General features: G+C 72.9%; 31 protein-coding genes, 2 tRNA genes and 1 pseudogene. 4 read left to right on the forward strand and 30 right to left on the reverse strand.

Going from position 1 to position 41,135, the window contains the following annotated elements; genetic code table 11:
* Positions 1–89: 89 nt before the first annotated feature.
* Entirely contained in the window at positions 90–1,961 is a 1,872-nt protein-coding gene (gene lepA, locus ACFXG1_RS14820) for a translation elongation factor 4 (RefSeq protein WP_384709403.1), read from the reverse strand.
* Between the two features lie 234 nt (positions 1,962–2,195).
* Here lepA and rpsT point away from each other — a divergent pair, with 234 nt between their 5' ends.
* Positions 2,196–2,462 (forward strand): 30S ribosomal protein S20, encoded by a 267-nt coding sequence (gene rpsT / locus ACFXG1_RS14825; protein ID WP_384709406.1) that lies wholly within the window; start codon positions 2,196–2,198, stop codon positions 2,460–2,462.
* Positions 2,463–2,762: 300 nt separating this feature from the next.
* On the opposite strand, the gene holA is transcribed toward rpsT, so the two are convergent.
* Positions 2,763–3,761, reverse strand: coding sequence for a DNA polymerase III subunit delta (gene holA / locus ACFXG1_RS14830; protein ID WP_384742681.1), 999 nt, complete (start codon positions 3,759–3,761; stop codon positions 2,763–2,765).
* Between the two features lie 71 nt (positions 3,762–3,832).
* On the opposite strand from holA, the gene ACFXG1_RS14835 reads away from it, so the two are divergent.
* Positions 3,833–4,081: a hypothetical protein gene (locus ACFXG1_RS14835; RefSeq protein ID WP_384709412.1), complete on the forward strand. Its 249-nt coding sequence runs from the start codon at positions 3,833–3,835 to the stop codon at positions 4,079–4,081.
* Positions 4,082–4,166: 85 nt separating this feature from the next.
* Here ACFXG1_RS14835 and ACFXG1_RS14840 read toward each other — a convergent pair whose 3' ends face one another.
* From ACFXG1_RS14840 to ACFXG1_RS14885, 10 genes and pseudogenes are all read right to left on the reverse strand, one after another.
* Positions 4,167–5,012 carry an arylamine N-acetyltransferase gene (locus ACFXG1_RS14840; protein WP_384709440.1) on the reverse strand — a complete coding sequence of 282 codons (846 nt, stop codon included), beginning with the start codon at positions 5,010–5,012 and terminating at the stop codon, positions 4,167–4,169.
* A 284-nt stretch (positions 5,013–5,296) separates the two neighbouring features.
* A pseudogene (locus ACFXG1_RS14845) lies at positions 5,297–7,627 on the reverse strand (ComEC/Rec2 family competence protein); the annotation flags it as partial.
* Positions 7,628–8,106: 479 nt separating this feature from the next.
* Complete coding sequence (locus ACFXG1_RS14850) at positions 8,107–9,081, reverse strand: ComEA family DNA-binding protein (protein ID WP_384709415.1); 975 nt, start codon at positions 9,079–9,081, stop codon at positions 8,107–8,109.
* Positions 9,082–9,458: 377 nt separating this feature from the next.
* A complete protein-coding gene (locus ACFXG1_RS14855; protein WP_384709417.1) occupies positions 9,459–10,304 on the reverse strand; it encodes a DegV family protein in 846 nt (281 codons plus the stop codon).
* A gap of 77 nt (positions 10,305–10,381) precedes the next feature.
* Positions 10,382–11,152: a hypothetical protein gene (locus ACFXG1_RS14860; protein ID WP_384709420.1), complete on the reverse strand. Its 771-nt coding sequence runs from the start codon at positions 11,150–11,152 to the stop codon at positions 10,382–10,384.
* Between the two features lie 282 nt (positions 11,153–11,434).
* Positions 11,435–14,311, reverse strand: coding sequence for a leucine--tRNA ligase (gene leuS, locus ACFXG1_RS14865; protein ID WP_384709423.1), 2,877 nt, complete (start codon positions 14,309–14,311; stop codon positions 11,435–11,437).
* A gap of 382 nt (positions 14,312–14,693) precedes the next feature.
* A tRNA-Ala gene (locus tag ACFXG1_RS14870) sits at positions 14,694–14,766 on the reverse strand.
* A 204-nt stretch (positions 14,767–14,970) separates the two neighbouring features.
* Positions 14,971–15,204, reverse strand: coding sequence for a hypothetical protein (locus ACFXG1_RS14875; protein WP_153482153.1), 234 nt, complete (start codon positions 15,202–15,204; stop codon positions 14,971–14,973).
* Positions 15,204–15,371: a hypothetical protein gene (locus ACFXG1_RS14880; protein ID WP_384709427.1), complete on the reverse strand. Its 168-nt coding sequence runs from the start codon at positions 15,369–15,371 to the stop codon at positions 15,204–15,206. The genes ACFXG1_RS14875 and ACFXG1_RS14880 overlap by 1 nt, the downstream gene beginning before the upstream one ends.
* A 72-nt stretch (positions 15,372–15,443) precedes the next feature.
* The gene (locus tag ACFXG1_RS14885; RefSeq protein WP_384709430.1) at positions 15,444–17,030 is read right to left on the reverse strand and encodes an MFS transporter; all 1,587 of its coding nucleotides are present in this window, start codon (positions 17,028–17,030) and stop codon (positions 15,444–15,446) included.
* A gap of 102 nt (positions 17,031–17,132) precedes the next feature.
* On the opposite strand from ACFXG1_RS14885, the gene ACFXG1_RS14890 reads away from it, so the two are divergent.
* A complete protein-coding gene (locus ACFXG1_RS14890) occupies positions 17,133–18,113 on the forward strand; it encodes a helix-turn-helix transcriptional regulator (RefSeq protein WP_384709433.1) in 981 nt (326 codons plus the stop codon).
* On the opposite strand, the gene ACFXG1_RS14895 is transcribed toward ACFXG1_RS14890, so the two are convergent.
* From ACFXG1_RS14895 to ACFXG1_RS14920, 6 genes are all read right to left on the reverse strand, one after another.
* Positions 18,105–18,177, reverse strand: a tRNA-Ala gene (locus ACFXG1_RS14895). The genes ACFXG1_RS14890 and ACFXG1_RS14895 overlap by 9 nt on opposite strands.
* Positions 18,178–18,280: 103 nt before the next feature.
* Positions 18,281–18,937 carry a histidine phosphatase family protein gene (locus ACFXG1_RS14900; protein WP_384709443.1) on the reverse strand — a complete coding sequence of 219 codons (657 nt, stop codon included), beginning with the start codon at positions 18,935–18,937 and terminating at the stop codon, positions 18,281–18,283.
* Entirely contained in the window at positions 18,934–19,371 is a 438-nt protein-coding gene (rsfS, locus tag ACFXG1_RS14905; RefSeq protein WP_384709436.1) for a ribosome silencing factor, read from the reverse strand. Before rsfS ends, ACFXG1_RS14900 begins: the two co-directional genes overlap by 4 nt.
* A gap of 143 nt (positions 19,372–19,514) precedes the next feature.
* On the reverse strand, positions 19,515–21,383 hold the full coding sequence (locus ACFXG1_RS14910) for an LCP family protein (RefSeq protein ID WP_384742689.1): 1,869 nt from the start codon (positions 21,381–21,383) through the stop codon (positions 19,515–19,517).
* Between the two features lie 19 nt (positions 21,384–21,402).
* On the reverse strand, positions 21,403–22,047 hold the full coding sequence (gene nadD / locus ACFXG1_RS14915) for a nicotinate-nucleotide adenylyltransferase (RefSeq protein ID WP_384742692.1): 645 nt from the start codon (positions 22,045–22,047) through the stop codon (positions 21,403–21,405).
* 46 nt (positions 22,048–22,093) lie between these two features.
* Positions 22,094–22,246 carry a hypothetical protein gene (locus ACFXG1_RS14920; protein WP_384713883.1) on the reverse strand — a complete coding sequence of 51 codons (153 nt, stop codon included), beginning with the start codon at positions 22,244–22,246 and terminating at the stop codon, positions 22,094–22,096.
* A gap of 305 nt (positions 22,247–22,551) precedes the next feature.
* On the opposite strand from ACFXG1_RS14920, the gene ACFXG1_RS14925 reads away from it, so the two are divergent.
* Positions 22,552–23,652: a M48 family metallopeptidase gene (locus ACFXG1_RS14925; RefSeq protein ID WP_384713886.1), complete on the forward strand. Its 1,101-nt coding sequence runs from the start codon at positions 22,552–22,554 to the stop codon at positions 23,650–23,652.
* Between the two features lie 88 nt (positions 23,653–23,740).
* On the opposite strand, the gene ACFXG1_RS14930 is transcribed toward ACFXG1_RS14925, so the two are convergent.
* From ACFXG1_RS14930 to ACFXG1_RS14985, 12 genes are all read right to left on the reverse strand, one after another.
* Positions 23,741–24,973, reverse strand: a complete 1,233-nt coding sequence (locus ACFXG1_RS14930) for a hypothetical protein (RefSeq protein ID WP_384742696.1) — start codon at positions 24,971–24,973, stop codon at positions 23,741–23,743.
* Between the two features lie 222 nt (positions 24,974–25,195).
* On the reverse strand, positions 25,196–25,729 hold the full coding sequence (locus ACFXG1_RS14935; protein ID WP_384713892.1) for a hypothetical protein: 534 nt from the start codon (positions 25,727–25,729) through the stop codon (positions 25,196–25,198).
* A gap of 66 nt (positions 25,730–25,795) precedes the next feature.
* The gene (locus tag ACFXG1_RS14940) at positions 25,796–27,082 is read right to left on the reverse strand and encodes a glutamate-5-semialdehyde dehydrogenase (RefSeq protein ID WP_384713895.1); all 1,287 of its coding nucleotides are present in this window, start codon (positions 27,080–27,082) and stop codon (positions 25,796–25,798) included.
* A 181-nt stretch (positions 27,083–27,263) separates the two neighbouring features.
* Complete coding sequence (locus ACFXG1_RS14945) at positions 27,264–27,776, reverse strand: hypothetical protein (protein ID WP_384713898.1); 513 nt, start codon at positions 27,774–27,776, stop codon at positions 27,264–27,266.
* Between the two features lie 135 nt (positions 27,777–27,911).
* A complete protein-coding gene (proB, locus tag ACFXG1_RS14950; protein ID WP_384713901.1) occupies positions 27,912–29,039 on the reverse strand; it encodes a glutamate 5-kinase in 1,128 nt (375 codons plus the stop codon).
* A gap of 182 nt (positions 29,040–29,221) precedes the next feature.
* Entirely contained in the window at positions 29,222–31,408 is a 2,187-nt protein-coding gene (locus ACFXG1_RS14955; protein ID WP_384742701.1) for a hypothetical protein, read from the reverse strand.
* Between the two features lie 144 nt (positions 31,409–31,552).
* Entirely contained in the window at positions 31,553–33,052 is a 1,500-nt protein-coding gene (locus ACFXG1_RS14960) for an SDR family NAD(P)-dependent oxidoreductase (RefSeq protein WP_384720419.1), read from the reverse strand.
* Positions 33,053–33,333: 281 nt separating this feature from the next.
* On the reverse strand, positions 33,334–35,553 hold the full coding sequence (locus tag ACFXG1_RS14965) for a glycosyltransferase (protein ID WP_384742704.1): 2,220 nt from the start codon (positions 35,551–35,553) through the stop codon (positions 33,334–33,336).
* Between the two features lie 392 nt (positions 35,554–35,945).
* On the reverse strand, positions 35,946–37,385 hold the full coding sequence (obgE, locus tag ACFXG1_RS14970) for a GTPase ObgE (protein WP_384742707.1): 1,440 nt from the start codon (positions 37,383–37,385) through the stop codon (positions 35,946–35,948).
* 231 nt (positions 37,386–37,616) lie between these two features.
* Entirely contained in the window at positions 37,617–37,871 is a 255-nt protein-coding gene (gene rpmA / locus ACFXG1_RS14975; protein ID WP_006349338.1) for a 50S ribosomal protein L27, read from the reverse strand.
* Between the two features lie 14 nt (positions 37,872–37,885).
* The gene (gene rplU, locus ACFXG1_RS14980; RefSeq protein WP_056558958.1) at positions 37,886–38,206 is read right to left on the reverse strand and encodes a 50S ribosomal protein L21; all 321 of its coding nucleotides are present in this window, start codon (positions 38,204–38,206) and stop codon (positions 37,886–37,888) included.
* A gap of 358 nt (positions 38,207–38,564) precedes the next feature.
* A partial coding sequence (locus ACFXG1_RS14985; protein WP_384742712.1) for a ribonuclease E/G occupies positions 38,565–41,135 on the reverse strand: 2,571 nt, incomplete at its 5' end.

A 41,135-nucleotide genomic window follows, 5' to 3' on the forward strand; every position in this document is an offset into this window, starting at 1 on the left:
CGCCCACCGCTTGGGGGCGGCGGGGCACGGCCCCGGCCGGCGCCGGGCGGGTCGGCCCGCCGGGGCGCCCCGCGCGGGACCTCCCGCGCCTACTTCTTGCTCTTGCCGCCACCGTTGTCGTCGCTGGAGAGGACGGCGATGAAGGCCTCCTGCGGCACCTCGACGCTGCCGACCATCTTCATCCGCTTCTTGCCTTCCTTCTGCTTCTCCAGCAGCTTCCGCTTACGGGAGATGTCACCGCCGTAGCACTTGGCGAGAACGTCCTTGCGGATGGCGCGGATGGTCTCGCGGGCGATCACCCGGGAGCCGATGGCGGCCTGGACCGGCACCTCGAAGGCCTGCCGCGGGATGAGCTCCTTCAGCTTGGCGACCAGCCGGACTCCGTAGGCGTACGCCTGGTCGCGGTGGGTGACCGCGGAGAAGGCGTCCACCTTGTCGCCGTGGAGGAGGATGTCCACCTTGACCAGCTGGGCCGACTGCTCGCCGGTGGGCTCGTAGTCCAGGGACGCGTAACCGCGGGTCTTGGACTTCAGCTGGTCGAAGAAGTCGAAGACGATCTCCGCGAGGGGCAGGGTGTAGCGGATCTCCACCCGGTCCTCGGAGAGGTAGTCCATGCCGAGCAGCGTGCCGCGACGGGCCTGGCACAGCTCCATGATCGAGCCGATGAACTCGCTCGGCGCCAGGATCGTGGCGCGTACGACCGGCTCGTAGACCTCGTCGATCTTGCCTTCGGGGAACTCGCTCGGGTTGGTCACCGTGTGCTCGGTGCCGTCCTCCATGATCACCCGGTAGACCACGTTCGGCGCGGTCGCGATCAGATCGAGGCCGAACTCGCGTTCGAGGCGCTCGCGGATCACATCGAGGTGCAGCAGGCCGAGGAAGCCCACCCGGAAGCCGAAGCCGAGGGCCGCGGAGGTCTCCGGCTCGTACACCAGGGCGGCGTCGTTGAGCTGGAGTTTGTCGAGGGATTCGCGCAGCTCGGGGTAGTCGGAGCCGTCCAGCGGATAGAGGCCCGAGAACACCATCGGCTTGGGTTCCTTGTACCCGCCGAGGGCCTCCGTCGCGCCCTTGGACTGCTGGGTGATGGTGTCGCCGACCTTGGACTGGCGGACGTCCTTCACACCGGTGATCAGATAGCCCACCTCGCCGACGCCCAGGCCGTCGGCCGCGAGCATCTCGGGCGAGTTGGTGCCGATCTCCAGCAGTTCGTGGGTGGCGCCGGTGGACATCATCCGGATCCGCTCGCGCTTGCCGAGCTGGCCGTCGATGACCCGGACGTAGGTCACGACACCGCGGTAGGAGTCGTAGACCGAGTCGAAGATCATCGCGCGGGCCGGGGCGTCCGCGACACCGACCGGGGCGGGGACCTCGCGCACCACGCGGTCCAGCAGCGCCTCGACGCCGAGACCGGTCTTGGCGGAGACCTTCAGGACGTCGTCGGGGTCGCAGCCGACGAGGTTCGCCAGCTCCTCGGCGAATTTCTCGGGCTGGGCGGCCGGCAGGTCGATCTTGTTGAGCACGGGAACGATGGTGAGGTCGTTCTCCATCGCCAGATAGAGATTGGCGAGGGTCTGCGCCTCGATCCCCTGGGCCGCGTCGACGAGCAGGACCGTGCCCTCGCAGGCCGCGAGGGAGCGGGAGACCTCATAGGTGAAGTCCACGTGACCCGGCGTGTCGATCATGTTCAGGATATGAGTCCGGCCCTGGCCGGGGCCGTCGGTCGGCGCCCAGGGCAGCCGGACGGCCTGAGACTTGATCGTGATGCCGCGCTCGCGCTCGATGTCCATCCGGTCGAGGTACTGGGCGCGCATCTGGCGCTGTTCGACCACCCCGGTGAGCTGGAGCATCCGGTCGGCAAGGGTCGACTTGCCGTGGTCGATGTGGGCGATGATGCAGAAATTGCGGATCAGCGCCGGGTCGGTACGGCTCGGCTCTGGCACGTTGGGAGGAGTCGCGGGCACGCAGGGTCCTGATTCTTGCGACGCGCCGGCGGCACCGGGCGTCGCGTCTGAGAGGCGATGTCGGATCGATACGTAGCCTCCATCGTCCCACGCGTACGGGACTGCGACCGGTTTGGGCCGTCCGGAGCCCGGCTGGTACCGTGGCTGGCTGTGTGTCTTCGCGTCCTCCCCGGTGGGAGGATCACGCGGGAGACCACGACCATCACAGATCATCGAACCTGAGAAGGCTCTTTCGTGGCGAACATCAAGTCCCAGATCAAGCGGAACAAGACGAACGAGAAGGCGCGCCTGCGCAACAAGGCCGTCAAGTCGTCCCTCAAGACCGCGATCCGCAAGGCCCGCGAGGCCGTCGCCGCCGGTGACGTCGAGAAGGCCGCCGCGGCGACCCGCGAGGCGGCCCGCAAGCTCGACAAGGCCGTCTCCAAGGGCGTCATCCACAAGAACGCCGCCGCCAACAAGAAGTCGGCGCTCGCGTCCAAGGCCAACGCGCTCCAGGGCTGATCACCCGGTACCGCGATCCGGTGACCCCCACCACGGCGACGAGGCGGGGTACCGGACGAGGTGATCGCCGGGGGTGACGAGCGGGCCCTCTCTCATCCGCTCCTCCCCGGCAGCACCGGACGCGCACTTGGTCCTGCGTTCGCCACGCGGGTGCGCGTCCACCGGCAGAACCTTCCGAAGGCCCCGGCCCTCCCGGCCGGGGCCTTCGGCATGCCCGGGAGCAGGCCGGGAACAGGCTTGGTCCGGTCTGGGCTGGTCTGGGCTCGTGGATTCAGGCCCTCGGGCCTGTCGCGTCCCGGGTCAGCGGGGGACGCCGCGGCCCGAGCGGGCCGCGCGGGCGATGGTGACGACGGCCTTCTCCAGGGCGTACTCCGGGTCGTCCCCGCCGCCCTTCACCCCCGCGTCCGCCTCCGCGACGGCACGCAGCGCGACCGCCACCCCGTCCGGGGTCCAGCCGCGCATCTGCTGCCGTACCCGGTCGATCTTCCACGGGGGCATGCCCAGCTCACGGGCGAGATCGGCGGGACGGCCGCCGCGCGCCGACGACAGCTTGCCGATCGCCCGGACGCCCTGCGCCAGCGCGCTGGTGATCAGCACCGGGGCGACCCCGGTGGAGAGCGACCAGCGCAGCGCCTCCAGCGCCTCCGCGGCCCGGCCCTCGACCGCGCGGTCGGCGACGGTGAAGCTGGACGCCTCCGCCCGGCCCGTGTAATAGCGCCCGACCACGGCCTCGTCGATGGTGCCTTCGACATCGGCGGTGAGCTGGGACACGGCGCTCGCCAGCTCCCGCAGATCGCTGCCGATGGAGTCGACGAGCGCCTGGCAGGCCTCGGGCGTCGCCGATCTGCCGAGCGCCCGGAACTCCGAGCGGACGAACGTCAGCCGCTCCGCGGGCTTGGTGGTCTTGGGACAGGCGATCTCCCGCGCCCCGGCCTTGCGGGCCGCGTCCAGCAGCGCCTTGCCCTTCGCCCCGCCCGGATGGACCAGGACCAGGGCGATCTCCTCGACGGGCGCCGTCAGATACGCCTTGACGTCCTTGACCGTGTCGGCCGACAGGTCCTGGGCGTTCCGTACGATCACCACCTTCCGCTCGGAGAAGAGCGAAGGGCTCGTCAGCTCGGCCAGGGTGCCGGGCTGGAGCTGGTCGGCGGTGAGGTCACGGACGTCCGTATCGGCGTCGGCGGCCCGGGCCGCCGCCACCACACGCGCCACCGCGCGGTCGAGCAGGAGGTCCTCCTGCCCCACGGCGAGGGTGACGGGGGCGAGCGGGTCGTCTGTCGCGTTCTTCCTGGTGGCCATCGTGGTCCAGCATCCCACGGCCCACCGACACCGCGGTCCCGCGCGGTGGGCCCGTACCGGACAATGACCGGGTGAGTGAAGGACGACATGTACTGGTGCTGCCGGACCGCGACGCCGCCGAGGAGGTGGCGCGGGAACTCGCCGACCGCTTCGGTGTGACCGACGAACCCCAGCTGGTGCGGGACGCGCTGGCGGGCGAGGACGACGCGGAGGACGCCCAGTGGCTAGTCGTGGTGGAGGACCCGGCGGCCCGGCTCGACCCGGTCGTCCTGGACGGCTTCGCCGCCGAGTACGAGGGCTGGCTGGAGACGCCGCGCTGACCGGGGCGCCTGGGGCGCCTCCGCGCCGCCCGGCGCGGGTGGTGCCGGGACGTCACCGTCCGGTGCCGGGCCCCGTCGGCCGGCCTCAGCCGTCCCGGCCCTCGCGGGGATCGGGCGGCAGCCGGTCCAGCCGGATCCCGAAGTGGTCGCGGTAGGCGCGGAGCACGGCCTCGTCGTCCCGGAGGGTTTCCTCGTGCCGCTCACCGTCCCGCGTGGTGGCCAGCCGACGACCGCTGAGGGTGATCCGGCCGTCGTCGGTGAGCCGGGAGCAGATGAGCGACCGGGTGAAGTGCGACGCGGGTGAGGTGCTGTGCCACCAGGCGCCGACCCGGAAGTCGGCCGGCTCGCGCGGCCGAGTCTCCACCAGGTACTGCGGCTTGCCGTCGCGCAGGACCACCAGATCGCCGTCGTGGAGGTGGTCGGGACGGTGACGGCGCGAAGCGGCACCCTGCCCGGCGGTCCCGCCGTAGCCGTCGGACGCCGGGACCACCCGGAACGTACCGGCCGGATCCGGCTGGTCCTCCCGCACGTCGTAGGCGAGGGGGTAGTGGGAGTGGTCGCCGAAGCCGACGTCCGCGAGCCGGCGCCCCGCGCCGTCCTCGGTCTCCACCAGGAGGACCAGATGGTCGTACGGGATCCCGGGCTTCCCGTCGTCGCCGAAGACCCGGGCCTGGAGATGGGTGACGCCGAACCCGAGCTCGCGCAGCAGGACGGCGAAGGCCCCGTTGAGTTCGTAGCAGATGCCGCCACGGCCACCGGCCACGATCTTGTCCAGCAGATGCTTCTCCTCCAGCACGATCTCCTCACGGAGATGGACGGAGAGATTCTCGAACGGCACGCTCCGCAGATGGCGCAGCTGAAGGTCGCGCAGGGCCGCGGCGTTCGCGTGGTCGGGTCTGAGGGCTCCGATTCGGCGGAGATAGGCATCCATGATCCCAGTGTGTCGCTCCACCCCTTGGTCCGGCAGGGGCGTCGCACCGACTTGGTCCCAAGTACCGAGCCCCGGGGGCCATCGGCCCCAGTGACGGCTCGGGCTCCGGTCCGAGATCCGGGACGAGATCCGGGACGAGACGTCCGCGACTTCCGGTCCGTGCCCTCGGCGATCCGGGCCTTCGGGATACCCGGGGGCACGCGGCCGTGGCACCGGACGGGCCCTTCGCCGGCGCCCGGCGGTCCCGGCACCGCGCCGGAGCCCCGGCGGGATCGGCGCCCGCCCCGGACGGCCGCGCGCAGCCCGTCCCCGCTGCCGAGCACGGCGACCGAGCCGTCCTCGTCGGTCCGCAGCACCACGGAGCCCAGGGCCCGCAGCGCCGCGACGGTGCGCGGCGCGGGGTGCCCGTAGGTGTTGTCCCGGCCCGCGGAGATCAGGGCGAACTCGGGGCGCACCGCCCCCAGCAGCCCCGGGTCCTGATGCGCGGACCCGTGGTGGGCGACCTTGAGCACATCCACCGGGCCGAGCCCGGGCCGGGTCCGCAGCAGGGCCCGCTGGGCGGGTGGTTCGAGATCGCCGAGCAGCAGCAGGGTGGGGCCGCCGTCGATCCGGACGAGGAGCGTCACGCTGGCGTCATTGGCCTCGACTGGCGCCGGGCCCGCGCGGGGCCCGGTGTCCGGCCACAGCACTTCCCAGGTCAGCCGTCCGGTCCGGCGACGCTCCCCCGGTCCGGCCCGCAGCACCGGGACCCCGGCGGCGTCCGCCGTACGGCGGACGAACTCCGCCTGGCCGCGCGGCTCGTCCAGGGTCGTGGTCTGTACGGCTCCGACCGTCCGGCCGTCGAGCACTCCCGGCAGCCCCCGGACGTGATCGGCGTGGAAGTGGGTGAGGACGACCAGCGGCACACCGGTGACGCCCAGTTCCCGCAGACAGCGGTCGACGGGCTCCGGATCGGGTCCGGTGTCCACGACGACCGCCGTCCGGTCCCCGGCCGCCAGCACCACGGCGTCCCCCTGGCCCACGTCGCACATCACCGCGGTCCAACCGAACGGCGGCCAGCCCGACACGACCCGGGTCAGCGGGGCGGGCCGTACGACGGCGAACAGCAGCACCACGGCGCAGAACGCGGCGGCCAGGGGCCGGCGGGACAACCGGCGGGCGAGGAACACGGCGACGGCGGTGGCGGCCGCCAGCAGCAGTCCGCCGCGCCAGCCGCCCGGCCAGTCGGACTGCGCCCCGGGCAGGGCGGCACCCGCCCGGGCGACGGCCGCGATCCACCGGGCGAACCATCCGGCGACCGTGGCCGGGATCACCGCGAGGGGCGTCGACACGGTCGCCACGGCCAGCGCGGCGAACCCGAGGAGGGTGACCGGCGCGGTCGCCAGTTCGGCGGCCAGGTTGCAGGGGACGGCCACCAGGCTGACCTTCGCCGCGAAGACCGCGACCACGGGGGCCGCCACGGCCTGCGCCGCGAGGGCCACGGCGAGCGCCTCGGCGATCCGGGGCGGCACTCCGCGCCTTCTCAGCGCCACGCTCCAGCCCGGGGCGATGAGCAGCAGCGCGCCCGTCGCCAGGACGGAGAGGAGGAAGCCGTAGTTGCGGGCGAGGAGGGGGTCGTAGAGCACGAGCAGCAGGACGGCGGCGGCCAGGGCGGGCACCAGGGATCTGCGGCGGCCCGTTCCGATGGCGAGCAGGGCGACGGCCCCGCAGGCCGCGGCCCGCAGCACGCTCGGCTCGGGCCGGCACACCACGACGAACGCCAGGGTGAGCCCGCCCCCGGCGAGCGCCGTCGCCCGCAGCGACAGCCCGAGCCGGGGCGCGAGTCCGCCCCGTTCGGCCCGGCCCGCCCGGCCCGGCGGGCCGATCAGCAGCACCAGCACGATGGTGAGATTGCTCCCGGAGACGGCGAGGATGTGCGACAGGTCGGTCGCCGCGAAGGCGTCCCGCAGTTCGGGGGTGAGCCGGGAGGTGTCGCCCACGGTGATCCCGGGGACCAGTGCCCGGGCGTCCGCGGGCAGACCGTCGGTGGCCTCGCGCAGCCCGGCCCGCAGCCGTCCCGCGGTCCGCTGGACGAGGCTCGGCCCGCCGAGGGTCTCGGGCACCTTGTCGCCGGTCCGCAGGACTGCCGCGAACGGGTCGTCGCGGTTGGCGGGCGGTGACAGCCGTCCGGTCAGCCGGAGCCGGGTCGAGGGCAGCAGCCGCTGCCACCGAGCGAGATCGCCGGGCGTCTCTCCCGGCCGGACGATCAGCAGTACGGGAGTCCGGCCCCTGGTGACCCGGCCGCCGGGCGCGGTCACCTCGGTGACGTCGGCGCCGATCACGACCGGCCGGCCGCCGGATCCGTCACCGCGCCCGCGGGGAAGGGCCGTCCTCGGGTCCGCCGTCACGGTGGCCTCCACGGTCACGGGAGCGGACCGTTCGGCCAGCGCGGGCAGCGGACCCCGGCGCAGATCGGCCGTATGGAGCGCGGCGGCCGACGCACCGGCGGCCGCGCAAAGCAGGACCCCCGCACAGGCTGTCGCGTTGAGCCCGCGCCGACGCCCGCCCCGGCCCCGGCCCGTGCCCGTACCCGTACCTGCGGCTGCGGCTGCCTCCGGGCCCGAGGCGGTGGACAGCCCGGAAGGCCCGCCCGTACGGCCGGGCCTCCGGCGGGACGGGCACCGGGCTCCGCTGTCGGGCGCCCGGTCCCCCGGTGTCGGTCCCGCACGCGGTCCGGCAGCTCGCGTGCGGCCTACGGTGGCGCGCACCGCACCGACGGGCGCGACGGCATCGCCCGTCGGGGCGGCGCGGTCGTCCGGAGGCCGGGCGACCGCGCGCGGGTGTCCCAGGGGCTCGCTACCGGGGCGGCCACCGCCCGGGGGACCGCCATCGGTGCGGGTCCTCCGCAGGGCGACTCGTACCGACAGGCACAGGGCGCCGAGGAGGCAGAGGGCGACCGCGAACGCCGTCCAGCGGCCCGGGGTCCCGGCGGCGACGGCCGCGGCGACCCAGGCGGCCACGGCCGGGGGTACCAGGCGCAGATCGGTCGGCCCCTCCTGACGGGGCGTCGCGGCCCCCAGCCGGTGCCCGGACGCGGCATGGACGGCCCGGCGGGTCACGGCCGCACCAAGGGCCTGAGGTCGGCGAACCGGCGCTCGCCGATCCCGTCGACCTCGCGCAGTTCGTCGACGGAGCGGAAGCCGCCGCCACGGCTCCGGTACTCCATGATGTGCCGGGCCAGCACGGGGCCGACCCCGGGGAGGGTGTCCAACTCGGCGAGCGTGGCCGTATTGAGGCTGACCGGTCCCGTCCCGGCCGGCCCCGCGCCCCCGGGGTCCGCCCCCGCCGCCGGGGCGCTCACCGCCGCGGTACCCGCCGGCCCCGCGACCCCGACCAGCACCTGTTCCCCGTCCACGAGCACCCGGGCGCGGTTCAGCCCGGTCAGATCGGTGTCCTCCTTCGCGCCGCCCGCCGCGGCCAGCGCGTCGGCGACCCGTGACCCGACGGGCAGCCTGAGGATGCCCGGCCGGCGGACCTTCCCGCCCACGTCCACGACGACCCGGCCGCCCGGCGATACCTCCGGCGACGCCCCTGGCACCGGCACCGGCACCGATGCTGACGTCGGTGCGGACATCGGTGACCGCGCCTCGCGACGGACCGGTTCGGGCGGTCGGACCATCTGGGGGCGGCCCGACCAGAAATGCACACCCGCGAGGACCACCGCCGCGACCAGGACGACGGCGAGCGCGGCCAGCGTCCGCGGTTCGAGTCCGCATCGCAGCCGCACCCAGAGCGGCAGCCGTTCCCCCAGGGCGAAACCAGCCCGCCGTAACGCGTCGCCCTGTCGTGGAGCGTCGTCACGCGGCCCGGGACTCCGCCGCCCCCGGTGTCCGGACTCCTCACCGGACCCCATGACCCGACCGATCCCACCGGTCCCGCCGACCCTCGTACGCGGTGCCGCGCGCTCCCGCGCCCCCGCGTACGAGACGACGGCATCGTCCGTCGTACCGGAGGCCGTATCGGCGACCGAGCCGTAGACCGTGCCGGAGGCCGTATCGGCGACCGAGCCGGGGACCGGCTCCGCCGTCAAGGCCCGCGCCGTCACCGCCCGGTGCCTCACCCCGCCCCGGACCGAACCGCCTCTCCCGGGGCCGGAACCCGCACCCCGGCGCGCGCCTCCGTGCGGCCCGAGGGCCGTCGCCGGTCGCCGCCGGAGCCGGACCCGGCCGTCGGACGCCGGGGCCCGGCCCGGCCCACTGGTTGCGGAACGTGATCGAAGAGCCATGCCTCGACGGTAGGCACACCCCGCCGCACCCGCTCGCCCCGCTCAATTCCCGGGGAAAACCCTCCCCTTGTGGATAACTCCCTCACCCACACGAGGTAACAATCCGCGACGAACGCCCCCATCCGGACCCCGAACCCGCCCCGGCCCTCGGCCTCGATCCCGGACCCGGCCCCGATGCCCGATCACCTCGGCGAGACGACGGCCCCCAGCAGCCCCGGCCCCGTATGCGCTCCGATGACCGCGCCCACTTCACTCACATGCAGTTCCGCCAGCCCCGGCACCCGCTCCCGCAACCGGTCGGCCAGTGCCGCGGCACGCTCGGGCGCCGCGAGATGGTGGACCGCGATATCGACCTGCCCCGCCCCGGCGCACTCCACGGCCAGCTCTTCGAGCCGGGCGATCGCCTTCGACGCCGTACGCACCTTCTCCAGCATTTCGATCCGGCCGTCGGCGAGTTGGAGCAGCGGTTTCACGGCGAGCGCCGAGCCGAGCAGGGCTCTGGCCGTCCCGATCCGGCCGCCGCGCCGCAGATAGTCGAGGGTGTCGACGTAGAAGTACGCGGAGGTTCCGGCCGCCCGCTTCTCCGCGGCGGCCACCGTCTCGTCCAGCGTGCCCCCGGCCTCGGCCGTCTCCGCCGCGGCGAGGGCGCAGAACCCGAGGGCCATGGCGATGACCTCGGTGTCCACCACGCGTACCGGCACGGGCGCGTCCCTGGCGGCCAGCACCGCCGCGTCGTACGTACCGGACAGCTCGGCCGATAGATGGAGCGACACGATCCCCGAGGCCCCGGCTTCGGCGGCGGCCCGGTAGACGGCGGCGAAGGTCTCGGGACCGGGGCGGGAGGTGGTCACGGGGCGCCGCTTCTGCAGCGCCTGCGCCAGCGACCGGGCGGAGATCTCCGTGCCCTCTTCCAGCGCCCGGCCGTCCACGACGACCGTCAGCGGAACCGTCACGATGCGGTGTTGCTCCACCGCGGTCTGCGGCAGATAGGCCGTTGAATCGGTGACGATCGCGACATGGCGGGACATGACCGGGAGGTTACCGCCCGACGTGGCGCGAGGGCAGCCCGCCCCCGTGTCCCGTCCGTTCCGGCCCCGGTATCACGTCAGTTCGTGGTCTCCGGCCGGGCGGCCTTCTGCCACGGGTACTGCTCGGCCCGGGGGTCGCGCGCCGTGATCGCCCGGGGTCCCGCGTCGTCCGCCGTGCCGGCACCGCCGGTGTCTCCACCGGTCTGCCCCTCGGACTCCCGACGGGCCTGCGGCGGGGTCGCCGGAGCCGCCGGAGCGGGGTCCGCGAACCCTCCGGGGGCGTCGGACGCGCCGGACTCCGCACTCTGCGACCAGTGTCGCAGCGCGCCCGCCTCCATGTCGATCTGGGCGCTGAGCGTGTCCAGATCGTCGTCGGCGAACCTCTGGGCCCGGTCACGGGCCGCCCAGCGCAGCGACTCCGCGGAGTGGGTGATCTTCTGGACCCGCTCCTTCAGCTCCGGCAGCTTGGCCGAGACCGTCGTCCGGTCGGGCTCCCGCTCCAGCCGTCGCATCTCGTCGTCGAGTTCGTGCCCGTGGGCGCTCAACCGGTCGAAGAGGGCCAGGGACTCCGACAACGAGGCGTCCTCGGCGACCCCCGCCCGCAGCGCGTCCTGGGTGGCCCGCATCGAGTTCCGCAGCTCCAGCCGGAGCTGCGCCAGCTCACCGGCGACACCGGCCTGTCCCAGGCTCTTGGCCCGCAGGGTCGTGTCCTCGACGGTCCGGCGGGCCTGCGTCACCGTACGCTCGACGCCCCGCTTGGCCGCCCGTACCGCCTTGACTCCTGCATACGCCCCCAAAGCGACAAAGGCGACCAAGAGCAGCGCCAGAATCAGAATCGCGGCTTCCATGGGCAGCCCTTCGCCTTCAGCCTGGGAGATGTCGTCGTCTCCACCGTACGTGGTACGCGTCCACAGCAGGTGATACGCGGTGTCTCCACGGTAAACGGCGCGGGCCCGCCGAGGGTTCCGGCGAAACCCCCGAGCTGCCCGTAGGGGAGAACCCGGAGGCCCCCGGCGCCCGTCTCAGGGGCCCCGGAGGCCCCGGGGGCCCCTCGGTTCGGTCCCTCCACAGGGGACCTCGTCATGCGAGACGTTCCGCGCGAGGTCCCCCGTGAGGTTCCGCGCGAAGCGTCACGCCGGGACGATGTTGACCAGCTTCGGCGCCCGTACGATCACCTTGCGGATCCCCGCCCCGCCCAGCGCCGCCACCACGCCCGGGTCGGCCAGTGCCAGCGCCTCCAGCTCGGTCTCCGCGATCGAAGGCGGCACCTCCAGCCGCGCCTTGACCTTGCCCTTGACCTGGACGACGCAGGTCACGGTCTCGTCCACGACATACGCCGGGTCGGCGACCGGGAACGCGTGGTGCGCCACCGAGTCCTCGTGCCCCAGCCGGTGCCACAGCTCCTCCGCGATATGCGGGGCCAGCGGCGCGACCAGCAGCACCAGCGACTCGGCGACCGACCGCGGCAGCGGGCCGCCCGCCTTGGTCAGATGGTTGTTCAGCTCGGTGACCTTGGCGATGGCGGTGTTGAAGCGCAGCCCCGCCATGTCCTGGCCGACGCCGTCGACGGCCTTGTGCAGCGCCCGCAGCGTGGCCTCGTCGGCCTCCGTGTCGACGACCGTGATCTCACCGGTCGCCTCGTCGACGACATTGCGCCAGACCCGCTGGAGCAGCCGGTACTGGCCGATGACGGCGCGGGTGTCCCAGGGCCGGGAGACGTCCAGCGGGCCCATCGCCATCTCGTACAGCCGCAGGGTGTCGGCGCCGTACTCGTCGCAGATCTCGTCCGGCGTGATGGCGTTCTTCAGGGACTTGCCCATCTTGCCCAGCTCGCGCTTGACGGGCTCGCCGTCGTACCAGAAGCCGCCGTCGCGCTCCTCGACCTCGGTGGCGGGCACCGGGAAGCCCCGGCCGTCCCGGTAGACGTACGCCTGGATCATGCCCTGGTTGAACAGCCGGTGGAACGGCTCGGCGGACGAGACATGGCCCAGGTCGTACAGCACCTTGGACCAGAACCGCGCGTACAGCAGATGCAGTACGGCGTGCTCCTGGCCGCCCACGTACAGGTCGACGCCGCCGTGGGGCATACCCTCGCGCGGGCCCATCCAGTACTGCTCGACGGCCGGGTCGACCAGCTTCCGGTCGTTGTGCGGGTCCAGATACCGCAGCTCGTACCAGCAGGAACCGGCCCAGTTGGGCATGGTGTTGGTCTCGCGCCGGTAGCGGCGGGGCCCGTCGCCCAGGTCCAGGGTGACGTTCACCCACTCCTCGTTGCGCGACAGCGGGGTCTCGGGCTCGGTGTCGGCGTCGTCCGGGTCGAAGGTGCGCGGCGAGTAGTCGTCGACCTCCGGCAGCTCCAGCGGCAGCATCGACTCGGGCAGCGGGTGCGCGACGCCGTCCTCGTCGTAGACGATCGGGAAGGGCTCGCCCCAGTACCGCTGGCGGCTGAACAGCCAGTCGCGCAGCCGGAAGTTGATGGTGCCCTCGCCAGCGCCCTGCTCGACCAGCCAGGCGATCATCCGGGACTTGGCCTCGGCGACGTCCAGTCCGTCCAGGGACAGCCGGTCGTTGGCGGAGTTGATCGCCGGGCCGGGGCCGGTGTACGCCTCGCCCTCCCAGCCGTCCGGCGGCCGTACGGTCCGGATGATCGGCAGCTCGAACGCCTCGGCGAACTCCCAGTCGCGTTCGTCCTGACCGGGCACGGCCATGATCGCGCCCGTGCCGTAGCCCATCAGGACGTAGTCGGCGACGAAGACCGGGACCCGGGTGCCCGTCACCGGGTTCAGGGCGTACGCGCCCGTGAAGACGCCGGTCTTGTCCTTGTGCTCGGTCTGCCGCTCGACGTCGCTCTTGGTCTGTGCCTGCTTGCGGTAGGCGGCGACGGCCTCGGCGGGCGTCGTGGCGCCACCGGTCCAGGTCTCCTTGACACCCTGGGGCCACTCGGCGGGCAGGATCGAGTCGATCAGCCCGTGCTCGGGGGCGAGCACCATATAGGTGGCGCCGAACAGGGTGTCGGGACGGGTGGTGAAGACGGTGATCGGCTCGCCGTCGTGGCCCTCGACCGAGAAGTCCACCCGGGCGCCCTCGGAGCGCCCGATCCAGTTCCGCTGCTGGAGCTTGATCGCGTCCGGCCAGTCCAGACCGTCCAGATCGTCGATCAGGCGGTCCGCGTAGGCCGTGATCCGCATATTCCACTGGCGCAGCTTCGCCTTGAAGACGGGGAAGTTGCCGCGCTCGGAGCGGCCGTCGGCGGTGACCTCCTCGTTGGCCAGCACGGTGCCCAGGCCGGGACACCAGTTGACCGGCGCGTCGGAGGCGTACGCCAGCCGGAACCCGCCCAGGACCTCGGCGCGTTCGACGGGGCTCAGCTCCGCCCAGGTACGGGTGGTGCCGGGGATCTCACGGCCGGCCTCGAACTCGGTGACCAGCTCGGCGATCGGACGGGCGCGGCCGGCCTCCTCGTCGTACCAGGAGTTGAAGATCTGCAGGAAGATCCACTGCGTCCAGCGGTAGTACGAGGGGTCGATCGTGGCGACCGAGCGGCGCTGGTCGTGGCCCAGGCCCAGTCGGCGCAGCTGACGCTTCATGTTGTCCATGGCCGCCTCGGTGGACACCCGGGGGTGGGTGCCGGTGGCGACCGCGTGCTGCTCGGCGGGCAGGCCGAAGGCGTCGAAGCCCAGGGTGTGCAGGACGTTGTGGCCGGTCATCCGCAGATGGCGGGCGTAGACGTCGGTCGCGATGTACCCCAGCGGGTGGCCGACGTGCAGCCCCGCACCGGAGGGGTACGGGAACATGTCCATGACGAATTTCTTGGGCCGGGCCGCCACGGCGGGGTCCCCGGCCAGATCGCCCACCGGATTGGGTGCCTCGTACGTGCCGTCGGCCTCCCAGGCGTCCTGCCAGCGCGCCTCGATCTCGGCGGCGAGACCCGCCGTGTACCGGTGCGGTGCGCCCACGTCACCGGCGGCGGGGAAAGCGGCGGGAACTGCGGGATTGGTCTCGCTCATCGTCTTCAAAGCTCCATCGATCGTCTCTGCCCGGCGTTACGGAAGGGGCGCCCGGCCGGGGCGCAGGGCCCGCAAACAAAAGGACCCCTCGCACAGGAGGGGAAGCCGCGCCGATTCCGACCGGACTCTCGTCCGCCGGGACTGATCAGCGCGGCCCGCTAAGCAGAAGGCGTACGGCACGCATGACGTCAGGGTACCGCAGGGGGCGTCGCGGCCGCGCGTGCGTACCTGCGCGGCCCGGTGTATCGCGCCCGGGGAAGCGCCCGACGGAAACGCCCGGCGGAAACGTTCGACGGAATCGTTCGGCGGAACGTCCGGTGGGATCGTCCGGCGCACAACGAAAAATCCCGCCGGACCGGGTCCGGCGGGATTCTCCCGACTGTGGAGCTAAGGAGAATTGAACTCCTGACCTCCTGCATGCCATGCAGGCGCTCTACCAACTGAGCTATAGCCCCTTGCGCGATGTCGCCCGGTTCGGTGTTTCCTCCGTGTCCCGGCGACGTCGACAACATTAACGCCCTCCCGCCCGCTTCACCAAATCCGTTCCCGACCCGGGACGGGGGTGGATGGAGAAGGGGTGGAACCGGGACGATCGGGACGGCTCCGAGCCGTGCCGGGCCGCCCGTCGACGGCCGCGTACGGCCGGGACGCGGCTGCCGTCAGGCCGTCGCGAAGGAGTAGAAGCGCTTCAGCGTGCAGTGGTCGTCGAGCAGACGGCCGTAGATCGGCTCGCCTTCCAGTTCCCGGTACGTCTCGATGGGATCTCCCTTTATGATCAGCGCTCTCGCACACTCCTCGCACCAGTACTGGTACTCGGGATTGATCGGGTCCATGTCGCGGACGATGGGCGTACCACTGCCGCACCAGTCGCATTTACGCCTGTGCGCCCCCATCAGTCTGTCCAGCTGTGGCCGCAGGACGTGCACACGTAAGAGACTCCACCATTGTCGCCGAGGACCTGGGCGACATGCGCCGATCCACAGGACGGGCAACTGAGGGTCGCGCGGACGTCCTCGGCACCGAGCAGGGCGTCGCCGTCCTGGCTCGTGCTGGCGGACATCGCGCTCTCCTTACCCGTACTGGCCGGTGTCCCCTCCGGCCGTCCGATTCTGCCACGACATATCCGCCCGGGTCAGCGGCGTTTGCGGAGGAGACCCGTGAGTGAGCCGAGAACGGACGCGGCGGCCAGCGCGACGGCGACCCACCACCAGGCGTCGCCGGAGCCGACCGCCGTACGCAGGTCCAGGAAGAGCGCGCCGACGGCGGCCACCCCGACGACCTGACCGAGTTGGACGACCGTCACCAGCACCCCACTGGCGTCGGACGCGTCCTCGGGCCGCACCTCGGCCAGCGCCCCCGCGAGGGCGGGGCTGTGCGCCGCCGCGAGCCCGGCTCCCAGGGCGGCCAGCGCCGCGTACAAGGGGAGCCCGGCGTCGCCGTCCTTCAACAGGGCACCGGCGGCCATCAGCGCCACCGCGACGAGCGCGAACCCGCCCGGCACCAGGGCCGGCCGGAACCGTACGGGCAGCCGCCGCCAGGTGAGCGCGACCGCGCCGTACGCCAGCCCGGTCGGCAGGCAGGTCAGCCCGGCGCGCAGCGGGCCGTGGCCCAGGCCGTCCTGGAGGTGCAGGGTGAGCGCGAAGAAGGAGCCGACGTTGACCGCCATCGCGAGCGCGATCCGGGTGACGGCCGTGCCCATACCGGGGGTTCGCAGCAGCCGGGGCGCGACGAGCGGGGTCCCGCCGCGCCGGGCGAGGCGGGACTCATGGGCCAGGAAGAGTCCCAGCAGGATCACCGTCGCGGCGAGACACGCCCAGGTCCACAGCGGCCAGTCGTACTCCCGGCCGAGCACCAGGGGCACGGTGAACAGGCCGACCGTGGCCGCGAGCAGCACGAGCCCCGGCAGATCGAGACGGTCCCGGTCGGCACGGGCCCCGTCCGCACGGGCCGGGGCAACGTGACTCCGACGGTCGCGGGCGGGATCGACGCGGGCCGGATCGGAACCGTGGGCGGGACCGGGACCGCGGGCCGGACCGGGGGCGGGGTCGCGGGCGGGGTCGTGGGCGAGGTCGCCCGGCCGGTCGCGCGGCAGACTGCGGGCGCCCAGCACCATCAGGGCGACGCCGATCGGCACATTGACCAGGAAGACCGACCGCCAGCCCGCGCCGGGGACATCGGTACCGACCAGGACTCCGCCCACCACCAGGCCCGCGACGACCCCGACGGCCAGGACGGCCGAGTACGCGCCGACGGCCCGGACCCGCGCCTCCCCGGTGAAGTGCCGCTGGATCAGGCTCAGCACCTGCGGGATCAGCAGGCCCGCACCGACGCCCTGGAGCAGTCGGAAGGCGATCAGCTGACCGGTGCCCGCGGCCATTCCGCAGGCCAGCGACGCGACCGTGAAGAGCGCGAGCCCCCCGAGCCACATCCGGCGGTGCCCGATCAGACCGCCCAGCCGGGCGCCGGTGATCAGCAGGATCGCGTACGTCACCGTGTACCCGGCGACGATCAGCTGCAACCCGGCGCCCGAGGAGCCGAATTCGGTACGGATCGTGGGCGCGGCCACATGGACGGCGGAGGCGTCGAGCAGCGCCATGAACTGGGCCGCGAGCACCAACGCCAGCACCACCGCGGGGCGGTTGTCGGTGCCGGGGGCTTTACTGGAACCGGGAGCGGGGGAATCGGCGGCGCGTGGGGGCCGGGGGGAGGTCGTCGGCATGGTCCCGAGGTTGACGCCCCGGGGGTACGGGGAGTGAGAGCCCGCTGATCCTGGTACCGGCAGCACCTGGCAGCGCCGGGTGCCGGCATCGACCATGGAGGGGTGACGGCGATGACGACCGAAAGCGGGCCGGGGGCAGCGACCCGGGGCCGGGGAAGCACGCGCGGGGACGGGGAAGGGGGCCGGGCGGACCGCCGCAGACCCGAGCTGGCGGCCTTTCTGCGGAGCCGCCGGGCCCGGGTGACCCCGGCGGACTTCGGAATGCCGCCGGGATTACGCCGGCGCACCCCTGGCCTGCGCCGCGAGGAGGTGGCCCAGCTCTCCGGGGTGGGGGTCACCTGGTACACCTGGCTGGAACAGGGGCGGCCGATCAACGCGTCGCCGCAGGTGCTGGACGCGGTCGCGCGGACCCTGCGGCTCGACTCCTCGGAGCGGGAGCATCTGTACCACCTGGCGCGGGTGCCGTACGAACCGGCCTCCCCGGCCGGGGACGGGGGCGCGGAGGCCGTCGGCCCCGAGATCCGGTCCGTGCTCGACGCCCTCGACCCGCGTCCCGCCGTGGTCTACAACGCGCGGTACGACCTGCTGGCCGCCAACCGCTCGTACGACCGGCTCTTCCGGGCCGATCTGGTCCGGGGGCCGGGGCGGGGAAATCTGCTGTGGACCTTGTTCGCGGCGGCGGGCTGGAGCGAGTGCCCGGTCTGCCATCCGGAGATCGAGCTGCCGCTGATGGTCGCCCAGTTCCGAGGCGCTTACGGACGGCATGTGGGCGATCCGGCGTGGGAGTCGCTGATCAAACGGCTCTCGGCGGCCAGCGCGCACTTCACCGAGTTGTGGCGCAGCGGGAATGTGCTGCCGCCGGGCACCCGGCTGAAGGCCTTCCGGCACCCCCTCGTGGGCGAGATGCGGATGACGTCGGTATCGATGGAGATCAACGGGCTGCCGGAGTCCCGGATGGTGATCCACTCCCCCGGCGACGAGGAGAGCGGCCGTCGTCTGGAGGAGCTGTACCGCCTGGACGGGTCCGGGAACGACGGAACCCCGCCCTCGGAAGGAGGACGGGGTTCCGGACTGTGGAGCTAAGGAGAATTGAACTCCTGACCTCCTGCATGCCATGCAGGCGCTCTACCAACTGAGCTATAGCCCCTGGTGTTCTTCGCGCTCGGCGCTGCGAACAAGAAGAACTTTAGCCTGCGACCTGCCGGAAAGGGAAATCCGATGGCCCGGCCGGAAGGCCGGATCGGGACGGCTCAGGTGTCGTCGCCGAGGACGGGCTCGGGGAGCGTACCCGCGTTGTGCTCCAGCAGCCGCCAGCCGCGCGCGCCCTCGCCGAGGACCGACCAGCAGCAGTTGGAGAGGCCGCCGAGGCTCTCCCAGTGTCCGGAGTCCAGACCGAGCAGACGCCCGATGGTGGTACGGATGGTGCCGCCGTGGCTGACGACGACCAGGGTGCCGTCCTCCGGGAGCTTCTCGGCATGGCTGAGCACCACCGGAGCGGCCCGGTCGGCCACCTCGGTCTCCAGCTCGCCGCCGCCCCGGCGCACGGGCTCGCCGCGCTTCCAGGCGGCGTACTGCTCGCCGTACCGCTCCTTGATCTCCTGGTGGGTCAGCCCCTGCCAGAGCCCGGCCCAGGTCTCCCGCAGGCCCTCGTCGTGGACGACGTCGAGGCCGGTGATCTCGGCCAGCTCATGTGCGGTCGCGGCGGCGCGCTTCAGATCGGAGGCGATGATCGCGTCCGGCTGGAGGGACGCCAGCAGCCGGGCCGCGCGGCGGGCCTGGGCGATCCCGCCCTCGGTGAGGGGGATGTCCGTCGTGCCCTGGAAGCGGCGCTCCAGGTTCCAGGCGGTCTGGCCGTGCCGCCACAGGACGAGACGGCGGCCGGTGCGCTTGTAGGCGTCCTCGTTCAGTTCAGCTCACCGTCCGTGTCCGCGCCGCCGGTCAGCTCGGCGTGCTCCTTGCCCTTGCCGCGGGTCTTCGCCGCGTCCTCGGGCAGCGTCAGCTCGGGGCAGTCCTTCCACAGCCGCTCCAGGGCGTAGAAGACCCGCTCCTCACTGTGCTGGACGTGGACGACGATGTCGACGTAGTCCAGCAGGATCCAGCGGGCGTCGCGGTCGCCCTCGCGGCGGACCGGCTTGGCTCCCAGCTCCTTGAGCAGCCGCTCCTCGATCTCGTCGACGATCGACTTGACCTGGCGGTCGTTGGGGGCGGAGGCGATCAGGAAAGCGTCGGTGATGGAGAGCACATCGCTGACGTCATAGGCGATGATGTCGTGCGCGAGCCGGTCGGCGGCCGCCTGGGCGGCGGCGTTGACGAGCTCGATGGAGCGGTCGGATGCGGTCACTGGCTGGCTTTCGTCGGCGGTCGTGTACCAGACAAGGGTCTCACGGACCGCCGACATCCCCGGCCGGGTTTCCCGGGGCGGGCGCCGGGGCGGGACCGCGCCGTCTCCCGGCCGCCCCGCCCGTGCCCGCCCACCGCCTCCGGTCAGCCCGTCCCGTAGTCACTGCCGAGCACGATCCCGATGTCCACGTTCGCCGGAGCCGTGCCCTTCCTCACCGCGGACGCCGGGAGCCCCAGCGTCTTGGCGACCTCGGCGGCCTCCGCCTTGCGGGCATCGTCACCGTAGGTCACGGAGGAGGTGCCCGCGGTCTTCGCCGAGCCGCCGTCGACGACCGCGTAACCGGCGTTGACCAGGGCGATCCGTGCGGTCTCCGCCGTCTTCGCCTGCCCGGTCGCGTCACGGAAGCCGACCCGGACCGCCGCGCCCTTCTCGGGCGCCGTGACGGAGCCGCCCAGGACGTCCCGGACCACCCGGGCCGACGCCTGCTCGGTGAGCCGGCCGTCGGAACCGATCGGGAGGACGAGGGTGGCGTAGTCGCCGCCCTTGGCGTGATCGGCCAGCTTGGCGAGGGACGCGCCGAGGTCCTTCTCGGTGAGCGACGGATCGAGGATCTGGCCCAAAGTCTCCACGGTGACCGTCGCGGACTCGGCGTCGCCCGGGAACTTCTTCAGCACGCCCTGCATCACCTGGCCGAACCGCTGGAGCTGCTCGGCCTCGGCCTCCCCGGGCCCGAGGTAGGTGGCGTAGGCGACGGCGGCACGGCCGTTCAGTGTCTGGTTCTCGCCCTTCTTCACGAGAGGGGCCGCGTTCTTCGTCTCGCCGGGGACGTCGGTGTCGGTGGTCAGATCGATGGAGCCGACCAGTTCGACGAGGTTCTCCAGAAAGGGGGTGTCGAGCCGCCAGGTGCCGCTGATCCGGGCGCCGAGCAGGGTACCGACGGTCTCACGGGCACCGGCGGCGTCGGACTCGACGGACTTCGCCAGGGTCGTCGTGGCACCGTCGTCGGTGGCGACGGCCATGGCGTTGGGCAGCAGCACCGTGGTGCCCCGACCGGTGGTGACGTTGTCGACGAGAAGGGCGGTCGACGTGCCCTTCTTCTTGGTGTTGTGCAGATGGACGACGATCACATCGCGCTTTTGCGCCCCGGCGGAGACACTCTTCTTCCCCTCGTCCGACATACCCGGCAGCGCGCCCTCGGCCCACAGCCAGCCGACCCCGCCCAACAGGGTCAGCGCCAGGACGACGGCGAGCACGACGACCCGGTTGCGGCCGCGGCGCTTGGCCTCCTCGCGCCGTTCGGACCGGCTCTCGGTGAACTTCAGCCAGTCGATGACGTCTTCGGACTCCTCGTCCGGCTCCTCGATGAACGCGAACTGCTCGGTGCGGTAGTCGCGCTCGTCGGCGGGCCGGTCCCCGTCGGGGCGCCGCGGTCCGGGCAGGGACGCCGTGTCGGGCCCAGCGGGCTGCCGCTCGGCGTCCGGGGCCGGGTGCTGGGCGGGCACGGTCCACTGCTGGGTGGTGTCGACGACCCTCGGTTGGGAACCGGTGCCGGCTCCCGGCCCGGGGTCGTAGCCGTATCCCTCGTAGGCGCGGCCCTCGGGATCGTGGCCGTACGTCTGCCCCGGCTGCGGCTCCCCCGTGCTCCCCGTCGTTCCGGCGGGTCCGGCGGGTCCGGCGGGTCCGGCGGGTCCGTCGTACGCGGTGTACCCGGTGTACGACGCGGGCTCATAGCCCTCGTAGCCGGGGTGGCCGTACTCCCCGCCGCCGTCCGGGGGGCTCGGGACATGGGACTCGTACGACGGGTCGTAGGCCTGCTGCCCGTACTCCCCGCCGTACCCCTGTCCGTAGTCCTGTCCGTACTCCTGGGGGTAAGGGCCGTCGCCGTACGCGGAGTCCTGGGGCCGCTGAACCTGGTCGGGCTGCTGGGGCTGCTGGTAGACCGGCTGTCCGTAGGCGTCGTAGCCGATGATCTGCGGCTGGTACGGGTCGTACGGATGCTGCTGGTCGTTCACCGGTGCCCCCTCTCCGGGCTCAGTGGCCGCGGTACAACTGGCTCTTGTCGATGTACCGCACGACACCGTCGGGTACGAGATACCAGACCGGGTCCCCCTTGGCGACCCTCGACCGGCAGTCGGTCGACGAGATCGCCAGCGCCGGGACCTCCACCAGGGACACCTTGCCCTCGGGGAGACCGTCGTCCGTCAGATCGTGCCCGGGGCGGGTGACGCCGATGAAATGGGCGAGCGAGAAGAGTTCGGTCGCGTCCCGCCAGCCCAGGATCTGGGAGAGCGCGTCGGCGCCGGTGATGAAGAAGAGGTCCGCGTCCTCGTTGAGCGCCTTCAGGTCCCGAAGGGTGTCGATGGTGTACGTCGGCCCCGGGCGGTCGATGTCGATCCGGCTCACCGAGAACTGGGGGTTGGAGGCCGTCGCGATCACGGTCATCAAGTAGCGGTCCTCCGCCGGGGAGACCGCCTTGTGCGTCTTCTGCCACGGCTCGCCGGTGGGCACGAAGACGACTTCGTCGAGGTGGAAAAGAGCGGCCACCTCACTCGCCGCCACCAGATGTCCGTGGTGGACGGGGTCGAACGTCCCGCCCATCACACCGAGTCGTCGCCTGGCGGGACCGGCGCCCGGCGCACCGGGCGCGGCACCCGCCTGCTGTTCCTGCTCTCCCATGCGTGCAGAGCCTACTGGCACGTGCGTACGGGACGGTTGGCGAGGCTCAGCGGTCGCGGTTGAAACTGACGGTGATCCAGAGCAGCAGAAGCAGGGCGACCAAGGCGCCGGCGCCGACGAGGATCGGGCTGAGGCTGGGGTGGCGCACGGTGTCGGCGGCGAGGGGAACGAGGCTGGCGGAGGTGCTGGCGAGGCTCATCTTCTGCGGGACCTATTCGATCGGGAACGGGGCGGAGGGACTTCGGGCACACATCGTATGCGGGCGGGTCGGGCACGCTCACGCCGACTCGGTCGTTGTGGAGGTCGCGGTGCCGTGAAGCCGGTGCCGTGACGGCGGGACGCCGGACGGGCGACGGCGGGTCCCGGAGTTGTCCACAGGCTCCGGCACCCCTCGGGGGCAGCACCTACGCTGGAGCCAGTCGGGGGGACGAGCCGTCCGATCGCACCATGTGCACCAATGGGCTCTACGGCTATTGGGCTGATACGGCTATACAGGGGGCTGGAATGACCGAAAGCAGTCATGAGAACGTGCCGAGCAGGCAGCGCAAGCGCTTCCCCGGCATCTCGTCCCGGGCGTACGAACACCCCGCTGACCGCTCGGCGCTGGTCGCCCTGCGCAAGCTCAGCGGTTTCGACACCGTCTTCAAGGCGCTGAGCGGACTGCTGCCCGAGCGGAGTCTGCGGCTGCTGTTCCTCTCCGACTCCGTCCGGGTGAGCGATGAGCAGTTCGCCTATCTGAACGCCATGCTGCGGGACGCGTGCTACATCCTCGACCTGGAGAAGGTCCCGTCGATGTACGTCACCCAGGACCCCCGTCCGAACGCGATGTGCATCGGTCTCGACGAGCCGATCATCGTGGTCACCACGGGCCTGGTGGAGCTGCTCGACGAGGAGGAGATGCGGGCGGTCGTGGGCCACGAGGTGGGCCACGCGCTGTCGGGCCACAGCGTCTACCGCACGATCCTGCTGTTCCTGACGAATCTGGCGCTGAAGATCGCCTGGGTGCCGCTGGGCAATGTGGCGATCATGGCGATCGTCACGGCGCTCCGGGAGTGGTTCCGCAAGTCGGAGTTGTCGGCCGACCGGGCGGGGCTGTTGGTGGGACAGGACCTCCAGGCGTCCATGCGCGGTCTGATGAAGATCGCCGGTGGCAATCATCTGCACGAGATGAATGTGGACGCGTTCCTCCGCCAGGCCGAGGAGTACGAGGCGGGCGGCGATCTGCGGGACTCCGTCCTCAAGATCATGAATGTGCTGCCGCGGTCGCACCCGTTCACCACGGTCCGGGCGGCCGAGCTGAAGAAGTGGGCGGAGAGCCGCGACTACCAGCGGATCATGGACGGCCACTACCCCCGGCGGACCGAAGACAAGGACACCTCGGTGACCGACTCCATCCGGGAGTCCGCCTCGCACTACGCGGACACGGTGCGCACGAGCAAGGATCCGCTGATGAAGCTGGTCGGCGACATAGCGGGCGGCGCGGGTGACCTCGGGGGCAAGCTGCGCGACAAGTTCGGCGGCGGAGGGGGCGGCGGCCGGGACAACGGCAGCGGTCCCCGCGAGTCCGGCAGCGGCGGCGGCAACGGTGGCGGCGGGCAGAGCTGAGCCGGGCGCCCGGCAACGGCGGCTCCGGGGCCCGGGTCACCCCGGGGCACCGGAGGAGCCGGCGGGCCCGGTGCCGGGGCCGCGGGCGTCATGGCGGGGGCGGCGGGCCCGGTGCGGGGGCGGGCTGGGCCGAGTCGGCGAGAGTGCCGCAGACGGCGACCGCGGGGCCCGGCCCGATGGCATACGGATCCGTGGCCGCCGGGCCCCCGGGGGACGCCGACTCGCCCGCCAGGAGGGGCCGCAGCTCCCGGGAGAGATCCGCGGAGCAGGAATGCGGACCCACCCGGGCCCGGCTGGAGACGACCTCGGTCTGATGACGCGCGAGGTCCTCGTGGTCGAACCGGAACCGCAGTTCGCGCTGGACGACGAAGAGCGACGCCGCCCCGGAGGCGGCGGAGGCGGCCGGAGCGGCGGGGCCGTCGGCCCCGGCGGCGGGGCGGAGAAGGTAGGTGAAGGTGTGGCGGGAGGTGATCTCCAGGGTGCCCGGCGCGGTCTCGGCGTAGTCGAGGGTGCCGTGGACCCGGATCGCGGTATCGGCGAGGGCGACCTCCCCCGGGTCGAATCTGACCAGCCACCCGGCGGCCGGAGCCGTACGGGAGTCCGGGGACCGGGCGGGGCTCGGCGAGCCGGTGCCCGCGGCGGCTGACGAGGGCGTGGAGGGACCCGCCGTCGGATGGGGCGGAGTGCCGACGCTCCGTTCGAAGGCATCGAGTTGGCGCGCGGTCAGCAGAATGCGGACGGGGCGGTCGGTGGCGCCGGTGAGGACGGCCGGGTCCAGCGACGACACCACCAGATACTCCTTGGCGACGGTCAGCGCCGACAGGACGTCGCTCTCGGAGAAGTCCCGGGTGGCGCGGGCTCCGGGCAGGGTGATGCCCGAGGCGCCGATGCGATGGTGGGCGGCCGGGCCGTGCCGTAACAGCTCGGCGAGTGTCGCACCGGGGACCCGGCCGGAAGGCGTCAGCGGAATCACGGTGATCCGGGGAGGTTCGGTCCCGGGCGGCGCGGCGGCCGGGCCCGCAGAGCGGCGCAGCCCGAAATGAACCGCCATGGCGAAGGCCAGCGCGACCATCAGGGCCAGCAGAATCACCACCCAGGCCCCGCCAGGGCCGGGGCGGGCGTACGGCGCGGGCGACGGCCGCGCGGGCGCCAGGGCGTGGACGGCTCGCGCGTCCGGGCCGGACCGTTCCTGGGCCGAGTACTCCCGGAGCCGGGCAGCCCGGACGAAGGAGTCGTCGAAGACGACGGCTCCGTACTCGTCCTCTCCACCGCCGGGGAGCCCGTCGGTCGGCTCCTCGGGCGGATCGCCGCGCCCGGCCATACTGTGAGGGTTGGTCCCCGGGCGCTCCGGTAAACGCGTCCACCCGACCGAACCTCCCGCGGAGGGCTTACGGGGGGCCGTGCGGGTTGCTCACAGCGCCCCCGACGCCGTCATGCGTGGAGGGGCGGGGAACCGCGCGAGCAACCCACGCCCACGCGCGGACGGGACTCCGCGTCAACGCCCTACGGCGCGCCACCGCCACCGCCCGGCCACCCCGCGCGTCTAATGGGGCGGGGTCGGGACCGGGGTGGAGCCGGGGAGCCGGGGGGTGTCGACGCCTGTGGTGGCGGGGGGCGGGATCTGGTCCTGGCGGCTGCCGGCCGCGCCCCGGTAGACCGCGGTGAAGGCGAGGGCGACCATGCCGATGCCCATCAGCAGGGCGAGCGCCCAGGCGACCGGGCGGTGCCAGTGGGCGGTGCCCCGGTAGGGGCGGAGGGCGCCGCCGTGCGGGCCGTAAGGGCCGGACCAGTCGTCGGGGTGGCCGTCGTCGTAAGGGCGCTCCGCGCCGTAGTAGCCCTCGTAGGGCTCGTCGTCCGTGGGGCCGGCGCCCGACCCGGCCCGGGCCGCCTCGGCCTCCGCACGGGCCTGCGCGGCGGCCAGCAGACGCTCGACCGCGGAGGGCTCGTGGACGGTGGCCGCGCTGACGAAGTCCTCGTCGAACACCACGGGGGCGAAGTCCTCGTCCGCGCCTCCGCGGTCGTCGTCGTCGGGCTCCCAGCCGTCCGGGAACGGCCTGCCCCCCACGTCGTCCGGCACGTCTTTCAGAGTAGACCCGGGCGCCATGTTTGGGCAGACGGACGGCGAACTCTCCCCGGTCCCGTGCTATCGGGTGTGTCCGTCGCCGGTGAGGATGTACTTCGTCGAGGTCAGCTCGGGCAGGCCCATGGGCCCGCGGGCGTGCAGCTTCTGGGTGGAGATCCCGATCTCCGCGCCGAAGCCGAACTGGCCGCCGTCGGTGAAGCGGGTGGAGGCGTTGACCGCGACGGTCGTCGAATCCACCAATTGGGTGAAGCGGCGGGCGGCCGCCTGGGAGGTGGTGACGATGGCCTCGGTGTGCCCGGACGACCAGCGCCGGATGTGCGCCACGGCGTCGTCGAGCGAGTCCACCACGGCCGCCGCGATGTCGTACGACAGGTACTCCGTCTCCCAGTCCTCGTCCGTCGCCGCGACGAGCGTGGCCTTGGTGTCCCCGGCGCCTGCCAGGACGCGCTCGTCGCCGTGGACGGTGACCCCGGCCTCGGCGAGCGCGTCGAGCGCCCGGGGCAGGAAGGCGGGGGCGATGTCCCGGTGGACGAGGAGCGTCTCGGCGGCGTTGCAGACGCTGGGGCGCTGGGCCTTGGAGTTGACGAGCACCGAGACGGCCATGTCGAGGTCGGCCTCGGCGTCCACGTACACATGGCAGTTGCCGGTACCGGTCTCGATGACGGGGACGATCGACTCCTCCACCACCGTGCGGATGAGTCCGGCGCCGCCCCGCGGGATGAGGACGTCCACCAGGCCGCGGGCCCGCATCAGCTGCTGGACGGATTCGCGGGACTCGCCGGGGACGAGCTGGACGGCGTCCGCGGGGATCCCGGCGGACTCCAGGGCGTCACGGATCACCCGGACGAGGGCCGTGTTGGAGGCGTACGCGGAGGACGAGCCGCGCAGCAGGACGGCGTTGCCGGACTTGAGGCAGAGTGCGGCGGCGTCCGCGGTGACGTTCGGCCGGGCCTCGTAGACGATGCCGACGACACCGAGCGGCACCCGGACCTGGCGCAGGTCGAGGCCGTTGGGGAGGGTGGAGCCGCGGACGACCTCGCCGACGGGGTCCGGCAGGGCCGCGACGTCCCGGACGTCGGCCGCGATGGTCCGGACGCGCTCCGGGGTCAGGGTCAGCCGGTCCACGATCGACTCGCTCGTCCCGGCCTCCCGGGCGCGGGCCACGTCCTCGGCGTTGGCCGCGACGATCTCGTCCGTCCTGGCCTCCAGCGCGTCCGCGACGGCCAGCAGCGCGGCGTCCTTGGCCGCGCGCGGCAGCGGCGCGAGCTGCGCGGCGGCGGCACGGGCGGCCAGCGCGACCCGGCCGACGGGGTTGAGAGAGTCCTGCGGGGTGAGCGGCGTCGTCATACCCGCAGGGTAATGGGCCGGTGTCCGCGCCCCCTCCCCCATCCCGCACTCCGAGACGTCCCGTGCCCCGGGTCCCGTGCCCCGGGACATCCCGGGCGGCCGGACATCCCGCGCGGTCGGGACGTCCCGGCCGCCGCGACAGGCCCGGCCGGGGCGGGCGGGGCGGCCGGCCGGGGCGGGCTCAGAACGGGTGGACGCCGATCCGGGCCGCCGGGGGCGGGCCGTAGCCCTCCGCGAGGCGCTGGTGGTAGGTCTGCCGGTCGATGACCTCCAGGCCGACGATCGTCCACGGCGGCAGCTTCGCCGTGGCGCGGTGCTCGCCCCACAGGCGCAGGGCGACGGCCGCCGCGTCGTGGAGGTCGCGGGCCTCCTCCCAGTACCGGATCTCGGCGTGGTCGTTGGCGTAGCGGCTGGTCAGCAGGAAGGGATGGTCGTGGGCGAGCTGTTCGAGCCCCCGGCGGACCTCCGTCAGCGGGGCCTCGGCCCCGGAGACGCTCAGGGTGATGTGCCACAGCTTGGACTGGGCGTGGTCCTCGGTGTCGGCGACGGCGCCGTCGCCGACGCTCGTCAGGGTCCGCTCGGGCCGTGCCGTGTGGCCCGCCGCCGAGCCGGACCGTTCGGGGCCCGCCGTTCCGTGGACGCAGCGGACGCCGTTGTTCCCTCGGGGCATGTCCCCCGGGCGCGCGATGGTCACAGGCGGCCTCCTGATTGCGTATGTCGTGGTGCCCCGCCCCCGCAGTGCCCCCCGCAACAAAGTTGACCAGCCCCGGACCGGACGTGGGGCGGTTTTGGTAAAGGTCCCTGTTGGTTGGCTGTGGTTTCAGCCGTTTCAGGGGTGCATCACGACGAGATCGTCCCTGTGTACGACCTCCCTCTCGTATTGCGGACCGAGTTCGACGGCCAGTTCGCGGGTGGAGCGGCCCAGCAGCGCCGGGAGTTCCTTGGCGTCGTAGTTGACCAGGCCCCGGGCGACGGCCCGGCCCCGGGCGTCGCGCAGTTCGACCGGGTCGCCCGCGGTGAAGTCGCCCTCGACGGCGCTGATCCCGGCCGGGAGCAGCGATTTACGGCCCTGGACGACCGCCAGGACCGCGCCGTCGTCGAGGACGAGCGCGCCTTGGGGGGTGGAGGCGTGGGCCAGCCACAGGAGCCGGTCGGCGGAGCGCCGTCCGGTGCGGTGGAAGTACGTACCCGTGGAGCGGCCCGCGAGCGCGTCGGCGGCCCTGACGGCGGAGGTCAGGACGACCGGGACGCCGGCCGCCGATGCGATCCTGGCCGCCTCGACCTTGGTGACCATGCCGCCGGTGCCGACGCCCGCCCGTCCGGCGCTGCCGATCTCGACGTGCGCGATGTCGGCCGGGCCGCGGACCTCGTCGATCCGGGTCGTCCCCGGCCTGGCCGGGTCGCCGTCGTAGAGACCGTCCACGTCCGAGAGCAGGACCAGCAGATCGGCCCGGACGAGATGGGCGACGAGCGCCGCGAGCCGGTCGTTGTCGCCGAAGCGGATCTCGTCGGTGGCGACGGTGTCGTTCTCGTTGATGACGGGGACCGCGCCCATGGCGAGCAGCTGGTCGAGGGTGCGGTAGGCGTTGCGGTAGTGGGCGCGGCGGCTGGTGTCCTCGGCGGTGAGCAGCACCTGGCCGACCCGTACGCCGTACCGCGCGAAGGACGCGGTGTAGCGGGCCACCAGCAGGCCCTGGCCGACGCTGGCCGCGGCCTGCTGGCGGGCGAGGTCCTTGGGACGGCGGGCGAGGCCGAGCGGGGCGAGACCGGCGGCGATGGCCCCGGAGGAGACGAGGACGATCTCCTTCTCGCCGCCGCTGCGGATCTTGGCGAGTACGTCGACGAGGGCGTCGACACGGTCGGCGTCGAGGCCCCCCGACGCGGTCGTCAAGGAGGAAGAGCCCACCTTGACGACGATCCTGCGGGCCTGTGTCACCTGCTGTCTTGCCACTGTCACGGACCGAATCTATGTCAGGGCGGCGGTTCGGCGCCGGGACTTCTCACCCGCTGGACAGCTTTCCGGACGAAGTACGGCGGATCCGGGCACCGGCCGGACGGGATCGTTGCCGCGACCGGAGCCGGGCCCGGGCCCAGGTTCCGGCCCCGAGCACGGGCCGGCCCCGGCCCGGGCCCCGATCGTCAGCCCGCGACGGGCTCCTGCGGCGCGCCGTCGGCCCCGGACCTGGGCGCCGGGGGCGCGGGAGACGTCGCCGTCGCGTCGGACCGGTCGGACCGGTCGGACCTGTCGGCCCGGTCCGACCGGCCGGAACCGTCGGCCGGGGCGGTGGCCTGTTCCCCGATCCGGCGTTCCACGCCCCGGTTGCGGGCGTCCGCCGCCGTCTGAAGCGCCCGTACGGCCGCGTTGAACCGTTCCATGGCGGTGGGGTGGTCGGGCCCGAGGAGGTAGTGCTTGAGTTCGCGCCGGGCGTCCGCCAGCGGGTCGTCGCCGGGCGCGGCGACCGCGGCCAGCAGCCGGTCGAGACCGCCGGCGTCGTTGCCGAGGATCACCGCGGCGCGGGCCGCGGTGTTCTGCCGCCGGAACTCGTCGGCGCCCAGGCCGGCCGAGTCGGTGATCGCGTACGGCTTGCCGCTGGCCATGAAGTCGGAGACGACGCTGGAGATGTCGGAGACGAGGGCGTCGGACTCGTTGAAGCAGTCGTAGAGCCGGGGTTCGTTGCCGGTGACGACGCGGTGCTCCCACCAGCCCGCCGCGTTCCAGTACATCTCGTTCCCCTCGGTCCGCAGCCGCTCGGCCCGCGCCAGCAGCTCGGGGTCCGCGAGGGAGTCCCGGGAGCGTTCGGCCTCGTCGCCGCCGGCCCTGGCCGGGCCCCGCAGACGTCCGAGTTCGGCTTCGATCGCGGCCGTACGGGCGGCGGCGAACTCGCGCCGCTCCTTGCCCCTGGCCCGCTCGGCGGCCCAGCGGGGGTCGGTACGGCGCTCGGCCGCGGCGGCCTCGACCAGCGCCGTGACCCGCTCGTGGGCGGCCTTGGCCCGGGGGTCGCGGAGCCCGGTGAAGGGGTGCGGCTTGTAGAGGACCCGTACGGGCGGTTCGGCCGCCAGCAGCCGCCGGACGATGTTCTCCCCGGCCAGCAGCAGGGACGTATTGCCCGGGTCGTCCTCCCAGCCCTCCCAGGTGGGGGCGTACAGCACGGTCGGGACCGGATGAACGGTGCCGGCGCGGTCGTCCGCGGGGGTGATGGACGCCAGCTGCGGGCGTCCGACCTCGGCGATGTCCGCGTCGCCGACCCCGACATCGGCGACGGCGTAGCGGTCGCGGCCCGCCCGTCCGGCGGTCCACACCTCGTCGTACACCTTGCTGAACGGGTTGACGGAGGCGAGCTTGTCGCTGTCGCCGTGGCCGATGAAGACGTGCTTCATGGTGGGCCTGCGCAGCAGATGGATGTTCTTGCCGACATTGGCGGCGTAGAGCGCGACCCGGACGGTGGAGAGGTCGAGGTTCATGGCGTGGGTGCCGCCGGGGACGCAGAGGACGGGGACCGGGGTCTCGTTGAGCTTGGTGGTCAGCTCCCGCTCCCGCATCAGGATCAGCGGGCGGCCGTCGATGTGCTCCATGGTCTCCAGCCACATATTGACCTGGTAGGCGGAGGCGGCGCTGCCGGAGAAGTAGAGGACGACGGTGGGCCGGTAGGCGCGCAGCCAGTCGTTGACGGCGTCGAGGACGGCCGTGGCGGGCGGCACCCGGCGGGTGAGGAGGTACGGGACGAGGACCGCGGTGCCGAGCAGGCCGAGGGCGACGGTGGTGGCGACGCCCGCGTAGCCGGCGAGCTCCTCGCCGGTGGCGGCGGCGGTCAGTACCCCGATGACGGCGGGCAGGTCGAGATGGAGCATCTTCTGGGCGGCCCGGCGCAGCAGGATCTGCGGCGGGGCGTCCGGGATCCGCAGCCCGCCCGGGGTGATGTTGCGGGTGACGACGGGCAGGGTGCGGTGCAGCCGGATCAGGGTCGTCAGGGCGCCGTGCGGGGCCTGGAGGCCGTAGAAGACGAGGAATCCGGCGACCGCGGTGAAGAAGAGGGTCGTGTCGGCCAGGCCCGCGCGGGCGAGCAGGAGCACCAGCAGGAGCTGGCGGAGCAGGAAGCGGATGGAGAGCCCGGCCCGTACCTTGCTGAGCCGGTTGACCAGATAGCTGCCCCGGTGGTGGAGGTACCAGTCGGCGAGATAGGTGACGGCGGCGGCCGCCGCGAAGGAGGGGATGTGCGGGAGGAGCGCGGCGAGCAGGACGGCGGGATAGCCGAGTCCGATGAGGGCGGCGGCGGCCAGTTCGGACCGGCTGCCGACGCGCGCCAGGCGCATGGCGGTCGAGATCACGGGGAACCTGCTCCAGACGGCGGAAGGAGGGGGAGGAGCGGCGGGAGTCGTACGGAAAGGGCTGGTCGAAGGGGGAGCGGCGGAGGAGCGGCGGGCGGCGGGGAAGCGGCGGGCGCCGGAGGAGCTACGGGTGAGCGGCGGGGCTCAGACGGCGTTCTGCCGGTCGAGCACCGCGGCCAGCGCCGCCTCGAACCCGGAGGCCTCACCCGCGCCCCGGGTCGGGTCCTGCCGCCGTACGTCGACGACGTGCCCGGTCAGCGCGGAGAGCAGGACGTCGAGCGAGGTCCGGGCGACGGCCTCGGACGAGAGCAGGCTGCCCGCGGGCTCCTGGCCGAAGGCTCGGGTGCGCATGGGGGTAGCGGTGCGCTCGGGGTTGACGCAGTTGACCCTGATCCCGTCGGCCGCCCACTCGTCGGCCAGGGCCTGGGTCAGATTGACCATGGCGGCCTTGGTGGACGAGTAGAGGCTGTACTCGGCCCGGCCGCGGGTGTAGCTGGAGGAGGTGTAGAGCAGGAGCTGGCCCCGGCTCTCGGCCAGGTACTTGTAGGCGGCGCGGGCGATCTGCACCGGTGCCAGATAGTTGACGTGCAGCGCTTCGAGGATGGTGCTGTTGTCGGTCTCGGCGAGCCGGCCGATCCGCAGCAGCCCGGCGGTGTTGATCACATAGTCGATCCGGCCGGTCTCGGTGTAGGCGCGGGACAGGGCGTCGTCCACGTGCTCCGGGTTCTCCACATGGGTCCCGGTGGTGGAGCGCCCCAGGGCGTACACCCGGGCGCCGTAGCCGCGGGCGAGCGCGGCGATGTCCGCGCCGATGCCGTACGAGCCGCCGAAGACGATGAGGGTGCGTCCGGCGAGGAGTTCGCGGTAGGCGGCCTCGTCCGCCTGGGCGGGGGCCGCGGTGGAGGCGAGCTGGAACAGCTTGTCGGCGATGAAGACGTCGACCGGCTGGGTCACCTTCATGTTGTACTCGTCGCCCGCGACGACATGGATCGGCACGTCCGGCAGGTACTTGAGGACCACCGAGCAGTCGTCGGTCGCCTGGAAGTTGGGGTCGCCGGCGGCGAGTTCGTACGCCCTGCGGATCGTGGAGAGCTTGAAGGCCTGCGGGGTCTGGCCGCGGCGGAGCCGGGAGCGGTCGGGGACGTCGGTGATGAACTCGCCGTCCTCGCCGTGGGTGCGGGTGACGACGATGGTGTCCGCGGAGGGGATGGCGACGTCGACGGCCCGGTAGCGGCCGAGGGCGTCGACGCAGTCCTGGATGACGCGCTGCGACAGCAGCGGGCGTACGGCGTCGTGAAAGAGGACGTTGACGTCCTCGCCGGGCGCCGTGCTCTCGCCGATGGCGGCGATGGCCCGCTCGGTGGTCTCGTTGCGGGTGGCGCCCCCCTCGATCACCCGCCGTACCTTCGTCAGACCCGCCCCGGCGACGATCCGTTCGACGTCGGGGACGAAGCCGGGCGCCATCAGGACGATCACGTCGTCGACGGCGGCGGCCTCCTCGAAGGCGGCCAGGGTGTGCTCGATGACGGCCTTGCCCGCGATCTTCAGCAGCTGCTTGGGGATCGACAGGCCCACGCGTTGCCCGGTGCCCCCCGCGAGTACGACGGCCGTGGTGCGCGGGCCGGCTACATGTGGTGCGGACACGGCGGAGACAGCGGACACAGACGGACCTAACCTCGAAGCGGCACGGAGCGGGTGCGGAGCGGAGTGATGCTTACACTCTGCGTGACCGTCCCGCAACGCGGTCGCCCGGCCGTCGTCCCACCATGCGGATACGGGAGTTCACCCACCGGTCCCGGTCCGTACGGGCACGAGGGGGTGCCGGAGGTGTCCACGGGGGGTGCCGCGGGGCGGACGGCCCGGCGGCCGTCCGCCCGGCGAGGGGCCGCGACCCCGCGCCCACAGGGGCGGGGCCGGCCGGTTCATCAGCGGTTTCGCAGTTCGAGGACGAGCCGGTTCAGCGGGTCGTAGGCCAGCCGCAGCACGATCAGCCGCTGGTCCTGGCCGCGGATCTTCCGGAGCACCCGGCGGGCCAGGAGCAGGGGCCGCTGCTCGTGCAGCAGCACCTCGGGGCAGCCGCGGACATCACTCTTCCGGAGCACATCGTCAAGGAGCCGTCCGACCGCCGTCGGCCGGTGGTCGGGGTGGTACCGCAGCCACAACTCCCAGGACTCGTCCTCCTGTTCGCGGCGGTCCGCCACCGTCTCGCAGTCGAGGACGACGGAGAAGCCGCGGGTGCCCTCGCGGGTGCCGTGGAAGACGAGTTCGTCGTCCGGATCGCCGCCGCGGCGCAGGACCAGGGTCGGCTCGCCCGCGGGCTCGACCGTGCCGAGGATCCGCCCGGTGAGCGTCAGCCGGTGTTCGTCGATCGCGATGTCGCCGGCTTCGACGTGCTGCCTGCGGACCCAGGAGCGGAACGCCAGCCGGTGGGCCGGGGGTTCGCGGAACGGCACGAGGTGGTGGACGGCCGCCTCGCGGGCGAACCGCTCGGCGGCGTCCAGCGTGCCGCGCTGGTCGACCGTGCGGGCGGTGAGTTCGACCCGGCGGCCGGTCCTCGGGTCGTCGGCGTGGCAGACCCAGTAGCCGTCGGCGAGCCCGGCGTCCGCCGGGACGACGGCCGTACCGTCGGGCGCGAAGGGGAAGACCTTCTCACCGCTCCCGGCGGCCGGGGCCCCGTTCCTGGCGCGCGATCCGCCGCCCCGGCCGCCTCTGCGGTCGGCCCGGCCCTTCTTCCCGCCCGGGGCCGGACCGCCGGACGCGGCACCGCCGGACCCTGCGCCGCCGGACGCGGCACTGCCGGACCCTGCGCCGCCGGACGCGTGCTCGGGCGGTTCGGCCCTGGCGCAGACCAGCCGCAGGCCCGGGTACTTCATCGCGGCGGCGGCCGGTTCCACGATCCGTACGGTCACGGATCCGTCGGCCCCGGCGACGCAGTCGGCGACCGGGGCGAAGGGCCGGACGCCCGGGGCGGGGGCGGCCCGGTGACCGGGTCCCGCTCCGAGGGCCGTGAACAACTCCTCGTACCGCCCGGCGATCACCGCCGAGTCGAAGTCGCGGGCCCGCTCGACGGCCGCGGCGGCGAGCCGGCGGCGCAGCGCCTCGTCCCCGACGAGCCGGAGCAGCGCCGCGGCGACGGCGCCGCTGTCGCCGACGGGGGCCAGCAGCCCGTTCTCGCCGTCGGTGAGGATCTCCCGGGGCCCGTGGTCGCAGTCGGTGGCGACGACCGGCAGCCCGCACCGCATGGCCTCCACGACGCCGATGCCGAAGGACTCGTGGCGGGAGGTGTTGACGGCGATGGAGCCCTTGGCCCACTCGGGTTCCATCGCGGCGCAGGAGCCCATCAGTTCGACCCGGTTGTGCAGGCCGAGCCGGTGGGCGACGCGGCGGATCCGCTCCCGGTCGGGTCCCGGCCCGTAGAGGCGCAGCCGCCAGTCGGGGTGGGCGGCGACGACCCGGGCGAAGGCGTGGAGCAGGGCGTCGTACTGCTTCTCGCGGGTGATGCGGCCCGCCGCGGCGACGATGGTCCGCCGGGCGGGGTCGGTGGGGTCGGCGGGGGCGATGGTGGGCTCGGGGACCCCGTGGGGGACGGCGACGACCCGGGTGTCGGGGTCGGGCAGCTGCTCCCGCCAGGCGTCGGCGTCGGCCGCGGTGAGCGTGACCAGGGCGTCCAGGACGTCGAGCCGGGGCGCGAGTTCGGCGATCAGCTCGGGGGTGTGCTGCCGCAGGCTCTTGTGCTCCTGGCCGATGAGGACGGCGTTCTGCGGGGCGTGGGGGGCGACGGCGGGGACCAGGGCGGGCCGGGTGGCGATGACGACATCCGCGTCGGACGCCGCGTAATGGGCCCGGATCCGCTCGTCGGTGAGCTTGCTGTACTGCCCGTACCGGGGTTCGCGGGGCGGGATCGCCTCGGACGGCTCGCGGTGGGCGGGGTCGTCGGACTCGTCGCCCGGGGAGCCGGGCCTGACGTCGACGAGATCGACCAGGGCGATGCCCCGGCCGATGGTGTACGGGGGTATGTCGTGGTGCCGGAGGACCGACACGATCTCCACCTCATGCCGGCCGGCGAGCGCCTCCGCGAGATTGAGCGTGCCGCGGATGGTGCCACCGATGCCGTAGATCGAGTGTATGAGGAAGGAAATCTTCATCAGGCTCCGTTCGCTGTCCCGGGTCGGTGTGACACTCGCTCACGACCGGCCCGGAGCCGGGACGTCCGCCGTACGACGCGTCATCACGGTGGATGGCGAACGGCGTACGGCGGAGGTGGCGGGGGCTACGGGCCGCGGCGGGCTCCATTCTCCCGAACCCGGGACGTGCGACGCGCCGCGCGGTCGCCGCAAGGGGCTCATGCGGGGTTTGCCCGCGCCACCGGTGGCTTCCGGCGGCCCTCGGGCTCCCGGCGACCGGAATCCGCCGCGGGAGGCGACGCGAAGTACCGGCCACCGCACCGCCCGTGGCCCAACGCGCAGCTCCCCGCGCCCACTACACCCGGGGCGCGGGGAGACTCCCGGCGCGCCGTGTGGCGCGCCGGGCCGGCGGTCTACTTGAAGGGACCGAAGTCGTCGTACGCGCGCTCGGCGTCGTCGCGCTCGGCCTCCCGGTCGCGGCGGCGCTGCGCCGCCGGGCGCGGCTCGTCGAGACGGTGGTCCTCACCGCGGCGGCCGAGCATCTCGGCGCCCGCCATCACGGTCGGCTCCCAGTCGAAGACGACCGCGTTGTCCTCGGGGCCGATGGCGACGCCGTCGCCCGCGCGGGCCCCGGCCTTCATCAGCGACTCCTCCACCCCGAGGCGGTTGAGCCGGTCCGCGAGATAGCCGACGGCCTCGTCGTTGTTGAAGTCGGTCTGGCGCACCCAGCGCTCCGGCTTCTCGCCGCGGACGCGGAACAGCCCGTCCTCCTCGCGGACGACGGTGAAGCCCGTGTCGTCGACGGCCTTGGGACGGATGACGATCCGGGTCGCCTCCTCCCGCGGCTTCGCGGCCCGCGCCTCGGCGACGATCCCGGCGAGGGCGTACGACAGCTCCTTCAGGCCCGTCCTGGCGACGGCGGAGGCCTCGAAGACCCGGTAGCCGCGGGACTCCAGATCACCGCGGACCATCTCGGCCAGGTCCTGGCCGTCCGGGATGTCGATCTTGTTGAGGACGACGACACGGGGCCGGTCGTCCAGGCCGCCGTACTGCTTCAGCTCCTCCTCGATGGTGTCGAGGTCGGAGAGCGGATCGCGGTCCGATTCGAGGGTGGCGGTGTCGAGGACGTGGACGAGCACCGTGCAGCGCTCCACATGGCGGAGGAACTCGAGACCGAGCCCCCTGCCCTGGCTGGCGCCGGGGATCAGACCGGGGACGTCCGCGATGGTGTAGACGGTGGATCCGGCCGTGACGACGCCCAGATTGGGCACGAGGGTCGTGAAGGGATAGTCCGCGATCTTCGGCTTGGCGGCGGAGAGCACCGAGATCAGCGACGACTTGCCGGCCGAGGGGTAGCCGACGAGGGCCACGTCGGCGACGGTCTTCAGCTCCATCACCACATCGCGGGCCTCACCGGGCTCGCCGAGCAGCGCGAAGCCGGGGGCCTTGCGGCGGGAGGAGGCCAGCGCCGCGTTGCCGAGGCCGCCGCGGCCGCCCTGGCCCGCGACGAAGCTGGTGCCGTGACCGACGAGGTCGGCCAGGACATTGCCCTGCTTGTCGAGGACGACGGTGCCGTCCGGCACCGGCAGGATCAGGTCCTTGCCGTCCTTGCCCGAGCGGTTGCCGCCCTCACCGGGCTGACCGTTGGTGGCCTTCCGGTGGGGGCTGTGGTGGTAGTCGAGGAGGGTGGTGACCGACTGGTCGACGACGAGGATCACATCGCCGCCGCGTCCGCCGTTGCCGCCGTCGGGGCCGCCGAGGGGCTTGAACTTCTCACGGTGGACGGAGGCACAGCCGTGGCCTCCGTTACCCGCGGCGGCGTACAGCTCGACGCGGTCCACGAAGGTGGTCATGGGATGTCCTCCAGAAGGGTCACTGCCAGGTTGGCCGGGGACCGGCCGGGATCTCGTACATCTCGTACATCTCGTACGAGGGGAGAGTGCGCGCGCCCCGGGGGCGACGCCCTCTCCTCTACTGCTAACACGCGAAGGGCGGACCCGCTTCCCGCACGGCCCCGGGAACACCCGGGAACCGTGTCGGGAGCGCGATCCGCCCCTCGCGAAACGTGTCGGCTGGTGCCTGTGTCAGGCGACCGGAACGATGTTCACGACCTTGCGGCCACGGTGACGGCCGAACTCGACCGCACCGGCCTGCAGCGCGAACAGCGTGTCGTCGCCGCCACGGCCGACGCCCGCGCCGGGGTGGAAGTGCGTGCCACGCTGGCGGACCAGGATCTCACCGGCGTTGACGACCTGACCGCCGAAGCGCTTCACGCCGAGCCGCTGAGCGTTGGAGTCGCGACCGTTCCGGGTGGACGATGCGCCCTTCTTATGTGCCATGTCTCCTCAGTCCCTTACTTCGCAGCCGCGGGAATGCCGGTGACCTTGATCGCCGTGTACTGCTGGCGGTGGCCCTGGCGACGGCGGTAGCCGGTCTTGTTCTTGTAGCGAAGGATGTCGATCTTGGCGCCCTTGTGGTGGTCCACGATCTCGGCCTGGACCTTGATCCCGGCCAGCACCCACGGGTCGCTGGTCACGGCGTCGCCGTCGACAACGAGCAGGGTAGAGAGCTCTACCGTGTCGCCAACCTTGGCGGTGGGAATCTTGTCAACCTCAACGATGTCACCGACAGCAACCTTGTGCTGACGGCCACCGCTGCGCACGATGGCGTACACGCGGATCTCTCTTTCGCTCAGAACGGGAACCCCTGAAGCCAGCCGCCCGCACGGGCCCGGGGGACCGTGACTGTCCGGATGGGTGAGCGGCCTCTCCTGACGGCGGCGGAAACAGCCGTTGGAGGAAGATGCTCAGGAGCTGGCGCGCTACAGACACGCCGACGGCCAAGGGTACGGGGCGGTCACGGCGGGGGTCAAACCGGGCCGGGCCCGGCCGGAGACCACCACCACCGGGGCCGGCCCGGGGCGCTTCGGAGGCCCGGTTCCCGCCCCGTACGACGCGGAACGCCGTGGCCCCCTCCCACGACTGCGGGAGGGGGCCACGGCTCGGTTCAGCGGGGCCTCACGGCCCCGGGCGTCACCCCTCGGTGGTCGCCGGGACCGTCCCGGGCGCCTGCTGGGCGGCCGCTGCGGTCTTCTTCGTGACGGCCTTCTTCGCGGTCGTCTTCTTGGCCACGCTCTTCTTGGCCGCCGTCTTCTTGGTGGCGGCCTTCTTCGCGGTGGCCTTCTTGGCGGTCTTGCGGGCCGCCTTCTTGGCCGGGGCCGCGGTGTCGCCTTCGGCCTCCGGCGCCTCGGCACCGGCGGAGCCGATCACCACGACCGCGCCCGCGTCGCCCTCACCGGCACCCGTGGGGGAACCGGCGGGAGCGGTGACCTTACGGACCACCCGGCGGCGCGCCCGCGGCGGCGCGGCGGCCTCCGGCTCGGCCTGCTCGGTCTGCCCGGCCGACTCGGCCGGCTCGGAGACGGTCGCCCGCGGCTCCGGCTCGGCGGCCTTCGCCACCACGACGACCTCGGGCTCCGCGACCTCGGCGGTCTTCGGCGCACCGGCCGGGGCGGACGCCTTACGCGTCGCCCGGCGGCGGCCACGGCCCGCGGGAGCGGACTCGGGCGCCTGCTCCGGCTCAGCGGCCGAAACCTCAACGGGGGCGACCGGGGCGACGGGCGCGGCGGCCTCGGCCACCGGCTCGGCGGCCACCGGCTCGACGGCCGCCGGGGCCTCCACCGCCGCGGTCTTCGGCGCACCGCCCGGAGCCGACGCCCTGCGGGTCGCCCGGCGGCGGCCACGGCCGCGCTGAGCCGCGGCCTCCGCCTCGGCGGCGCTGCTGTACAGCTCCTCGTCCGGTACGAAGGCGGGCTCGGCGAGCGCGACCGGCTCGGCCACCTCGGCGGCGACCTCCGCCGCCGACTCGACCGCGTGCTCGTGCTCGTGCTCGTCGGTGGTGGTGTGCTCGTGCGCCGGGGCGGCGTCGCCACCGCGGCCGCGCTTCTTGGACCGCTTGCCGCCACCGCCGCCACCGGCGGCCGTGGCCTGGTCCATGTGGACGATGACGCCGCGGCCGTTGCAGTGGACACAGGTCTCGGAGAAGGACTCCAGCAGGCCCTGGCCGACCCGCTTACGGGTCATCTGGACCAGACCCAGGGACGTCACCTCCGCCACCTGGTGCTTGGTCCGGTCCCGGCCCAGGCACTCCAGCAGCCGGCGCATCACCAGATCGCGGTTGGACTCCAGCACCATGTCGATGAAGTCCACGACGACGATGCCACCGAGGTCGCGCAGCCTGAGCTGGCGCACGATCTCCTCGGCCGCCTCCAGGTTGTTCCTGGTGACGGTCTCCTCCAGGTTGCCGCCCTGGCCGGTGAACTTACCGGTGTTGACGTCGACCACGATCATGGCCTCGGTCTTGTCGATCACCAGCGAGCCGCCGCTGGGCAGCCAGACCTTCCGGTCCAGCGCCTTCATGAGCTGCTCGTCGATGCGGTAGGTCGCGAAGACGTCGACCTCACTCGTCCACCGCTGGAGCCGGTCGGCGAGATCGGGCGCGACGTGCGAGACATAGCCGTGGACGGTCTCCCACGCCTCGTCACCGCTGACGATGACCTTGGAAAAGTCCTCGTTGAAGATGTCCCGTACGACCCGGACCGTCATGTCCGGCTCGCCGTAGAGCAGGGTCGGCGCGCCGCCGCCCTTCGCCTTCTTCGCGATCTCTTCCCACTGCGCCTGCAGCCGCTCGACGTCGCGGCGCAGCTCGTCCTCGCTCGCGCCCTCGGCGGCGGTGCGCACGATGACGCCCGCGTCCTCGGGAACGATCTTCTTGAGGATGGTCTTCAGCCGGGCCCGCTCGGTGTCGGGCAGCTTACGGCTGATACCGGTCATCGAGCCCTCGGGCACGTACACGAGGTAACGGCCGGGGAGGGAGACCTGGCTGGTCAGCCGGGCGCCCTTGTGGCCGATCGGGTCCTTGGTGACCTGGACCAGCACGGACTGGCCGGACTTGAGGGCCGACTCGATCCGGCGCGGGCCGTGGGCCAGGCCGAGCGCCTCGAAGTTGACCTCACCGGCGTACAGGACGGCGTTGCGGCCCTTGCCGATGTCGACGAAGGCGGCCTCCATCGACGGCAGGACGTTCTGCACCTTGCCCAGGTAGACATTGCCGACGTACGACGTCGACTGCTCCTTGTTGACGTAGTGCTCGACGAGGATGTCGTCCTCCAGCACGCCGATCTGGGTGCGCTCGCCGCTCTGGCGGACGACCATGACGCGCTCGACGGCCTCACGGCGGGCCAGGAACTCGGCCTCGGTGATGATCGGAACCCGGCGCCGGCCCTGCTCGCGGCCCTCGCGGCGACGCTGCTTCTTGGCCTCCAGACGCGTCGAGCCCTTGATGGACTGGACCTCGTCGGACGCCTCCTCACGGGTACGGGTACGGGGCTCGCGGACCTTGACGACCGTGCGCTCCGGGTCGCCGGCGCCCGGCTCCTCGTCTCCGCCGTGGTCACCGCTGCGACGACGGCGACGGCGGCGGCGACGGCTGCTGGCGGAGCCCGCGCCGCCGCCGGCCGTCTCCTCCTGCTCGGCGTCGGCGTCCGCGGCGTCGTATTCGGCGTCCGCGTCCGCGTCGGTCTCGTCCTCGGCGGACGTGTCGGA

Origin of the sequence: Streptomyces sp. NPDC059248, assembly GCF_042753905.1 — a bacterium.
Classification (GTDB): domain Bacteria; phylum Actinomycetota; class Actinomycetes; order Streptomycetales; family Streptomycetaceae; genus Streptomyces.

Bases quoted from the DNA above. Each gene is read 5' to 3' on its own strand.
- holA (WP_384742681.1), bottom strand. From the start codon at position 3,761: ATGGCCACCAGGAAGAACGCGACAGACGACCCGCTCGCCCCCGTCACC.
- ACFXG1_RS14840 (WP_384709440.1), bottom strand. From the start codon at position 5,012: ATGGATGCCTATCTCCGCCGAATCGGAGCCCTCAGACCCGACCACGCG.
- ACFXG1_RS14855 (WP_384709417.1), bottom strand. From the start codon at position 10,304: ATGTCCCGCCATGTCGCGATCGTCACCGATTCAACGGCCTATCTGCCG.
- ACFXG1_RS14860 (WP_384709420.1), bottom strand. From the start codon at position 11,152: ATGGAAGCCGCGATTCTGATTCTGGCGCTGCTCTTGGTCGCCTTTGTC.
- leuS (WP_384709423.1), bottom strand. From the start codon at position 14,311: ATGAGCGAGACCAATCCCGCAGTTCCCGCCGCTTTCCCCGCCGCCGGT.
- ACFXG1_RS14875 (WP_153482153.1), bottom strand. From the start codon at position 15,204: ATGGGGGCGCACAGGCGTAAATGCGACTGGTGCGGCAGTGGTACGCCC.
- ACFXG1_RS14880 (WP_384709427.1), bottom strand. From the start codon at position 15,371: ATGTCCGCCAGCACGAGCCAGGACGGCGACGCCCTGCTCGGTGCCGAG.
- ACFXG1_RS14885 (WP_384709430.1), bottom strand. From the start codon at position 17,030: ATGCCGACGACCTCCCCCCGGCCCCCACGCGCCGCCGATTCCCCCGCT.
- nadD (WP_384742692.1), bottom strand. From the start codon at position 22,047: ATGGGAGAGCAGGAACAGCAGGCGGGTGCCGCGCCCGGTGCGCCGGGC.
- ACFXG1_RS14920 (WP_384713883.1), bottom strand. From the start codon at position 22,246: ATGAGCCTCGCCAGCACCTCCGCCAGCCTCGTTCCCCTCGCCGCCGAC.
- ACFXG1_RS14925 (WP_384713886.1), top strand. From the start codon at position 22,552: ATGACCGAAAGCAGTCATGAGAACGTGCCGAGCAGGCAGCGCAAGCGC.
- ACFXG1_RS14930 (WP_384742696.1), bottom strand. From the start codon at position 24,973: ATGGCCGGGCGCGGCGATCCGCCCGAGGAGCCGACCGACGGGCTCCCC.
- ACFXG1_RS14940 (WP_384713895.1), bottom strand. From the start codon at position 27,082: ATGACGACGCCGCTCACCCCGCAGGACTCTCTCAACCCCGTCGGCCGG.
- ACFXG1_RS14965 (WP_384742704.1), bottom strand. From the start codon at position 35,553: ATGAAGATTTCCTTCCTCATACACTCGATCTACGGCATCGGTGGCACC.
- obgE (WP_384742707.1), bottom strand. From the start codon at position 37,385: ATGACCACCTTCGTGGACCGCGTCGAGCTGTACGCCGCCGCGGGTAAC.
- rpmA (WP_006349338.1), bottom strand. From the start codon at position 37,871: ATGGCACATAAGAAGGGCGCATCGTCCACCCGGAACGGTCGCGACTCC.